This is a genomic window from Streptomyces macrosporus (assembly GCF_039533145.1).
Classification (GTDB): Bacteria; Actinomycetota; Actinomycetes; order Streptomycetales; family Streptomycetaceae; genus Streptomyces; species Streptomyces macrosporus.
Genome location: NZ_BAAASZ010000035.1, coordinates 75033 through 132703, shown reverse-complemented (window position 1 = coordinate 132703; position 57671 = coordinate 75033). Strand labels below are relative to the sequence as shown.

General features: G+C 71.1%; 42 protein-coding genes and 11 pseudogenes (1 of these 53 only partly in view). 28 read left to right on the top strand and 25 right to left on the bottom strand.

What is annotated here, in order from left to right:
* From ABD335_RS25355 to ABD335_RS25345, 3 genes are all read left to right on the top strand, one after another.
* Window positions 1-10553, top strand: the 3' portion of a protein-coding gene (locus tag ABD335_RS25355) for a non-ribosomal peptide synthetase/type I polyketide synthase (protein WP_344327669.1). It extends 286 nt beyond the left edge of the window; 10553 of the gene's 10839 nt are visible here — the last part of the coding sequence; its start codon lies off the left edge, out of view; it ends in the stop codon at window positions 10551-10553.
* Between the two features lie 771 nt (window positions 10554-11324).
* The gene (locus ABD335_RS25350; protein ID WP_344327668.1) at window positions 11325-11882 is read left to right on the top strand and encodes a M23 family metallopeptidase; all 558 of its coding nucleotides are present in this window, start codon (window positions 11325-11327) and stop codon (window positions 11880-11882) included.
* Between the two features lie 476 nt (window positions 11883-12358).
* Complete coding sequence (locus ABD335_RS25345; RefSeq protein ID WP_344327667.1) at window positions 12359-12871, top strand: hypothetical protein; 513 nt, start codon at window positions 12359-12361, stop codon at window positions 12869-12871.
* Here ABD335_RS25345 and ABD335_RS25340 read toward each other — a convergent pair.
* Together ABD335_RS25340 and ABD335_RS25335 are read right to left on the bottom strand one after the other, a co-directional pair.
* On the bottom strand, window positions 12829-13929 hold the full coding sequence (locus ABD335_RS25340; RefSeq protein WP_344327665.1) for a protein kinase family protein: 1101 nt from the start codon (window positions 13927-13929) through the stop codon (window positions 12829-12831). The two genes, ABD335_RS25345 and ABD335_RS25340, sit on opposite strands and share 43 nt — an antisense overlap.
* A 715-nt stretch (window positions 13930-14644) precedes the next feature.
* Window positions 14645-15646, bottom strand: coding sequence for a GlxA family transcriptional regulator (locus tag ABD335_RS25335; protein ID WP_344327663.1), 1002 nt, complete (start codon window positions 15644-15646; stop codon window positions 14645-14647).
* A gap of 98 nt (window positions 15647-15744) precedes the next feature.
* On the opposite strand from ABD335_RS25335, the gene ABD335_RS25330 reads away from it, so the two are divergent.
* The 3 genes from ABD335_RS25330 (at window position 15745) to ABD335_RS25320 (ending at window position 17684) form a co-directional block, all read left to right on the top strand.
* A complete protein-coding gene (locus ABD335_RS25330) occupies window positions 15745-16383 on the top strand; it encodes an HD domain-containing protein (RefSeq protein ID WP_344327662.1) in 639 nt (212 codons plus the stop codon).
* A gap of 239 nt (window positions 16384-16622) precedes the next feature.
* Complete coding sequence (locus ABD335_RS25325; RefSeq protein ID WP_344327661.1) at window positions 16623-17033, top strand: hypothetical protein; 411 nt, start codon at window positions 16623-16625, stop codon at window positions 17031-17033.
* A gap of 183 nt (window positions 17034-17216) precedes the next feature.
* The gene (locus ABD335_RS25320; protein ID WP_425583741.1) at window positions 17217-17684 is read left to right on the top strand and encodes an amidase family protein; all 468 of its coding nucleotides are present in this window, start codon (window positions 17217-17219) and stop codon (window positions 17682-17684) included.
* 294 nt (window positions 17685-17978) lie between these two features.
* On the opposite strand, the gene ABD335_RS25315 is transcribed toward ABD335_RS25320, so the two are convergent.
* Window positions 17979-18500, bottom strand: coding sequence for a VOC family protein (locus tag ABD335_RS25315; RefSeq protein ID WP_344327660.1), 522 nt, complete (start codon window positions 18498-18500; stop codon window positions 17979-17981).
* A 147-nt stretch (window positions 18501-18647) separates the two neighbouring features.
* Window positions 18648-18822 (bottom strand): annotated as a pseudogene (locus ABD335_RS25310) (IS701 family transposase); the annotation flags it as partial.
* 272 nt (window positions 18823-19094) lie between these two features.
* Between ABD335_RS25310 and ABD335_RS25305 the strand changes: the two are divergent.
* The 3 genes from ABD335_RS25305 (at window position 19095) to ABD335_RS25295 (ending at window position 19978) form a co-directional block, all read left to right on the top strand.
* On the top strand, window positions 19095-19385 hold the full coding sequence (locus ABD335_RS25305; RefSeq protein ID WP_344327659.1) for a hypothetical protein: 291 nt from the start codon (window positions 19095-19097) through the stop codon (window positions 19383-19385).
* The gene (locus ABD335_RS25300) at window positions 19378-19674 is read left to right on the top strand and encodes a hypothetical protein (RefSeq protein WP_344327657.1); all 297 of its coding nucleotides are present in this window, start codon (window positions 19378-19380) and stop codon (window positions 19672-19674) included. Before ABD335_RS25305 ends, ABD335_RS25300 begins: the two co-directional genes overlap by 8 nt.
* A gap of 103 nt (window positions 19675-19777) precedes the next feature.
* On the top strand, window positions 19778-19978 hold the full coding sequence (locus ABD335_RS25295) for a hypothetical protein (protein WP_344327656.1): 201 nt from the start codon (window positions 19778-19780) through the stop codon (window positions 19976-19978).
* Between the two features lie 356 nt (window positions 19979-20334).
* Here the strand turns inward: ABD335_RS25295 and ABD335_RS25290 are convergent, their stop codons facing one another.
* Together ABD335_RS25290 and ABD335_RS25285 are read right to left on the bottom strand one after the other, a co-directional pair.
* The gene (locus ABD335_RS25290; RefSeq protein WP_344327655.1) at window positions 20335-21510 is read right to left on the bottom strand and encodes a macrolide family glycosyltransferase; all 1176 of its coding nucleotides are present in this window, start codon (window positions 21508-21510) and stop codon (window positions 20335-20337) included.
* Between the two features lie 260 nt (window positions 21511-21770).
* Window positions 21771-22421, bottom strand: a complete 651-nt coding sequence (locus ABD335_RS25285; protein ID WP_344327654.1) for a CatB-related O-acetyltransferase — start codon at window positions 22419-22421, stop codon at window positions 21771-21773.
* A gap of 160 nt (window positions 22422-22581) precedes the next feature.
* Here ABD335_RS25285 and ABD335_RS25280 point away from each other — a divergent pair, with 160 nt between their 5' ends.
* Window positions 22582-22836 carry a hypothetical protein gene (locus ABD335_RS25280; RefSeq protein WP_344327769.1) on the top strand — a complete coding sequence of 85 codons (255 nt, stop codon included), beginning with the start codon at window positions 22582-22584 and terminating at the stop codon, window positions 22834-22836.
* 41 nt (window positions 22837-22877) lie between these two features.
* Entirely contained in the window at window positions 22878-23198 is a 321-nt protein-coding gene (locus ABD335_RS25275) for a hypothetical protein (protein ID WP_344327653.1), read from the top strand.
* Window positions 23199-23348: 150 nt separating this feature from the next.
* On the opposite strand, the gene ABD335_RS25270 is transcribed toward ABD335_RS25275, so the two are convergent.
* Window positions 23349-23684 carry a hypothetical protein gene (locus ABD335_RS25270; protein ID WP_344327651.1) on the bottom strand — a complete coding sequence of 112 codons (336 nt, stop codon included), beginning with the start codon at window positions 23682-23684 and terminating at the stop codon, window positions 23349-23351.
* A 208-nt stretch (window positions 23685-23892) separates the two neighbouring features.
* Complete coding sequence (locus ABD335_RS25265; protein ID WP_344327650.1) at window positions 23893-24891, bottom strand: DUF6492 family protein; 999 nt, start codon at window positions 24889-24891, stop codon at window positions 23893-23895.
* Between the two features lie 325 nt (window positions 24892-25216).
* Between ABD335_RS25265 and ABD335_RS25260 the strand changes: the two genes are divergently transcribed.
* Both ABD335_RS25260 and ABD335_RS25255 read left to right on the top strand, forming a co-directional pair.
* The gene (locus ABD335_RS25260; RefSeq protein WP_344327648.1) at window positions 25217-25384 is read left to right on the top strand and encodes a hypothetical protein; all 168 of its coding nucleotides are present in this window, start codon (window positions 25217-25219) and stop codon (window positions 25382-25384) included.
* Between the two features lie 207 nt (window positions 25385-25591).
* Window positions 25592-25909: a transposase gene (locus tag ABD335_RS25255; RefSeq protein WP_344327647.1), complete on the top strand. Its 318-nt coding sequence runs from the start codon at window positions 25592-25594 to the stop codon at window positions 25907-25909.
* A gap of 164 nt (window positions 25910-26073) precedes the next feature.
* On the opposite strand, the gene ABD335_RS25250 is transcribed toward ABD335_RS25255, so the two are convergent.
* The 3 genes from ABD335_RS25250 to ABD335_RS25240 are packed head-to-tail and all read right to left on the bottom strand — an operon-like array spanning window position 26074 to window position 28983.
* Window positions 26074-26853 (bottom strand): class I SAM-dependent RNA methyltransferase, encoded by a 780-nt coding sequence (locus tag ABD335_RS25250; protein WP_344327646.1) that lies wholly within the window; start codon window positions 26851-26853, stop codon window positions 26074-26076.
* Window positions 26850-28223 carry a hypothetical protein gene (locus ABD335_RS25245; protein WP_344327644.1) on the bottom strand — a complete coding sequence of 458 codons (1374 nt, stop codon included), beginning with the start codon at window positions 28221-28223 and terminating at the stop codon, window positions 26850-26852. The genes ABD335_RS25250 and ABD335_RS25245 overlap by 4 nt, the downstream gene beginning before the upstream one ends.
* A 1-nt stretch (window position 28224) precedes the next feature.
* Window positions 28225-28983 carry an alpha/beta fold hydrolase gene (locus tag ABD335_RS25240; protein WP_344327643.1) on the bottom strand — a complete coding sequence of 253 codons (759 nt, stop codon included), beginning with the start codon at window positions 28981-28983 and terminating at the stop codon, window positions 28225-28227.
* A 374-nt stretch (window positions 28984-29357) separates the two neighbouring features.
* Between ABD335_RS25240 and ABD335_RS25235 the strand changes: the two genes are divergently transcribed.
* From ABD335_RS25235 to ABD335_RS30945, 6 genes and pseudogenes are all read left to right on the top strand, one after another.
* On the top strand, window positions 29358-29891 hold the full coding sequence (locus ABD335_RS25235) for a hypothetical protein (protein WP_344327642.1): 534 nt from the start codon (window positions 29358-29360) through the stop codon (window positions 29889-29891).
* Between the two features lie 188 nt (window positions 29892-30079).
* Complete coding sequence (locus ABD335_RS25230) at window positions 30080-30406, top strand: acyl carrier protein (RefSeq protein ID WP_344327640.1); 327 nt, start codon at window positions 30080-30082, stop codon at window positions 30404-30406.
* Window positions 30336-30860 (top strand): AMP-binding protein, encoded by a 525-nt coding sequence (locus tag ABD335_RS25225; protein WP_344327639.1) that lies wholly within the window; start codon window positions 30336-30338, stop codon window positions 30858-30860. Before ABD335_RS25230 ends, ABD335_RS25225 begins: the two co-directional genes overlap by 71 nt.
* Window positions 30769-31197: pseudogene (locus ABD335_RS25220) on the top strand (AMP-binding protein); the annotation flags it as partial. The gene ABD335_RS25225 and the pseudogene ABD335_RS25220, both read left to right, overlap by 92 nt.
* A 70-nt stretch (window positions 31198-31267) precedes the next feature.
* Window positions 31268-31516: a hypothetical protein gene (locus ABD335_RS25215; RefSeq protein WP_344327638.1), complete on the top strand. Its 249-nt coding sequence runs from the start codon at window positions 31268-31270 to the stop codon at window positions 31514-31516.
* A gap of 86 nt (window positions 31517-31602) precedes the next feature.
* A pseudogene (locus ABD335_RS30945) lies at window positions 31603-31716 on the top strand (hypothetical protein); the annotation flags it as partial.
* 22 nt (window positions 31717-31738) lie between these two features.
* Here ABD335_RS30945 and ABD335_RS30940 read toward each other — a convergent pair.
* Both ABD335_RS30940 and ABD335_RS25205 read right to left on the bottom strand, forming a co-directional pair.
* Window positions 31739-32392, bottom strand: a complete 654-nt coding sequence (locus ABD335_RS30940) for a hypothetical protein (RefSeq protein WP_425583740.1) — start codon at window positions 32390-32392, stop codon at window positions 31739-31741.
* A gap of 62 nt (window positions 32393-32454) precedes the next feature.
* Window positions 32455-33078 carry a GyrI-like domain-containing protein gene (locus ABD335_RS25205; protein ID WP_344327636.1) on the bottom strand — a complete coding sequence of 208 codons (624 nt, stop codon included), beginning with the start codon at window positions 33076-33078 and terminating at the stop codon, window positions 32455-32457.
* Window positions 33079-34460: 1382 nt separating this feature from the next.
* Here ABD335_RS25205 and ABD335_RS25200 point away from each other — a divergent pair.
* Window positions 34461-35138, top strand: coding sequence for an HAD family hydrolase (locus ABD335_RS25200; protein ID WP_344327635.1), 678 nt, complete (start codon window positions 34461-34463; stop codon window positions 35136-35138).
* 134 nt (window positions 35139-35272) lie between these two features.
* Here ABD335_RS25200 and ABD335_RS25195 read toward each other — a convergent pair whose 3' ends face one another.
* The 6 genes and pseudogenes from ABD335_RS25195 to ABD335_RS25170 form a co-directional block, all read right to left on the bottom strand.
* Window positions 35273-35854 carry a hypothetical protein gene (locus tag ABD335_RS25195; protein ID WP_344327632.1) on the bottom strand — a complete coding sequence of 194 codons (582 nt, stop codon included), beginning with the start codon at window positions 35852-35854 and terminating at the stop codon, window positions 35273-35275.
* Between the two features lie 825 nt (window positions 35855-36679).
* Entirely contained in the window at window positions 36680-37228 is a 549-nt protein-coding gene (locus ABD335_RS25190) for an RICIN domain-containing protein (protein ID WP_344327630.1), read from the bottom strand.
* Between the two features lie 263 nt (window positions 37229-37491).
* Window positions 37492-37769, bottom strand: a pseudogene (locus ABD335_RS25185) (IS5/IS1182 family transposase); the annotation flags it as partial.
* Between the two features lie 1718 nt (window positions 37770-39487).
* Window positions 39488-39667 (bottom strand): hypothetical protein, encoded by a 180-nt coding sequence (locus ABD335_RS25180; protein ID WP_344327627.1) that lies wholly within the window; start codon window positions 39665-39667, stop codon window positions 39488-39490.
* Between the two features lie 1185 nt (window positions 39668-40852).
* On the bottom strand, window positions 40853-42985 hold the full coding sequence (locus ABD335_RS25175; RefSeq protein ID WP_344327626.1) for a choice-of-anchor L domain-containing protein: 2133 nt from the start codon (window positions 42983-42985) through the stop codon (window positions 40853-40855).
* 749 nt (window positions 42986-43734) lie between these two features.
* Window positions 43735-43968 (bottom strand): annotated as a pseudogene (locus ABD335_RS25170) (hypothetical protein); the annotation flags it as partial.
* A gap of 57 nt (window positions 43969-44025) precedes the next feature.
* Here ABD335_RS25170 and ABD335_RS25165 point away from each other — a divergent pair.
* From ABD335_RS25165 to ABD335_RS25155, 3 genes are all read left to right on the top strand, one after another.
* Entirely contained in the window at window positions 44026-44283 is a 258-nt protein-coding gene (locus tag ABD335_RS25165; protein WP_344327624.1) for a hypothetical protein, read from the top strand.
* 684 nt (window positions 44284-44967) lie between these two features.
* Window positions 44968-45657 (top strand): helix-turn-helix transcriptional regulator, encoded by a 690-nt coding sequence (locus tag ABD335_RS25160; protein WP_344327621.1) that lies wholly within the window; start codon window positions 44968-44970, stop codon window positions 45655-45657.
* 32 nt (window positions 45658-45689) lie between these two features.
* Window positions 45690-46244, top strand: coding sequence for a DUF3291 domain-containing protein (locus ABD335_RS25155; RefSeq protein WP_344327620.1), 555 nt, complete (start codon window positions 45690-45692; stop codon window positions 46242-46244).
* A gap of 111 nt (window positions 46245-46355) precedes the next feature.
* Here the strand turns inward: ABD335_RS25155 and ABD335_RS25150 are convergent.
* Together ABD335_RS25150 and ABD335_RS30935 are read right to left on the bottom strand one after the other, a co-directional pair.
* Window positions 46356-46624: pseudogene (locus ABD335_RS25150) on the bottom strand (IS5/IS1182 family transposase); the annotation flags it as partial.
* 194 nt (window positions 46625-46818) lie between these two features.
* Window positions 46819-46968: pseudogene (locus ABD335_RS30935) on the bottom strand (hypothetical protein); the annotation flags it as partial.
* A gap of 211 nt (window positions 46969-47179) precedes the next feature.
* Between ABD335_RS30935 and ABD335_RS25140 the strand changes: the two are divergent.
* A pseudogene (locus ABD335_RS25140) lies at window positions 47180-47360 on the top strand (IS21-like element helper ATPase IstB); the annotation flags it as partial.
* A 71-nt stretch (window positions 47361-47431) separates the two neighbouring features.
* Here the strand turns inward: ABD335_RS25140 and ABD335_RS25135 are convergent.
* Entirely contained in the window at window positions 47432-48076 is a 645-nt protein-coding gene (locus tag ABD335_RS25135; RefSeq protein WP_344327617.1) for a dihydrofolate reductase family protein, read from the bottom strand.
* A 388-nt stretch (window positions 48077-48464) separates the two neighbouring features.
* Between ABD335_RS25135 and ABD335_RS25130 the strand changes: the two are divergent.
* Window positions 48465-48557, top strand: a pseudogene (locus ABD335_RS25130) (IS5/IS1182 family transposase); the annotation flags it as partial.
* A gap of 226 nt (window positions 48558-48783) precedes the next feature.
* On the opposite strand, the gene ABD335_RS25125 reads toward ABD335_RS25130, so the two are convergent.
* Together ABD335_RS25125 and ABD335_RS25120 are read right to left on the bottom strand one after the other, a co-directional pair.
* Window positions 48784-49269, bottom strand: coding sequence for an excalibur calcium-binding domain-containing protein (locus ABD335_RS25125; protein ID WP_344327615.1), 486 nt, complete (start codon window positions 49267-49269; stop codon window positions 48784-48786).
* Between the two features lie 1098 nt (window positions 49270-50367).
* Window positions 50368-50595 (bottom strand): annotated as a pseudogene (locus ABD335_RS25120) (class I SAM-dependent methyltransferase); the annotation flags it as partial.
* Window positions 50596-50950: 355 nt separating this feature from the next.
* On the opposite strand from ABD335_RS25120, the gene ABD335_RS25115 reads away from it, so the two are divergent.
* Window positions 50951-52375, top strand: coding sequence for a hypothetical protein (locus ABD335_RS25115; protein WP_344327611.1), 1425 nt, complete (start codon window positions 50951-50953; stop codon window positions 52373-52375).
* 211 nt (window positions 52376-52586) lie between these two features.
* Here the strand turns inward: ABD335_RS25115 and ABD335_RS25110 are convergent, their stop codons facing one another.
* Window positions 52587-53351 (bottom strand): SDR family oxidoreductase, encoded by a 765-nt coding sequence (locus tag ABD335_RS25110; protein WP_344327609.1) that lies wholly within the window; start codon window positions 53349-53351, stop codon window positions 52587-52589.
* 215 nt (window positions 53352-53566) lie between these two features.
* On the opposite strand from ABD335_RS25110, the gene ABD335_RS25105 reads away from it, so the two are divergent.
* Together ABD335_RS25105 and ABD335_RS25100 are read left to right on the top strand one after the other, a co-directional pair.
* On the top strand, window positions 53567-56890 hold the full coding sequence (locus ABD335_RS25105) for an AfsR/SARP family transcriptional regulator (RefSeq protein ID WP_344327607.1): 3324 nt from the start codon (window positions 53567-53569) through the stop codon (window positions 56888-56890).
* Window positions 56891-57298: 408 nt separating this feature from the next.
* A pseudogene (locus tag ABD335_RS25100) lies at window positions 57299-57671 on the top strand (hypothetical protein); the annotation flags it as partial.

Genomic DNA, 57671 nt, shown 5'->3' with positions numbered 1-57671 from the left:
CCTGTGTGCTCGGCGGTGCCGTACCGGTGGCCATCGCGGAACCGGCCGAGGAGAACTCTCCCGCTCTCGAACGCCTGAGCCGCACCTGTGAACTATTGGGCGAGCCACTGGTGGTGACGGACCGTCCGGGTGCGGCAGCGCCGGCCGGACTCATCCCGTCGCCGCGGACCGCGACCGTCGACGCCTGCCTGGGCCACCTGCCCGCGATGGACCACGTGGAGCCGGACGGCTCCGAGGTGGCCCTGCTGATGCTCTCCTCGGGCAGCACGGGCGTGCCCAAGGCCGCCCGGCTCACGCACCTGGGCCTGGCGGAGTTCGCGGCGAGCGCCCGGCGGATCCTGGACGTGCGCGCCGACGACACGACCGTGAACTGGCTTCCGGTGGACCACAGCGGGGCGTTCCTGCTCTACCACCTTCTCGAGGTGTTCGTCGGCTGCACCAACGTGCACGCGCCCACCGACCGTGTACTGGCCGAACCGACGCGCTGGCTGGACCTGCTGGCGGAGCACGGGGCGAGCCACAGCTGGGCGCCGACCTTCGCCTACGGGCTGCTCGCCGACGCGGTCGGCGAGCAGCCCGAGGCGCACTGGGACCTGAGCCGTACGAAGACCCTGGTGTGCGGTGGAGAGCAGATCTCACTGCCGGTCATGGAGCGTTTCCTGAGCGCCGTCGCACCGTTCGGCGTGCGGGAGGAGCACATCGTGCCCGTCTGGGGAATGGCGGAGACCGTCACGGCCATCACCTACGGCGGGCTCGGTACCGCCGGTGCCGTCCACCACCTGCGCAAGGACAGCCTGGGCGGGCGTCTGGTCCGGGCCGGGCAGGACACCTCGGAACGGGACCGTGCGACCTTCGTCGCCGTCGGGTCCCCGGCGCACCGTGCGGCCGTGCGCGTCGTGGACGGACGCGGCGAACCCCTCCCGGAGGAGCGCATCGGCAGGCTCCAGGTGCGGTCGGCGACGCGTCTGACCCCCGGGTACGTCAACAATCCCGAGGCCGATCTGGCGGCCTTTCCCCAGGGGCCCGACTGGCTCGACACCGGCGACCTGGCCTTTCTCTCCGGAGGCCAGGTGGTGATCACCGGCAGGGCCAAGGATCTGATCATCCTCAACGGGCACAACGTCTACTGCCACGAGGTCGAGGACGCGGTCGCCTCCGTGCCCGGCACGAGGCGGGGAGGGATCGCCGCCTGCGGGGCGCCCGACCCGGGCAGCGGCAGCGAGTCGCTGGTGGTGTTCTTCGTCGGCCACGGGGACGCCGGGACGGACCGGCGCATCGCACAGGAGATCAAGGCGGCCGTGTTCGGCAGGCTCCGGCTCACCGTCGCCCGTGCCGTGCCGGTTCCCGAGGCCGAGTTCCCGCGCACGCCGGCAGGGAAGGTGCGCCGGGGAGAACTGCGTGATCGGTTGCTCGCGGGAGCCTTCGACGCGGAGCCCGGCGCGGGGAGCGGTACGGGGACCGGTGACGGGAGTGACCTGCTGCGGTTGGTGGAGGAGGAGATCACCACCCTGCTCGGGCGGCCGACGGACACCGGAGCGCCCTTCTACGAACGGGGGATGACTTCCCTCACGCTCACCCGACTGCGTGGCCGACTGGAGCGGAGGCTGGGCCGGGCCGTGCCGCAGACGGCTTTCTTCGAACACCCCACGGCCGAGGCGCTCGCGGCGTATCTGACCGCGACACCGCCGGAGGCGTTACCGGACCGGCATCCGGAGGCGGCCTCGGCCGGCGGCGTGGCGTCCGCCTCCTCGACGCCGCCGGAGCACCGCGTCGCGGTCATCGGCATGTCCATGCGCTTCCCCGGAGCGCGGTCGGCCTCCGAGTTCTGGGCCAACCTCCGTGACGGTGTGGAGAGCGTGAGCGTCTTCCCGGGGCGCGGCACCGATCCCGGCCATGTCCCCGTCGGCGGCGTCCTGGACGACATCGAGGGCTTCGACGCGGACTTCTTCGGAGTGAACCCCCGGGAGGCCTCGCTCACCGATCCCGCGCACCGGCTCTTCCTGGAGTGCTGCCACCAGGCACTGGAGGAGGGAGGCTACGCAGCGGCGCCCGGAGCACGCATCGGCGTGTTCGCGGGCTCCGGCATGAACCTGTACGACCACCAGGACCCGCCCGGCACCTCGGCTCCGGACGACGACCCGGCCACCGCAGTGCTGGCGGCCACCGGACGGCAGCCGGACTTCCTCGCCACCCGGGTCGCCTACCGGCTCGGCCTCACCGGCCCAGCCATCGGGGTGCAGACTGCCTGCTCGACCTCGCTGGTCGCCGTCCACCTCGCGGTCCAGGCCCTGATCGGCGGTGACGCGGACCTGGCCCTCGCGGGAGCCGCGGCCGTGCACGTCCCCCAGGACTCCGGCTACCACAGCCATACCGGCTCCATCCTGTCCCCCACCGGGCGCTGCCGGGCGTTCGACGAGGAGGCCGACGGCACCGTGGGCGGCAACGGAGTCGCCGCCGTGCTGCTCAAACGGCTCGACCGGGCGTTGGCCGACGGTGACACCGTGCACGCGGTCATCCTCGGATCGGCGATCAACAACGACGGAGCGGACAAGGTCGGGTTCAGCGCCCCGTCGGTGACGGGCCAGGCGGAGGTCGTGCGGCAAGCGCTGCGCAGGGCCGCGGTACCGCCGGAGACGGTGTCCTATGTCGAGGCGCACGGCACCGGCACCCGGCTGGGCGACCCGGTGGAGTTCGAGGCACTGTCGCGCGCCTTCGCGGAGGGCACGGACCGCACCGGGTTCTGCACCCTGGGGTCGGTGAAGCCGGCCATCGGCCATCTCGACAGCTGCGCGGGCATGGCCGGGTTGATCAAGACGGTGCTGATGCTCGAGCACCGCACCCTCGTGCCGACACTCCACCTGGACCAACCCAATCCGGCCCTGAACCTGGAGGGCGGCCCCTTCGTCCTCGGCACCGCCACCAGGCCGTGGGTCACCCGGGACGGGGCGCCGCTCAGAGCCGGCGTCAGCGCGCTCGGAGTGGGCGGAACCAACGCGCACGTGATCCTGGAGGAGGCACCGCCGCGGCAGGACCCGCCGCCTCCCGCGCACCCGGTGCTCGTGCCCGTCTCCGCCCAAACCCCCGAGGCGCTGTACGAACTCACCGGCCGGCTCCGCGAGCACCTGCGGGAACACCCCGGACTCGCCGTATCCGACGTGGCCGCCACGCTCGCCCTCGGCCGACCGCACCGGAGGCACCGCACGGCGGTGGTGGGGAGGAGCGGTGAGGAACTCGCCCGGGCACTGGAACGTGCGGCTGTCGGTGGTGCGCCGCTCGGGCCGCAGGCGTTCGCCTACCCCGGACAGGGCGGCGCCCGCCCGGGCACGGCGGGTGAGATTTACGCGGCCCACCCCGAGGCCCGCCGCGTCCTGGACCTGTGCGAGTGGGTCTACGCCGAGGAGTTCGGCGGCACGCTGCTGCCCCTGCTCCTCGACGGCGGCGCCGGGCGCCCCGGTGCGGCATGGCCGACGGAGACCGCCCAGCCCGCCCTCTTCGCCCACCAGGCGGCGCTCACCGAGGTGTGGCGCGCGTCCGGGGTCCGCCCCGCCCTGGTACTCGGACACAGCGTCGGTGAGTACGCGGCGCTGTGTGCCGCGGGTGCGCTGTCGATCGAGGACGGCCTGCGCATGACCGCCTGGCGGGGCGCGGCCATGCAACGGGGATGCCCGCCCGGCGGAATGCTGGCCGTGCGCACCGACGAGACGACGGCACTGCGCGTCGCCCAAGCGGTCGGGGCCGAACTCGCCGCGGCCAACGGGCCGTGTGCGCAGGTCGTCTCCGGCCCGGCGGAAGCCCTGGCGGATGCGGAGCGCCTCCTGGACCGGGAAGGCATACAGTGGCGGGCCCTGCCCGTGGACCGGGCCTTCCATTCGGCCGCGCTCGACGCCGTACTGCCCGAACTGCGCTCCCACGCGGCGCGGCTGGGACTCCGTCCGCTGAGGGTTCCGCTGGTCGGTGCGCTCGACGGCGTACTGCGCCCGGTGGGCTGGACCGCGGACGTCGAGTACCTGGTCCGGCAGGCGCGGGAACCCGTCCGCTTCGACCTGGCGGTGGCCACGGCGTTCCGGGAGGGCTGCACGGACTTCCTGGAGATGGGCGCGGACGACGTGCTCGCCGGTCTGGGCAGGCACTGCCTGCCGGACAGCCGCTGGCTGCCCGGCCAGGGCACGGACCGGGAACAGTGGGCCGGCCTGCTGCTCTCGCTCGGGGAGCTGTACCGCAGGGGCGCCGAGATCGACTGGCGGGCGGTGGTCCGCGAGGGCGGACGCGTCCCGCTGCCCGGCCATCCTCTGCGGCGACGCCGCTTCCCGGTTCCCGGCACCGTTCCCGGCACGTGGAAGGCCCCGGGGGAGTCCCCGATGGCACGGCCGCCGGTGACCGCCGTGGCCGAGACGGCGGTATCGGGGACCGAGACGCCGGCGCGGGACGACATCATCGCCCTCGTCCGCGGGTTGACGGCGAAGAAGCTGGGGGTGGACCCGACGGACGTGACGCCCGACACCTCCTTCTTCGCTCTGGGCGCCGACTCGCTGGCCCTGTTGGGAATGGTCACGGAGCTGCGGCGGCTCCACGGGGTACGCATCCCCGTCCGAGAGCTGTTCTCCGAGGCCGACACCCCGCGCAAACTGGCCGAGCTGGTCGTACGGCTGGGCGGCGGCGCGGCGCCGGAGGCGACGGCCTCACCGGGGGGCGTGGGGGAGGGGGCTTCCGGGGCGAATCCGCAACCGGTGCCGGCATCCGCGCCGCAACCGGCGGCAGCGCCGCTTCCGGACGGCGAAGCGGCTCTGGAGGGCGTCCTGGCACAGCAGCTTCGGCTCGCCGGGCAACTCGTCGACCAAGTCACCGCGCTGATGTCCCGCCAGTTGGAGACGCTCTCGGAGAAGGAGCGCCCGTCCGCCGTCCCCGTCGCCCGGCCCGCCGAGCCGGCTCCCGCCGAGCAGCACCTCCCGGACGCGGCTTCCGTACCCGGTCCGCCACCGGACGCGACGCGGTACGCCCCGACGGGCTGCGACTTCAGTCTGTACTTCTTCGGCGACTACCCCGAGACCGGCACGCCCGGCACCTACGAGACGATCATGAAGGCCGCCGAGTTCGCCGACCGCGCCGGCTTCCACGCCCTGTGGTTCCCCGAGCGCCACTTCAACTCGTTCGGCGCGCCCTTCCCCAACCCCTCGGTGCTCGCCGCCGCCCTCGCCGCCCGCACCCGCAACATCCGGTTGCACGCCGGCTCCGTGGTCCTGCCGCTGCACCACCCGGTCCGGGTGGCCGAGGAGTGGTCGGTCGTCGACAACATCTCCGGCGGCCGAGTCGGCCTGTGCTTCGCCGGTGGTTGGCACGCCACGGACTTCGCGCTCGCCCCGGAGAACTTCGGGCGGCACCGCGAGGTGCTCTACGAGCGTCTGCAGACCGTACGCACGCTCTGGTCGGGACAGCCGTTGACCCTGCCCGGTGGCGACGGCGAGCCCGTCGGGATCCGCCTGCACCCCCGTCCCGTACAGGACCGTCCGCCGATGTACGTCGCGGTGGTGGGCAACCCCGACAGCTACCGCCGAGCCGCGGCGGAGGGACTGGGCGTCGTCACCAACCTGATGGCGCAGTCGGTCGAGCGGCTCGCCGAGAACATCGCGCTCTACCGGCGCACCCGTGCCGAGCACGGACTCGACCCCGCCGAGGGCCGGGTCGTGGTGCTGGTGCACACCTATCTCGGCGCGGACGCGGAGACCGCCCGCGCCGAGGCGTACCGGCCCTTCGCGGCGTATCTGCGCTCCTCGCTCGGCCTCTTCGACCAGGTCACCAACAGCCTCGGCGTCGAGATCGACTTGGAGAGCGCCTCGGAGGAGGACGTGGACTTCCTGCTCGGCCGGGCTTACGAGCGCTACTGCGCCTCGCGTGCCCTGATCGGCGACGCGGAGTCGACGGCCGGAACGGTACAGGCTCTGACAGAGGCCGGTGCGGACGAGATCGCCTGCTTCGTGGACTTCGGCGTCGCCGCCGACAAGGTCCTCGCCGCCCTCCCCGAGATCGCCCGCCTCCGGGAACGCACGCGACGGAACGGCACCCACCGGGTGGGCGGGGGGACGGCCGGGGCGCCCCTGTCACCCGCCGAGCGCCGGATCTGGTTCCTGGAACAGCTGCACCCGGGAACTCGCATGTACCACGAGCCCAAGGCGATCCGGCTGGAGGGCCCGCTGGACGTGGCCGCGCTCCGGGAGGCCCTGCGCCGAACCGTGGCCCGCCAGCCCGCCCTGCGCACCGTCTTCGGCACCTCCGGCGGAGTCCCCTACCGGGAGACGAGGCCGCACGTCGTCATCGACTGCCCGGTGGAGGACCACACCGGCGCCACCGAGGAGGAAGCCCTGGGATCCGCCCTGGAAAGCGGGGACCGCGGTGGGTTCGACCTGGGCGCCGGGCCCCTGATCTCGGCGCGCCTGCTGCGCCTGTCGGAGGAACGGCACCTGCTGTTCCTGCTGGCGCACCACATCGTCTTCGACTCCTCGTCCACCGAGGTCCTCGTCCGGGAACTCGCCCTCCACTACCGTTCCCGGACGGCCGGCGCTCCGGCTCCGCCGCCTCTCGCCGTGCGACCGGAGGTCCCCGCCGACCCGGCCCGGACCGCCGAGGCGCTCGCCTTCTGGCGGCGCGAGTTGGAGGGCGCGCACGACGTGACCCTCCCCCCGGACCGGCCGCGCCCACCGGTCCGTTCCGGAGCGGGGGCGAGCCTCACGCACGCTCTGGACGCCCGGCTGGTCTCCCGGCTGCGCGGGTTCGCCGCCGAGCGGCGCGCCACCCTCTTCATGACGCTGACCGCGGCGATCGGCGCCGTCCTCGGCCGGTTCAGCGGACAGCGGGACATCGTGGTCGGCACGGCCGTGACGGCCCGGCCGGAGGGCGCGGAGAACGAGATCGGATTGTTCCTCGACACCGTGGCACTCCGCCTGGACCTGTCGGGCGACCCGGATTTCACCGAGCTGCTCCGTCGGATGAAGGAGCGCAGCACCGCGGCGTACGAGCACCGCGACGTTCCGTTCGACGAACTCGTCCACGCCCTCAACCCGCACCGCGACCCCGGCCGCAACCCGCTCTTCCAGGTGATGGTGGAGTACGAGAACGAGGGAACGGCGGACTTCGATCCGCCGAGGCTGACCGCCACACTCCTCGACGTTCCCTCCGCACGCGCGCCCTTCGACCTCGGCGTCTACCTGACGCACCACCGCGAAGGACTGCGGTTCATGGTCGAGTACGACACGGCCCTCTTCGACGAAAGCCGCGTACGGCGATTCGTGGAGTACGTCGAACACGTCCTGAGGCGAGCCCCCGCCGAGCCGGAGGTCCCGCTGTCGGTGCTCACCGCCCCCACGGACGCCGATCGCCCGGTTCTGGCCCGCCTCGGCCGGCACCACGAGCCGCTGCCCGAGGTCACACAGACCCTGCACGGTCTCTTCGAGGCACAGGCGCGCCGGACCCCCGACGCCACCGCCCTGCTCACCGACACCGAACGGATCGCCTACGCGGAACTCGACCGGCGCGCCGACCGCCTCGCACGATGGCTGCGGGGCTGGGGAGCGGGACGCGGTGAACGCGTGGCGGTGTTGCTGCCGCGCGGCCCCGAACTGATCACCGCTCTGCTGGGGGTCCTCAAGACCGGGGCGGCCTACCTGCCGCTCGACGCCTCTCTGCCCACCGCCCGCCTCGAACAGCTTCTGGACGACGGCCGCCCGGTACTGGTCGTGACAGCCGGGGAAGTGCTCGCGCGGCATCCCGCCCTGCGGCGGTGGCCGGTGTGGACGGTGGAGCAGGAGACCGGGGAGGGGACGGCGGACCGGGCCCCGGGAGGAGACCGTCCGGAGGCACGCCCGGAGGACCCCGCGTACTGCGTCTACACCTCGGGATCCACCGGTCGTCCCAAGGCCGTCGTCGTGCCCCACCGCGGCCCGGTCAATCTGGTGCTCCGGCACTTGGAGGGGCATCCGGCGCTGCGCACCCTGCAGTGGACTTCGCCCGCCTTCGACGTCAGCGTCCAGGAGATCTTCACGACCCTGGCGTCCGGAGCGGCACTCGTGCTCCTCGACGACGCGCTGCGGCACGACCCCGCGGCGCTTGCCGAGGTGGTGCGCCGCCACCGGGTGCAGCGGCTGTTCATGCCGTGCACTCCGCTGAGGTACCTGATGGAGAGCGATCCTCGAATGCCCTCGCTGCGCGAACTGTTCTCCGCGGGCGAGGCACTGGAGATCACCCCGGCATTCCGCCGTTTCCTCGCAGCGCACCCGCGGTGCGAGCTGTACAACCAGTACGGGCCGACCGAGGCGTCCGTCATCGTCACCTCCCACCGGGTCGACCCCGGTCGGGGGACGCGCCCGCCGATCGGCACGCCCCTGCCGGGGGCGCGGATCCGGCTGCTCGACGGCGGCGGCGAGGTCCCGGTGGGAGCCGTCGGCGAGATCCACGTGGGGGGTACGCCTGTGTCCCACGGCTATCTGGACCGTCCCGAGGAGACCGCCGCGGCCTTCCGGGACCTCGGTGCGGGCGAGGTGTACTACCGCACCGGGGACCTGGCTCGCTGGCGCAGCGACGGGACTCTCGACTACCTCGGCCGCGTCGACGACCAGGTCAAGATCAGGGGGCATCGGGTCGAGCCCGCCGAGGTCCGGCAGGCGCTGACGCGGCAGCCGGGCGTCCGCGAGGCAGCGGTCCTACCCCGTCGGGACGGTCACGGGGAGATCGAACTCGCCGCGTACGTGGTGCTCGACGGCCCGGACCGCCCGGACGCCGTCACGGAGCTTCGGGCCGCCCTGGCCGCGGAACTTCCCGACCACCTGGTGCCCCGGCGTTGGGCACGGTTGGAGAGACTGCCGGTGAACACGGCCGGAAAACTGGATCGCAGCCGGCTGCCCGCCCCCGAGGACCCGGCGGGCGGATCGGGGAACGGGCGAGAGGAACCGGCCACCCCCCTGGAGATGAAGCTCCACGAGGTGTGGAGCAGCGAACTCGGCCTGTCCGCCGTGTCGGTGACCCGCTCGTTCTTCGCGCAGGGTGGCCACTCCTTGAGCGCGGTGCGGCTGCTGAACAGAATGGCCGGGGAACACGGCATCGAACTGTCCATGGCGGACTTCTTCCGGAGCCCGACCATCCGGTCCATCGCCCGCAGCATCGAGGGGGAACCGCCGCGGCCGGCGGGGGCCGTCGTCGCGGAGACCATTCCCATGCCCGCCACGCTGCGCAGGCTGTGGCGTCGCCACCACGAGCGCACCGATCCCGGCGTGTACAACGTCGCTCATCAAATCGACCTGCACGGTGAGCTGGATCCGCACGCGCTGGCCCAGGTGCTCGACGGACTCGTGCGGCGGCACTCGGCGCTGCGCGGTAGAGCCGTGTGGCGCGACGGCGAGCCGGTCGTCGAGATCCTGGAGGAGGTACCGGTCGACCTGCCCGTCAGCGACCTCACCCGACACAGCTCTTCGGAGATCGACCGTTGGTGCGGACAGCAGGCGGAGCGCCCGTTCGCCATGGATCGGGCACCGCTGTTCCGCTTCCGGCTCGGCCGGGTGGGCGCGGAGCGGTGGATCCTGATGGTCGTCCTGCACCACGCTGTCTGCGACGGCTGGTCCATGGGCGTCCTGTGGCACGAGTTCCAGGCCCTCTGGAACGACCCCGAGCGGCCGCTGCCTCCGCCCGCCGCCCAATTCACCGACTACGCCCGCTGGGAGCAGCGGCAACTGAACGGTGAGCGCAGACGGCGGTTGGAGGACTTCTGGAGAACCGAGCTCGACGGCGTACCCCTGCGCCTGGAACTGCCGTGCGATCGGCCCAGGCCGAAGACCCTCTCCGGAACGGGAGCCCTGCACCGGCAGGTCGTCGAAGGCGCTGTGCCGGGCCGGGTCGCGGAGGTGGCCGTCGAACTGGGCGCCACCCCTTACACCGTTCTCGCCGCCACGTTCGCCACATGGGCCGCCCGGCTGTGCGGACGCTCCTCCGACGTGGTGTTCGCCGCCTCCAGCGCCAACCGCGCCGGCCGCCGGGAGAACGAGGGCGTGGTCGGTCTGCTGGGGGATTGCGTCCTGCTACGCGCCCGCCTCTCCGAAGCCGTCACCTTCGCCGACCTCGTCCTCCGCCTCGGGACCACGGTGTTCGACGCCCTGGACCATCAGGCGCTGCCCTTGAACGAGGTCGTTCGAATGCTGGCACCCGACGAGGCGGACGGCCTCTACCCAACCGTCCTGTTCACCGTGGTCACCACCCCGCCTCCGGCTCTCGACCTGAAGGGCGTCTCCGCCACCGTCAGGAGCCGGCCCATCGGTGGAGCCGCTCGCAATGAGCTATACGTCGTGCTCGTCCCGGAGAACGACCGGATCACCGTGATCTTCGAGTATTCCACCGACCTCTTCGACGCGGCCACGATCGAACGTTGGGGACAGGAGTTCACGCGGCTGCTGGACGATCTCACCGGACGGCCGGAGACCCGACTGTCCGGTGTACTGCTCCGGGACGCGGGCGACGGACACGAGAGGGCCGCGAACGGTTCGGCGCACCTCCCGATCGCGGGGAGGCACGGATGACCGGTGAGAACATGCCCGGTTCCGAAACCGCCGGGTCGCTGAGCCCCTCTCCGGCCCCGCACCCAGCCCCACGGGGGCACAGGGCTGCCCACTCCTCTGCTCCCGGCCGCCGGGCCGGGAGCAGAGGAGTGGGCCCTGGCCAGGGACGCCCCGGTGCCCTGCCCCGGCGGTTTCGGCAGTTCTACGGGTGCGGTGGCGGACTTACGGGACCTCCCACCCGGTGAGCGTGTCGTCGGCTCGATCGCCTGGTCCGGCACGCTCATCACCTCGCCCCTGCTCGTGCTCGCAGAAAGAGGGCCCTTGCGACCGACCAGCAGTTTCCTGCCGCCCCTGCACCAACATCCCCGGATAACACCATCAGGCCGTTTCGTCGGCCTGGTCGCCGCACTGCGCCGCCGCAAGGTCCGCCTCACCACAGAGGACACGCTCTTGGGCCCGTCTCGTGGACCCATCCTGGTCACCGGGAGCGTGTGGGATGGCGACCAGGACGGGGGCAGCGGGACGGCGACCGCCGCGCCGGGTTCGCCGCCGCTCGCGCCGCGGCCTCCGCGTCGCCACCGGGGTGTTCGGGCGCGCCTTCCTTCCCCTTCCGGTGGCCGTGCCGGCGCCGTTCGGTTCCGGGCTCCGGAAAGCGTGGGTCTCGCCCTGCCCTCTTGTGGGGCGCTCCGTCAACCGGGATTGTTGTCCAGGACCTGACATTTAGGCAGGTTCCTTCGGGACCGCCGAGGGTCTCGGAGTCCGGTCCCCGACAGACATCCAGAACGGAGACACATGGTGGACGGAACAAGAGCGGTCCTGCGCAGGATCGCCGTGGTGGCGAGCGCGGTGCTGGCGGTCGCGGGCATCTCGCTGGCCGGAGCGCCCCCGGCCTCGGCCGCGGACTACTACTACGAACTCCCGTACCCGGCCGGCGAGGCCTACCAGGTCACCCAGGGACCGGAGGGCACGTACTCGCACTACGGCCCGTACAACGAGTACGCCTGGGACTTCGGGCTCCCGGCGAACTACGAGGTCTCCGCCGCGCAGGCCGGCACGGTCCTCGTCTCGGACTGGTCGCCGTACTGGCAGAACGGCATCGAGGTGATCATCCGGCACTCGAACGGCCGATGCACCCACTACGCGCACCTGAACCGGGCGATCTACAACACCGGTGACTGGGTCCCGCAGGGCCGGATCATCGGCTGGTCCGGCAGCACGGGGGCGTCCACCGCACCCCACCTGCACTTCCAGGTGATCGACTGCAACACCCGCGTGGGCATCCCCGCCACGCTCCAGGGCTGGACGCCCTACACCGGCTCCTGGCCGGTGAGTGTGAACACGCGCGCCTGATCCACCACCCGGCCTCAGCGCGTTCCTGCCGCGTCGACGCGGCAGCCGACGGGGTGCCGCCGCGCCCCGTCCCCGACGCGCGAGACCCGGCAGGACCGGGTGTCCGGAGGGGCCGCGGGCCACAGGGGTCTCTCACCGGGCAGGTCGTACTCGTCGTACTCGGCCCAGACGGTCTTGCCCGATCCGTCCCGGCGGGGTTCCCGGCCCCCAGCGGGCGGCCGGCCGTTCCACCAGCAGCAGTGCCCGCCCCGACTCGGTGTCCCCCGCCGCTTCCCGCGTGGGGGCGGGGCCCGCTCGCCGCAGACGTCGACGACCTCCACTCAGCGCACGTACGACGTCGCCTGGCGGACGGTGCGGAGGGCGATGGACTCGGCTTGGCCGGAACCGTGGAAGAAGCCACCGCCGCGGCGGTATGACGCCGACCGGAAGCCGCGGATCGCGGTGGAGGCGGGCAGGAAACCTTCTTCGAAGGGCACGTGCACGCGCTGCGTACGCTGGGCGGTGTACCGCGGGGTCGGGGCCGTTACGACAGCCTCAAGACTGCGATCACGCAGGTGCTGGGGCTGAACCGGGCGAGGGTGGAGGCCGACCGGTGGATCGCCTTCAAGTCGCACTTCGGCATCGAGAGCTTCTCTTGCCGGCCAGGGGCCGAGGGCGCTCACGAGAAGGGCGGGGTGGAGGAGCGGACCGGTTACTTCCGCCGCGACCACTTCGCCCCGATGCCCGTTCGTCTGATCGGCAAACGGGTCCGTGTGGTCCTGCACGCCTTCCACCGGGCGGTTTACGACCAGGACGTGGAAATTACCCGACACGAGTGGCTGATTGCCAAGGCCGGCTGTCACCTGGAACCGGACCACTGCCTGGAGGCGTTGGTCCGCGAGTCGGGCGCCTTCCCGGGGCCACCGCCCTTGAGCAGGCCCACCCCGGCTCGCGACGACTGGTGGGCTCAGGCACGGTCCACGGCGAGCGGGACGACACCCGGGCTCTGACCGGGGTCCTGCTGTCCGAGTCGGCGGATCGCCTCCAGCGGGTAGGGGGTCGCCCGGCTCTCCTGCCGGAATCGGCGATAGAAGTCTCCCATCACCACGGCGACCGGCGCGTAACGGACAAGGAGCGCCGCGATCGCCGCTGGAATCCCCTCCGGGGACACCCCTTGGGCGCAGGCGCGCACAAACGCCTTGCGTTCTTCCGGTCCGTACCCGTACAGAGCGGCGGCCAGCCAGTTCACCAGATGCGTGACGGTGTAGCACCGGTCGTAGGTGCGGTGCTCGTCGAAGAAGTCGGCCTCGTCCTGTGCGAGTTCGAAGCGGGAGGAGATCGCGAGTCCGTAGTCGGCGAAGAAGAGCCGCCGGCCGTCGGTCAGGATGTTCTCGAAATGGGCGTCGAAGTGCAGCAGCCCGCGGGCGTTCATGAACGAGATGCCGGCTTTCAGCTCGTTGTCCACCATGGCGCAGGCCCGCTCGGCCGCCTCGTCACCGGCGCCGATCCGGACGCCCAACCAGTCGTGCAGGTTATGCGGGATGTACTCCAGGAACAGCACGAGGCTCGCCGAGGACTGCTGGAGAGCCTCGATCCGGCGGCGTACTTCCGATCCGCCTCCCCAGTAGGCGACAGCTCGCTCCACATCGGCCAGTTCCTCGGGAAGTGGCCGGCCGGAGTCCGGTAGCACCCGCCAGTGGTACATCAGGGGGAAACCCTCGTGGTCTCCCGCGATCACCCAGTTCGTCGTCATGGTGTGTACGGCCAGCTCCCGCCAGGCTCCGAACCCCGGGCCGCCGATACTGCCGATACCGTACTGGCAGAAGACCGGCAGTCCGAACAGATTCGCCGTGGAGTGAACGTTCTCCGGCCGTCGCTCCAGATCGGTCAGACGTACCTGCTTGACGAAGACCGAGGTTCCGTCGACCTCCAGCAGTACCGTCTTCCCGCCGATGCCGGAGCCGATCGGTGTGGCGGCGTCCACGAGCTCGTGCAGTCTGCGATCACTGCACAGCGCCAGCGATGTGGAAACGGCACCGTGGGCGGCCAGACGAGCACCGCGGGACATGTCAGGGCTCTTCACCTGTGCCTCCAACCGGGCACCCGCCTCTCGTGCCGTCACTTCGGCGAACACCCGGGCGGGAGCTGCCGCCACCCTCTCACGTCGAGGGCGGTGATCCGTTCCTCGTGCCCTGACGGCTGCCGCAGCGATCCAGTGACACCGGTTCACCTCGACATCGATCGTGAAAGGACCCCGCGAGCGATTCCCGAACTCACCCCGAAACGACATCCCTGAAAAGCGGTACGGCCAAGGCCGTTCTCGACCGACCCTTCGCCCTGCCGCAGCGCGCAGGCTCCGTACGCCACTGGTTACGGGTCGGGGAGTCCGACCGTCCCCGCCTTCGGTCACCCGGCGCCCCCTCCGCCGGTCACCCGGTGAAGCCGGCCGAGGGGATGGCCCGGCGACCACCAAGGCCGGCCGTGAGCGCGCCCAGAAGACCCGGGGCCGCGCCCGCGGACGATCGAGGCGTCGCGATGGCCGGCGTCCGGAAAGACGACCCTCGGGGAGTACCGGAATGGAAACCAGCGGTAGTGGCCGACCGCTGTGAGGACCGTCAGTACAGCCGTTGGCGCCGAGGTTGGTCCTGGGCGAGGGCTTGGCGCCGGTTTTCGTTCCGACGTTCCTCGACCGGCGCGGGGACGTGTCCACCCACCCGGGTGGTGCACGTGTACGCGCGACCGTCGCTCCCCTCGACGAGGACGGGCGGAGAACCGGCCGGTATTCAGCCCCTGCGGTATTCCATGGTGTCCTTGGCCTCGGGGATCGCGGTCCGGGCCGTGCCGGTGGTGGCGAAGCGCCGGCGATAGGCGGTGGGGGTGATGCCGAGGTGGCGGAGGAAGACGCGGCGCAGGGTTTCGTCGCTGCCGAGTCCGCTGTGCCGGGCCGCCGAGGTGACGCTGTGCCCGTCGAGGAGGAGCCGTTGGGCGTGGTCGAGACGGACCCGCTCGACCCAGCGGGCGGGGGTGGTGCCCAGTTCGGCGTGGAACAGCCGGGTCAGGTGCCGGGGACTGACGGCCGCGGCGCGGGCCATGGACGGCAGATCGTGGTCAGCGGCCGGGTCGGCCAACACGGAATTGATCAGGGCGCGCAGGAGGTCGTTGCGCGCGGGCGGAGTGGTGGCCGTGGTGAATTGCGACTGTCCGCCCGGACGCCGCAGGAAGACGACCAGTTCGCGTGCGATGCGGCGGGCCACATCGGCTCCGTGGTCGTCCTCGACGAGGGCCAGGGTCAGGTCGATGCCCGCGCTGATGCCTGCGGAGGTGATGAGCCGCCCGTCCCGGACGTGGATCGCGTCCGGCTCGACGCGTACCCGGGGGTGACGGCGGGCGAGCGTGCCGGCGTGCCGCCAGTGAGTGGTCGCCCGGCGCCCGTCGAGCAGGCCGAGTTCGGCCAGGACGAAAGCGCCGGTGCACACCGAGGCGACCCGCGTCGCCCGCGCGACCGCGGTGCGGGCCGTCGCCAGCAGCTCCGCGTCCACCGGCTGCTCGGCCAGGCGGTCGCCTCCGGCCACGAGCACCGTGTCGATCCGGCCGGCTTCGGTCGCCGTCACGGTGCCGCTCAGCGGCATCCCGGTCGAGGTCCTGACCTCTCCACCACGCGGGGAGATCAGGACCAGGTCGTAGGGGTGGCCGAGCCGGCTCGCTTGGTGCAGGACCTCCGCGGGGCCGCTGACGTCCAGCATGGTCACACCGTCGAACACCACGAAGCCCACGCGATGCGTCATGTCCGAATCTGTGGTTTGTCTGTCGAGAAGGACATGGCGCCATGGTACGTGCCCGGCGACCCTGGAAGTCGAGCCGTCGAGACGAGGAAGTGGAGAGCATGAGCGAGTCGATCGCGGGCGTGCGGATCCCGGACAGCGCCCTGGCGAGGGAGGCGACCGAACTGGTCCGTGAGGCGGCCTCGCCGCTGCTGTTCGACCACTCCCGGCGCGTGTTCCTCTGGGGATCGCTGCGCGGGCGCGAGCAGGGACTCCGGTTCGATCCGGAGTTGCTGTACGTCGGGGCGATGTTCCACGACCTGGGGCTGACCGAGCGGTTCCGCCGCACCGACCAGCGTTTCGAGATCGACGGTGCCGACGAGGCGCGGCGGTTCCTGCACGCCCACGGCATCACCGGCGAGGCGGCCGACCGAGTCTGGACGGCGATCGCCCTGCACACCACGCCGGAGATCCCGCTGCACATGGCCCCCGAGATCGCCCTGGTCACTCGGGGAGTGGAACTGGACGTGCTGGGCATCGGTTACCACGCGGTCTCCGACGAACAGCGCGCAGCCGTGGTGGATGCCCACCCCCGCCCGGACTTCAAGAACCGGATCCTGGCCGCGTTCACCGAGGGCGTCAAGGACCGCCCCGAGACGACGTTCGGCAACGTCAAGGCCGACGTACTCGCCCACTACGTGCCCGGATTCGTCCGCGGCGACTTCGTCGAGGTCATCAAGAATTCCGCCTGGCCCGAATAACCCCGGCCCCTCGATCGACGAGGACCGACCAGCGCCCCTCACGACGACGTCTCGGCTCCAGAGGAGGCCGACCCATCGGTCTGGCGTGCTGTCGGCGACCCGCTGGTCGCGCTGGTCGCGAGTCCCGACGGCAGGTGTGCACGACTTCGGGAGGCACCTCGTGGACCCTCCCGCCGGTCGGGTGGGATAGGCGTCGACTGGGCCACGAGCCGACGTCACGCGCCCCGTAGAGTGGTCCGATGTTCGATCGTTTGGAGATCAGGGTGTTGCCGCCGGGCCCCCGGTTCGCTGCCCAGTTGCGGTTCTGGGTCAACGGCGAGGACGTGCTCGAGGAGACGGTCGGCGAAGGCGGCCGCGGACCGTACGCGGCTGATGCACTGCCGACCGGCCGCCCCAGCCCTCTCCGGGCGACCGGCGAGGCGCGCCGTCTGGAGCTGGGGGAACCGGACTGCACCGGTGGTTGCTGCGGCTTCCTGACCGTGGTCGTGCAGCGGTTCGGCGAGATCGTGCAGTGGTCGGACTGGGAGGTTCCGTGGACAGCGCACACCGCCGCGCCCCACCCCCCGCCGGAACTCCACTTCGACGCGAGTCGGTACGACGCCGAAGTGGCTCGCGCCGAGGCGGATCGCTGGTGGCAGGTGCACCCGTAGCCCGACACGGCGCGGCCCCGCCTGGCTCCGGGCTTCTACCGGCTCCGCCTCCTTGGCCGACGAGGAACGCCCTCGCGGGCCCGGCTGCTGTCGAAACCCGTGAACAGTCCGGCCAGGCTGCGACCGCCACCCGCCTCCCGAACCGACGTCGAAGCGCCGCCCGTTCTCGTGAACGAAGCCACCATGGCTTGCCCGGGCTCAACACGCATACGAGATGCCGCCGAATCCCATGTCGCCCAGGCGGGTCCCCGGAGGGCATCGAGCGGCTCGGCAAGCGCCGTTGCCCTGGGGCCGACCGACATCGGCCTGGGCACCGACACGGCGGGCTCGGTGCGGGTGCCGGCCTCCTGCTGCGGGCCGTACAGCTTGCGACCGACACACGGTCCGGTCTCGAACACCGGCCGGATCGGTCCCGCGCCCTCGGTCGACACCGTGGGCCGAATCCCCCGAACACCGCAGCTGCTCGATCCGGTGTCCGAGGTGTTCCTTCCGCGACCACCCGCGCAGCCGACCAAACGGCTGCCTCTGGCCACGGACTCGTTCGACCTCGTGGACCCGTCGCCGCGTCTGCCGCTGCACGACGCAGCACACCGCGTGGGCGCACCGGCCGGCCGTCCCGCCCCACGCCGCAAACGCCGTCGCTGTGGGTGAGAGCATGCCGGTCGCACGTCTCGTGTGGTCCCGAGACACCACGAGCCGGGCGCGGATCGCGCTCGCCGAGCCGATCCCGCCCGGGACCGCGCTCGTGCGGCCGGCACGTGTCACCCTGCACCGGGACGGTGACGATCCGCGCGTCGGATACACGCACACCCGCACCGGTGGGGCCCTGGTGCCGAGCCTTGTCCCAACGTGGCCGAGCGCCGGTGGGATCGACGAGGGGCCGGAGGTGCGGTTCGTCCGCACGGGCGGGCGGTTCCGGGAACGCACGCGCGGTCCTGGTCTCCGTCACCGACCACCGACCCGGGCTCCTGTGCCTCGGCACCGCTCCGGATCGGGGTCCTCGTAGCCGTCGAACCAGTGGGCGTCGAGGGCCTCGGCGATGGAGTGGGGGTGTTCCGGGTCGGTGAGCATGCGGAACTCGTCCGCCGTCGGCGGACGCCGCTTGGACACGAGCACCACCGGGCGTGTGCCGCCGTGGTCGTCGCGGACCGTGCCGTAGCCGACCCACCGCCCGCCGTACATCCGGGCGCGCATCTCCACGACCCGCTCGCCGAAGGGGGCGAGGAGCGGCAGCCCGGTCCGCTCGGTCACCGCCGGGTCGACGGCGCCGTCCACGGCAAGGGCGCGCGGACTCCCGTGCCGGCGGGTGAGCTCCTCGACCGACCGGAGCACGCTCTCCTCGTCGGGAACCTCCAGACAGACGTGCCCCGCCCCGTGCCCGTCCAGATGGCGCTCCGGCGTTCGCCTGCCCACCACGCCCGGGTAGAACAGTTCGCCGATGGCGTCGAGTAGTCCGTTCTCGCCCATGGCAGGGCAGTCAAGCACCCGTCACCGACATCGCGTCTTTCCAGCCCGGCCTGAGGCGTCGAGGTGGAGGGCGAGGACCGCTTGGACGAGGTCGGTGGTGCGGGCCGTGCCGCGGCGGAGCTTGCGCGGGAGCCGCCAGGCCGCCAGGGCGGCCTCGGCCAGGGTCCAGCCGCTTTTACTTACGTTCCGTCACGCCGAGCGGTCCCCGCAGGTAGGACACCGTCCGTCGCCGGGGCTCCACCCGGCCGAACCGGCTCGCGAACCGTGCCGCGAAGCTGTCGAACACGCCTGACCAGGCGTCAGCCGTCTTTCTCGCACGCAGCGATCAGCGAGGCGGACCTCATGGCGTCACGGAGTGTCGTTGCAGTACCAGGGGCGGCCGTCGTCCGCGTCGCCCGGCGTCGGAACACCCCGCCGGCGCGGGGAGGACAGCATTCCGCCAGGTGTTGCCGTCTTCGCCCAGCAGTACAGGGGCGCCGCCCGCCGAACACGCCGGGCTCGTCGGCAGCGGCGTTCCGCGGCAGGTGGGCCGGACCGCGTGACCGCAGCACCGGCCAGGCGGCAGAATCGGAGCAGACGGAAAGGGGCACGCCCATGAGCGCACAGCCGGTCCACTCCCACCAGCCGGACCGCGTGCCGCGCAACGCCGAAGGCATCGCGGCCGCGCTGGACGGCGTGAAGAGGCTGGAGTTCTACCGCGAGTTGCTGGCCGCCGCCCCGGAGCAGGCCGAGGGCGTGCTGCGCCGGTGGTGGTGCGAGGCGATGCTCGACACCGACCCGAGCGGCGACCGGCTCACCGAGGCCGCCCTTGCCGGGACGCTGCCGACGACGTCCGTGGCCGATGTCGTCGCGCACCGCCGGCAGGCGGGGCTGCCCGTTGAGTGAGCCGTACCGCCAGGAGCCCGAGGGGTGGCCGTGCGTCCTGGCCGAAGAGGTCACCGAGCTGCTGAAGGACCCGGCGTTGCCGGGGGAGGTGTTCGGCGCGATCGTGGCCGCCACGGTGGCCGCCAGCGAGACCCGCGGCCTGGTGCCGGGCAGCACCGCCTCCGCGAAGTGGCCCCGGCAGCGGCGCATCCCGCTCGGCGCGGACGGCGCGCTGGGCATCGCGGAGTACGTCATCGTCGCGGACGCGGACCCGCCGCGCATCGTGTTGACCCGTGTGCAGTTGTACTGACCGGCACCCGTCCCGAAGCAGGACCCGGCGCGGGACCGCCCTCGACCCGGAGCCGCGTACACCCGCGACGTTTACCGAAGACCGCATCGGAGGAGCCGACCGCATGAGCACCGAGGTCATCACCACCAGCGGCAGCGACCGCTACCACGCCCGCGAAGACTGCGACTGGTATCAGGCGGGCCGCCGAGGCAGCGAAGCCCAGGGCTACCGCCTGCACGAACCCACGTGGACGAGCGTGGCCGAGGCCGAGGCAGCGGGCCGCACCGCCTGCGGCAACTGCGTCACCGGGAGCGCCCACGCGTGACCCACCGAGCCCGGCCGCGCGCACGCCTCCTCACCGGCGGACCCGCCCGGAACGAACGGCAGAGCAAGAACCAGCCGTCCCAGCGGAAGAAGCTTCCGAAGAAGCAGCGGAAAGCGCTGGAGCTGCTTCTGCGGCCCGGCCGGCCCCTGGCAGCGCGGCTCGAACGAGAACACAGGCGGGCTGCCGCGGCGGTACTTCCCCAAGGGCACCGACCCGTCGTTCCACCCCCGCGGGCCCCCGACGCCGATCTTCCGATGCTCCTGGCACAAGCCACAGATGGTGGGGCACGCGAGGACGGGAGGGGGTGGTGAGCAGCGAAGTGCCGCTTCACCACCCCCGGCTGTGGCGGGCAGGGTTCAGACCAGCATGTTCTCGATGAGGTCGGCGGCGCGCGGGGTGCCACCCTCGGCCCGTGCGTCGGCGCGCAGCCGTGCCGAGCGGCGGGCGACCTCCGCGTCGGTGACCAGGTCGTGCAGGGCCGCCCGCAGGGTCTCGGCGGTGGCGTCCGGGGTGTCGATGCGGCGGGCCACGCCCAGTTCCACGAGCCGGTCGGCGTTCACGAACTGTTCGGCGGCCTGCGGCACGGCGATCATCGGGACGCCGGCCAGCAGTCCTTCGCCGCAGCCGCCCATACCGGCGTGGGTGACGAAGGCGTCCGCCTGCGCCAGGATCGCCCGCTGCGGGACCCAGGAGTGCACCTCGACGTTGGGCGGGATGGCGCCGAGTTCCCGCGGGTCGGTGTACTTGCCGATCTGGAGGACGACGTGCCAGCCGGGCAGGTTGCCGTAGGCCGCCAGGCACTGGCGGTAGAACTCCGGTTGACGGGTGAACGCCGAGCCCAGGGAGATCAGCAGCACCTTCTCCGCATCCGCCGGGCGGGTCCAGTCGTCCGCGCCCGCCCGTGTGGCGAAGCAGGGCCCGACGAAGGTCACCGTGTCGGTGTCGACCCGGTCGGCGTGCGGCTGCATCGCCCGGGGGATGAGCGCCAGGGCCCGTGCGGGAGGGCCGGAGAAGGCGTCCACGTCGGTGGTGGACGCCCCACAGTCGGCGAGCCACTGTGCGAACTTCGCCCGGTACGCGTCGGCGCCCGGCAGGTGCCGCAGGTGCGCCGCGACGTCCTGGTCGTAGCCGTCCCAGGCCACGAACGTCGGGGACAGCTGCATGACGGGCCGGCCCTGCGATTCGGCGAGGGCACGCGCGGCGTAGGCGCCGATGTCGTACAGGTACAGGTCCGCCGGATCGTGGTCGTAGACGGCACGCAACCGGGGAAGTGCCTGGATGGCATCGTCGAGGAAGAGACCCATCGCGGCGATGGGGTCGTCGGGCCAGTCGTTGTCGGCGACCGGCAGAGTGGAGGCGCAGGGGACGAGTTCGGCGCCGGTGGCCGCGATCAGGTCGGCCACCGCCGGGTCGTTGGCGTAGGTCACGCGGTGACCGCGGGCCACCAGCTCGCGGATGATCTCAAGGCTGGGCAGGACGTGGCTGACGGCAGGAATGCCGACCATCGCGATGTGGGCACGGCGACGGGACATGGAAGATCACTCACTTCAGGTCTACGGCGAAAAGGGACACGGCAAGCCGGCGCGCCGAGCTCTCCGAGAGGCTCGGTTGTGGACGCGCACAGGGGCATGCGGGAGGGAAGCCGGGGACGCTGCGCCCCGACCGTGTCAGCCGTAGATCTGATGGAGGAAGAACATGCCCGCGACTCTAGCCCGCCCTCGGGCTTCAGGGCACCTCGATTACCGTCGACCGCCGTCCGGAGCCGTCCCACGCGGGCCGATGCGCCCGTGCGTCACACGTGCGGGGCGTCCGGGGCGGCGGCTTCCAGATCGGCGATGCTGCCCGACATGATCGTCCGCACGTGCTCGGTGATGTGCTCCGCGGGCCAGTCCCACCAAGCCACCGCCAGCAGGCGGGCGATCTCCTCCTCGCTGTACCGGGTGCGGACGAGGCGGGCCGGGTTGCCGCCGACGATGCCGTAGTCGGACACGTCGCCGGTGACCACGGCACCGGTGCCGATGATCGCGCCGTGCCCGATCCGCACGCCGGGCAGCACGGTCGTACCGTGGCCGAACCAGACGTCGTTGCCGACGACGGTGTCCCCTCGGTTGGGCAGGCCCTTGAGCAGGTCGAAGTGTTCCGACCACGAGCCGCCCATGGTGGGGAAGGGGAAGGTCGAGGGGCCGTCCATACGGTGGTTGGCACCGTTCATGATGAACCGCACTCCCGTCCCCAGCGCGCAGAACTTGCCGATGATCAGCTTTTCCGGCCCGTAGTGGTAGAGCACGTTGCGCGTCTCGAACGCGGTCGGGTCGTCCGGGTCGTCGTAATAGGAGTACTCCCCGACCTCGATCAGCGGGGACTTCACCAGTGGCTTGAGCAGCACCACCCGCGGCTGTTCGGGCATCGGATGGAGGATCGTCGGGTCGGCGGGTACAGGCATGGGGAGCGATTCCTCATCGGTTGCGGGTCCGTGTCCGGTCCATGATCGCGGTACCGCGCCGTCCCAGGACACCGATTTGTCACCTGCACGAACGCGGCCGGCTGCCCGTCGGCGCCGTCCGGATCCCGCAGCGGGCGTGGCCCGCGGGAAGATCCGGGAGGTGGAACGAGTAACACCCGAGCATGTCGACGTGACGCCGCACGAACGGGAAGAGGTGGGCGACGTCCTGGTCCCGGGCATCGAAACCCTCCCGCACCGCTCCGAAGCCATGATCCACCCCGCAATGATCGACCTCATGAGCCGCCGCCTCACCGGCGAAGCCACCCCGAACTGGCGCGGCACCCGAACCACAAAGCAAACGGACAACGGAGAACCAAACGCTCACTTGGAATTCCCAACGGAATGCCGCACCTGACCTGCGGCGTCGTTGCCGGGTGCTGTCGGGAGCATCAGTCCGTGAACTCGAACCAGTCGCTGCCTCGTGAGCTCAAGGCCATGGCCACGGCCTCGCTGTTGGAACTGGGGGAGCGAGCCCTCGATCTCGGCCTCAGTCAACGTCTGGACCCCTCGTGGGTGGCGGTGAACGCCGCTCCCACAGGAGTCCACCCCCTGTGGCCGGTCCTGTGGCACGACCTGTCGCACCGCCCGGACGTCCCCGCTCACCTGCGGTGCGAGTTGCTGATTGCCCTGCGTACCGGGGAACGCGTCAAGGGCCTGTTGGACGCGCTCCCCGGCGACTTCGCCTCACTGCCGAGGGTGACCTCTGACCTCGCGTGACGAGGGAATGGAGGTCGGGCGGCTCCTGGACAGCGTGCTCAGCGTCAGGGAGTGGTTGCTGCGTGAGGGCGAGACCCTCTCCTGACCCATGCCGCCAGGCGTCGCCGGCAGCATCATCTGCCGACCGCGGTTGAAGAAGCTCCCGCCACGTCAGCCGTCGCTGTCCAAGGCGGTCCTGAAACCACGATCTTGAATCACCGGGAAGGCCTGCTGCGCGGTGGCAACCCATGCGTCGATCTCGGCATGGGACGACCTGATGGCGCTGATCAGCTCCTCGATCACGTCCAGCTTCGGCTTGCCGACGTTCAAGCTGAGTTCCTCCATCGACACCTCTTGGTACGGCACGCTCAACTGCCACCAGAACCGCATGAGAGAGCGACACTCCTGCGGATCACGGTCGTCCGCCAGGCGATCGTGAATGGCCGCCTGGACGCGCCGCCGCTGCTCATCGTCACGAAAGCCGTTGCTGAGGTCGGACAGGAACACACGGACACCAGCAACCGCGTTCACCGCCTCTGACGTGACCGTCAAGACGCCGGGCAGGGCATTTCGTTAGGAGTTTCTCAGGCGATGGTGCGCCCGGTGTAGAGGACTGCGATGACACCGATGGTCGGAATGCCGTCGACGATGGCGAAGCCGAGCGGAAAAAGCTCCGTCCCGGCCGACACATGCCGACTCGTGGTCCTGGGGGCCGTCACGGTTCCAGAACGAGGGGGCGGGTTGCGGGTGAGATCGTCAGGAGGCCGTGGTCCAAGTGCAGCCGCAGTGGCACGGGCCGTCCGGGGAAGGTCCGGCGGAGGTGCTCGGGAATGTAGTCCATGGTCGCCAACCGCTCGGCGTAGTGCAGGAAGCGGTGGCAGCCGACGGCGTCCAGGGTGGAGCGGTGAGCGGCGCGTACGACCTCGGACAGGTGGAACCCACCGGGTCCGTTCGCCTGGATGACGTCCACGGCCTGCAGATGTCGTTGGCGGATCCGTTCGGGGAAGAAACGCGCGGCGAAGTGCCGGTAGAGGACGTACTCGGAAGCACCGGTCCACTTGCCGGGGTCGGCGGTGGTCAGGAACGCCCGCCACAAGGGCGTGCCGTGCGTGCGTCGTGTCCGTCTGGCCAGATCGCCGAGGATGGTGCGGTCGAACACCATGTGGTGCTGCATTCCGCTGTAGGCGTCGACCGGACGCCAACCGGGGACCAGTCGTGAGGCGGCATCCAGAGCCGAGTGGTGGCGGGGGAGCCGGTGGTCGCGGATGCCCAGGCGCCAGGTGAGCGGGTATCCGTACGGAACCAGGGAGCGTCCCTGTGCGTCGACGAACACCGCGTCCCGTAGAAGGACGAAGTCGGCGTCGACGACCAGGACGTGTTCGGGGACGCCGGTGGGGAGGATGTCGAAGCACAGCAGTTTGACGAGCTGCTGGAAGTACCACGAGGCGTTGGACGGATCTCTGCCGGACGCGTGCAGGAAGCCGTGGATGTCCTGGACGCTGGGTACACAACGGCGTTCGTCCACCCAGACGACCCGCGCGTCCGGGACGGTGTAGGGCGGGCTCGGCTTGTGCCGGGTGATGATTCGCAGGGTGGCGATGGGGTTTCGGCAGTGGGCAAGGATGCCCTCCACGCAAATACCAAGCCCCGGCAGATCCTTCTCGGCCGCCAGTATCAGGATGCTGATCGGGGGAAGACGGCCGTCCGCTTGCATGGTGAGAGTCCTCTCGGGAGCGCGGGACCAGGCGACGCGTGCGTCCGGACGCGAGCTTTCCGTGGGCTCTGCGGGAGAGCCCGGTCGGCGCGGGCCCGGCCGGCCGCAGGGGTCAGCTCCATCGGAATGCCCGTCGGCGATCCGGACGGGTGGGCTCGGCCTCGGCCGAAGCCGTCGGTCGAGTGTTGCACGGACCGTGTGTGGCTGTCAGCGGTGCGTTCGCTTTCCTCGGAGACGACTGGTTCCCGGAGCGGCCGACCTCAAGGCTGCACGGGCCGCACCGCTCGGAGCCCGATGGGCCGGGTGGCAACGATCCGGTGCTCCGGTGATCGGCACCGACATCCACGCGCTGGCACCGGACACCGCGCGGAGAATCGGGCGAATCGCCCGGCACGGTTCGGCCAGTGGTGGTCCGCCGGCCTGGACGCCGGAGCGCCCCGGTGACGCCTGTGTCGTGCTGTTCCATGACAACGCCGACTGCTCGGCGACGTGATGCCGTCCGGCCCCGGCCGCGCGCGGAGTGGAGTTCCTCGCGCTCGTGCGCGGTCACGGCGCCGGCCCTGGGACCACCGGACGGTCCCTGTGATGTCCACGCTCGCGGACGACGTCGCCGCCTTCATCGCCGCCCAGGGTCTGCTTGAGATGCTGATCAAGGTCGTGGAACGATCCTTGTGGCTCGTGGTGATCTGACGAACGACCAGTGGGAGTGCTGGAACCGCTGCTGCCGCCGGCACGGAGGATGGGCCGCAGGTCCCGGGACCGCCGACAGGTCTTCAACACGATCTGGTGGCGGGCGCGAACCGGCTCGCCGTGGCGGGACATCCCGGAGGGGTACGGACCGTGGGAGACGGCGTATTCCCTGTTCCGGCGCCGGCGGATCGACGGCACCCGGCTTCGCGCGCTGAAGGAACTGCAGATCACGATGGACGCGGAGGACTTCATCGTGTGGGAGGTGTCCGTCGATTCCACCGTCTGCCGAGCCCACCGGCACGCCGCCGGGCGCGGAAAAGGAGGTTGACCGTCAGGGTCGGCCGGACGCGGACGGTCTGGCGGCCGAGCCGGACGGCCATGGACTCGGTCGCTCGCGCAGCGGCCTGACCGCATATCCCGGCGGCGACCGGTGGCGCTGGGAGAGCCGGATCGTCGACCCGGCTCGGTGCGCGATCGAATCCGTTCGACCCGTCACTCGCCGAGGCGATAGAGGTGGAAATGTGAGCCGGTGCGATGGGGTGGAAACGGCTCGGGGACGAGGGTGCGCAGGTGGATCGCGTTTCCGAACGAGAACTCGAGGGAGCCGTGGACGACGCGGTCGCTGGTCTCGATCACCACCAGGCATGGCACGCAGTCGCGGGACCGCCGGATGTTCTCGATGATCTCGGGGACGGGGGGTGAGGTACGGGTCAGATCGAGACCGTCCGGGGTGAAGGCCGGGCCCCAGGAGGGCTCCACGATGTAGACGTCGCGCTCGCTGCGGGCGGGAAGCGCGTCGAGCAGGTCACGGTAGTCCGCCAGACGGAGATCGACAGCGGAACCGACACGGTCGAGATTGCGTCGGCCGGCCTCGTGGACGATCGGGTCGAGTTCGGAAGCGTATACGGGGCGGCGCAAGCGTCGGCCGAGGTGGTGGCCGAAGTTCCCGGAACCGCAGAACAGGTCGACGACCATCGCTTCGCCATCGGCCTCGGGGGTGGTGGCCTCGATTTCGGCGATGGCGCCGGCAACGGTCGCGGGGTGGGGGTCCTTGGTGCACTCGACGGCGGTACGGCCCAGGATGCGGAGTCCTCGGGCCTCCATCTCGGGGGCGGGGATGCCGTAGAGGGACAGACCCTCGGGGCGGCCGCACATGAGACGGCCCGCCTCGCACAGCTGATCCGTTGTCAGGAACCGGTTGCGCAGGGGGCCGAGCAACCGGTTCCTGAGAGCGAAGAGGGCCGCGCGGTCGGGTTCTTGGGAGGCGTTCAATCCGTCTCCGGATGTCGGGAAGTTTCCGTTGCCTGTCGTGCGACAGGTGCGGTGTGGGCCGCGGCGGTCGGCCGGTCCGGCCGTTTCCGCGGGGTTGGGTCCCGTCGGCTGTCATCCGCTGCGCCGTGGGGGAGGATCCTGGCCAGCACCGTGTGGACCGGCTCACCGCCGAGCAGTTTCCGCAGTTCCTCGACGCCGTGCCGCCGCCGCGCCGGAGTGAGCGAGACGTGGCGTTCGATCCGCTCGTTGAACGTCCTGCGGAACACCGCGTAGAGCTCGTCGTCCTCCCGTACGCGATCGGCGATCTCCACGAGGGCCGCGGTCCCGGTGACGTCGTCCTCGGGTACCCGGTGGTGTGGCAGGACGTCCGCGAACCGGCCGGCGTTCCGGCCGAAGAGCGTGCCGTCGAGCCGACGCAAGGTGAAGATGTGCGCGTAGTGCTGCTCGTGGATCCCCAGCGGCAGCCGTCCGAGAGCCATCGACTCGTGGAGTGCCGTGAGTCCCGGGGCGAGCAGGTAGTCGGGCGCGCTCGCCACCGCTCGCAGCAGGTCGCGCTGGCGCAGGAGACGGCAGTCGGCCCGTCGACCGGCGACCGAGACGGTCCGCTCGCGGTGCCCGCCGAAGGGGCCACCGCAGACCAGGACACGCGGAAACCGGGGCCAGTCGCGCAGCAGGTCGGGAATCCAGCGGTGGAGCAGGCGCAGGTAGTCGTTGTTGACGTCGAAGTCCAACAGGAAGTTCTTGAATCCGCCGATGTTGACCAGCAGGTCGTGCTCCGGTTCGGCGTCGCGCGGAGTGTTCCTCAGCCCTTCGAGGTCGACGATCGGGCCGGTCAGGTGGATCGCGGGCCCGGCGTCGAGAGCGGCGAACTCGGCCGCGCGCTCGGGGACACCCGGGAAGTTCTGCACCACGCTGTGCGTGGCGAGCAGGTGTGCCGCGACGATGCGCTCATGCGGTGAGAGATCGGCCAGGTGTCGGTCTGCCGCGGCGTAGGAGGAGCGCGGCATGCTCGCGCACAGGTCGCGGATCCGGGCCAACGGCCGTCCGAGCCGCCAGAAGCCGAACAGGCTGTCCACCATGACCACCGGCCGCCGCGCCACGACGGACCGCAGGGCGAGGTCGGCGTCCATGACCGAGACCACATGGCCGCTGGTCTCCAGCAGATCGTCGATCACCGCGGCCCCGGTCCTCCCGCGCACCCCGCCGGTCTCGCGGATGACGTCGAAGGCATCCGGATTGCGCCGCGCGAACGTCGCCGCCACGCCGCTGCCGACGAACACCCGCTCGTAGCCGGAGAGCAGCCGGGACACCGCGACGAGTTCGGAAGCCGGGCCGAAGCCACAGTTCTGGGCCCCCATCACGATGCGCATGTCAGCGCCCCGCACCGGTACGGTCCGGAGTCACCGCGCCGGACGAGGCCGCGAACACCTCGACGAGTCGCCTGGCGGACTCGACCGGGTACCTCGCGTAGCCGACGTGGCCGCCGGGGAACAGCACCCGTTCACGGCCGAGCCACTCCGCGAGGGCGACCGCGGGCCGGTGGACGGTGTGGGTGCGCGAGTCGCGACCGCCTGCCACGACGATCCGATCCGCCACTGTCGCGAGCGTGGTGAGATCGGGCACGAAACGCGTGACCGGCCTGACGGTGTGGGCCGGGAAGAACGCGGTGTTGTCGTGCGCCTCGGGCAGCGTTGGCGCGGGCCCGTCTTCGAACACGAGCCGGAGCTTGCGCAGGGCCGCCGCCACGCCCTCGCGGCGGAATGTCTCGTGGACGTCGTCGAAGAACGCCAGGTGATCCTCGGCATTCGGCAGCAGCCCCATCGCGGGCGGTTCGTGGGCGATCGTCAAGCGGACCCGGTCCTGGTCGCGGACCGCGAGTTCGAGTGCGACGAGCCCACCCGAGCAACGTCCGAAGACGTGCGCGGGCTCGTCGGGCCCGGTGAGGTGATCGAGCAGGCGGTACGCGTCGTCGGCGTGCTCCTCGATCCGCTGGTCCCTCGGCGGGCCGTCGAGAAGGCCGCGCGAATTGCCCCGCGGGTCGTACGTGACGACGCGGTGATCCGCGGCCAGGACGGCGGCCAGGCGTTTGAAGACGGCCGCGTCGGAGTTGCCGCCCGCGATGAGCAGCACCGGTGGTCCTTCCCCGCGCACTTCGAAGTGAAGCCTCGCGCCCGGTACCGCACGTGTGCCGCTCTCTTGTGGATCCATCGCACTCCAGGACTCGAAGCCGACGCGGCGCCTCAAGGGGCCCGGGGAGATCGCCGCGTGGAGAAACGCGTGGAGCCCACGTCCCGCTTGCCACGCACACGGTCCACTGACTCACACCCGTGTTCCGGGCGGCAAGGGGTGGGCCGGGGGGAACGGGGGTGTGGCCCGGCGCGGTCTTCACAGGGGCAGCGCACGGGGCTTCCGCGCCTCCAGCACCGCTCCCGCGCGCTTGTCTTACGAACGGGTGTGTCGGGCATCACCCCTGTCACGCCGCTCACCGCGAAGGAGGCCGTTTCATGTCCGTCATGAGATCGCGGGCACGCTCGGCAGCCCTGGCAACCGCCGTCACCGTACTCTGCACCGGCGCACTGGCCGCCGGGCCCGCCCACGCGGAACCACTCGCACTGCTGCAGTGCCAAGGAACCGAGTCCGTCGCCTACAGTCCGGGGATCACCTTCCAACCGCAGGACGTCGACATCACCACCGACGGGCGTCTTGGTTCGTGCGTCGACGGCGCGGGTGAAGTGACGAGCGGGGCGTACGGGGAGCGGTTCACCCTCCACGCGGGCTGCAACGACCTCCTCGGCGGATTCCAGGGTTCTCGGACTTTCACGTGGAGCACCGGCGACACCAGCGTCATCGAAGTCGGCGGCAGCAGCACCGCGGTCGCCGGGCAGGTCGTCACCACGCTCACCGGGACCGTCGTCCAGGGCCGTTTCCAAGGCCGCACGGCGACCCAGGTCATCACCCTTCCGCAGCCGGGACTGCTGCTGTGTCTGACCACCGGTGTCACGGGCGCGACCGGGGTGACGACGCTCACCATCGTCTGAAGCCCCGCGCGGCCGGTCGCCGGACGCGGTGGGCCCGGGCCGGTGCGGCTCCCCTTCGGGCTCGGAGACCGGCCCCGGCCCCTGAGCCCGCCGCACGTCCGGGACGCAAGCGGCTTGTTGCCGGTGGAACCCTCTGCCCGGGCTGTCCCACTACCAGAGCGTTCCCTTGCTCCAACGAGGAGAGCCGGTTGTCGGACATCGACGAAGTGCGAAGGATTCTCTCCGACCTGGGAATCGCACAGGATCTCCTGCGCGAGGACGCGCTCTTGCGCGCCCACCTCGGACTCGACTCCGTCGACATCACACAGTTGGAGATCGAGTTCTCCGAACGACTCGGCACCCGTGTCGACCTCTGGGGTGAGCACGACTGCACCCTGCGGCAGCTCGCCGACGCCCTGAGCGGGAACAGGCCGGACCCACAGGTGTCGACGGACTACCGGAGCCGTGGCTGGTGGCGCCCGGACCTGCTGGACGAGCCGCTCCTGGACGGCCCGCGGACATCGGGGCCGCCGTGAGGCACTCGTCGGCGGCGGCCGGGTTCTCACCAGGGCCGAACTGGACGCCGCGGTGTCAGGCTGCGCCGCCCGGTTGGCGCGCTGCGGAACGCACCCCGGCGAGAACGTGCTCGTACAGCTTCCCAACCAGCCCCAGCTCGTCATCCTCGTACTCGCCCTGATCCGACTCGGCACACGCCCGGTTCTCGCTCCGCCAACGTTGCGCGAACACGAACTCGCCCCCGTGCTGTCCTCGGTACGGCCGGGAGCGATGGCCGTACCGGTCCGGCGGGGTCGACCCGGCCCGCGGCCACCTGGACCTCGACGAGTCGGCCGCAGCCGAAGAGGCGGCCCCCGCGGCGAGCGACCACCGGCATCCCTCGGACATCGCCCTGTTCCTGCTGTCGAGCGGCACCGCCGGCGCGCCCAAGCCCATCCCCCGGACGCACGAGGCGTTCGGCCATGTCATCCGTAGCTCGGCGGCGGTGTCGGCGCTGACGCCGGACGCGGTCTACCTCGCAGCCATGCCCGCGACGCACAGTTTCACCTTCGGGCATCCTGGAATCCTCGGTGCGCTCGCCCACGGAGGGAAGGTCGTGCTCGGCGAGTCCGGCGATCCCGCCGGTGCGATGGCGCTGATCGAGCGGGAACGCGTCACGCACTGCGCGCTCACCCCTGCGGTCGCCCGTCAGTGGCTCGCCGCACGTGCCGCCTGGCAAGGGCCCGACCTGTCGAGCCTGGAGGTACTGCAGGTCGGTGGAGCCCGCCCGGACGAGGAAACAGCCAGGCAGTTCAGCGACACCTTCGGCTGCCGGGTCCAGCAGGTGTACGGAACGAGCGAGGGACTGCTGAACTTCTCCCGGTTCGACGACCCCCCTCGAAGTGGTGCTCACCACCCAGGGGCGGTCCATCTCGCCGGGCGACGAGACCCTCGTGGTGGACGACCAGGGTCGCCCCGTCGCCGACGGGGAAACGGGCGAGCTCCTGGCCCGGGGGCCCGGCGTCATCACGGCCTACCACGGCGACCCGGACACCACCTCGTTCACCCCGACGGCTTCTACCGGACCGGCGACCTGGTCCGCCGCCACCCCTCGGGCAACTTCGTGGTCGTCGGACGCGTCAAGGACGTGATCAACCGCGGTGGCGAGAAGATCCCGGCGGGCGAACTGGAAGCACTGGTCCAGAAGCATCCCGGCGTGCGCGCCGCCGCCGTCCCGATGCCTCACCGCGTCCTGGGCGAAACGGTCTGCCTGTACGTCGTCGACGACGGGGAGGGCTCTCCGACGCTGTGGGAGATCCGCCGTTTCCTCGGAGACGGCGGACTGGCCCCGTTCAAACTGCCCGAGCACGTCGTCAGGGTGCCCGCACTGCCCCTGACCGGAGTCGGCAAGATCGACAAGATGCGGTTGTGCGAGGACATCGTGGTCCGGATGGAAGCCGAGTACGGCGGCCGTTGCCCCGCTGAGGGCCCGGTACCGTTGTCGGACGACCATGGTGCGGGAACGGACGCGTCCGGCACGGCGCGGAGAGATGGCGGAGCGGCGCGTCCGCCGGGGTCCCGCGACGGGCGGTGCCCGCGAGCGGCCGTGAACTCGGTGGGGCCGCCACTGGTTCTGCGGGGCACCCGGGCGGTACGACCGCCGGTTGCCGGCCTGTGGTCCCCAGCAGGTCCGTTCCGGAGCGGCGCTCCCGGCCGCGTCGCCGGATGCCCGCACCCGGTACCGGATCGGCTCCGTACGGGTTGCCCTCGCCGACGGTGCTGTGCTCGGAACGCAGGACTGCCGTGGCACCGGACGGGATACGAGCCCTGGTCGTGATCGTCACCGCCCGTCCGTGGGGGAGGGGAGCGGGCGTATGCCCTGCCGGCACACCGGTCATGGAGGCAGGACGATCCCCGCGGTCGCTGCCCGTCGCGATGCCACCGTGATGCCAGGGGCCGGGCTCGGATACCGCCCAGCCGTCCATGGCGGAGGTGTCGAAGCCAGCCGGATCGGTCAGCGCCGGCACCGGCGGGGCCGACAGGGGTGACGTGCCGGACACGTCGCACCGGTACCGGGGTACGGGGGAGGTCAGGCGTGAGCCGGGCTGACCGGTTGGCGGAGGATGGTACGCAGTCGGCTTGGTTCCGTCCGGCGGGCATCGGAGAGGTAGATCTCGTGATGATGCCCGCGAGGGACCAGTTTCTCGGCGGGCATGAACTCCTCGTGCATCCGTGCGATCGTGGGACCCTCCTCGTCATACGGTCCGACGTGAAGGATCTGTACGCACTGCCCCTCGGTGTGGGCGTCGAACCTCACGCGGTGCCCGGCGCTGAGATCCTTCGTCCTCTCGACGTGCTTCATCGCCTCGTCGACCATGGCGGAGGTGACCCAGCTCGGTTGAACGATCATGAGCGTCCAGATCCACTCGTCATGGTCACGGGTCTTGAAGACGCTGAGGTCGTCCGCGTACCACAGCCCTTCCAGCGGGCCTACGGTGTGTGTTCGGCCCAACTCCCTCTTGGCGATCGCGCGCACGGCATAGGCAGTCGTGTACAGAGCCTCGACCGCCGCGCGATAGTCGGCCGACGTGTTGGGGTTGCCGCGGCCGTCCACCATCAGGAAGCTCATGCGCGGTACATCGACGATCTCGAACCGGTCACGCCTGGCCGAGTAGAGGTCTCGCCGCTCCTTCTTGATGTCGTAGTTCTGCATGGGGATGTTCTCTCCATCGTGCTCGGCAACGTCGTGAATCCCATGCGCATCGGCTCCGAGCGTCACCGGCCGCGGCCGACGATCGCCCGGGACCAGGCCCGGAGGCCGCCGTCGCTCGTGAGCTGTGCGTGGACGTCGATGTGCCCGGCAACCGCGCGGTGGCGCCGGTGCGAGGAAGACGCGACGTCGTGCGGGGGAGCGGCGCGCCATCGGCCATTCCGACACGGACGGGGCGGGAGCCGGGGAGGGGGACGGCTTGGATCAGCGCGCGGAGCCACGCGCATACGCGGCTCCCCCGGGCCGCGGCGGAACCGAAGGCGGCGGGCCGTCCACGAACGCCTCGGCCCCCGGTCACCGTCTCCGGTTCGCGTCCATGGCGCGGCCGCTCGGCCGACAACCGCAGGAGGGCGGGAGGGGGCGGGGGAAGCGACTCCACGGTCGCATCCTAGGAGGCGTCGCAGGACTCGGGTGCAGGAATCGAGGAGCGCACCAAGCCGCCGCCACGCTCGAGCACCGCGTCCTGAACGCGGGGGCCGGCCCGGTCCGCGACCTCCCACCCCACGGACGGGAGCCGGACGGGCGGCCCGCCGTGCCGTGGACCTGGACTGGCCCGCCGGCGGTACCGAACGACACCTGACCCGACGACAGAGAGCGGGTCCGCCGAGGGAACCACGGGGCGGAACGTGGTGGCCGACGCGGTGGGTGCTCCACGGGTCCGGACAGTTGGGCCGACCGCGCGCTCAATCAGCGTGGCCGGTCGTGCTGCTCACGCCGGCCTCGCTGTCGTGGACCGCGGGTTTCCGCGGCTGTTCGCGTGAGCGGCAGTGGGTGGGGGTGGCGAGGACGGTCGCGGCGGCCGGTTCGGGCAACCACAGGGCGGTGGCGGTGCCGGGGAGCAGGTGATCGTGTCGATGCCGGTCGCCGCCACGCCGCCGCCACATCGCGCATATCTCGCGGAAAGCCCGCGCGCTGAGAGGATTTCCGCGAACGGGGACCCGGGAACGTGATCGCCTCAAGGATTCCTGCGGAACTCTCGCCGAGGACCACCGTGCGCGACAACCGTCACTCTCGGCTACTCCGTTCCGGTGTCCCTCACCCGTACGTCCATGCGCGGCCGGTCTGCCGGTGCTCCTCGACCGGGATCGGTTTCAGGCCGGGCTGGAGAGGGATCTCCCTGCGGGCGTGGCGGGCGGTCGACCGGGGGCAACGGGCTGACCCACGGCCAAGTCGGGCTCAAGCTGATCCGCCGGTCCGCGTGGGCGACTCGCGAGGGGCGCCCGGGCCCGGAGTCGGGGACAATGACAGCTGTGGGCGGTTCCGGTGGCTTCAGGTCATGCGGTGGGTGCCGATGTGGCTCCGCCTGAGAATCCGGGGATGGATCGATGAGCGAGAAGCGTTGGGTCACCTTCGACTGTTTCGGCACGCTCGTGGACTGGCGCCACGGCATCGCCACCGGCATCGAACTGGTCGCGCCCGGCAAGGGCTGGGAGCTGCTGGACGTCTACAACCGTCACGAGCCGCAGGTGCAGAGCGAGCACCCCGACATGCGCTACAGCGACGTCCTGGCGGAGGCGTTGAAGCGGACGGTCGCCGAGGCGAAGCTCGATCTGGTGGAGGACGACTTGCGCGTGCTGACGGCCGGCATCCCGTTCTGGCCGGTCTTCCCCGAGACGCGGCAGGCCCTGCGCGAGCTGCGGGAGTCCGGCTGGAACCTCGCCCTGCTCACCAACTGCGACCGCGTCATCATCGGCGAGACCCAGCGCCGCCTGCGGGTTCAGTGCGACGCGGTCGTCACGGCCGAGGACTGCGGTGCCTACAAGCCGGCCCACAACCACTTCGAGTACTTCGAGCAGTCCCTCGGTGTCACCCGTGACCGCTGGGTACATGTGGCGCAGAGCTACTTCCACGACATGGTGCCGGCCGGCCGGCTGAACATCACCCGCGTGTGGATCAACCGTCTGAACGAGAGCGACGACCCCTCGATCGCGCATGCCGTCCGCCCTGACCTGAGCGACCTGGCGGCCACCGTGAACGAGGTTCACCGGAAGGCCAACGGCTGACGCAAAAGGGTGATCGGCCGGCTTCATTCCGAGATCGGGTTCTGGCTCGACTTCCGTGGTCGGTCACGGTACGTGTCGGCCGTGGTCGCCCGGCAGTGGTGCGCTGATGGCCAGGTCCTCGCCGAGTTTGGCAGTCAGGTCCATGGCGAGAGTCGGAACGTGGCAGGCAGCCCACTGTCCGGTGAGAGAGAGAGGAAGCCGTGCAGTCCGTCCCGTACGGTACGCAGGATTCCTGGCAGGTCGCCCACCGGGATCTCGATGGGACGCTCGGAAGGAGCGTCTGCCGCGTCTCCACCGTGGGGCCACAACCGGACGACCGGGTCGGCGTGCTCGACCCTTGGCGAGGGGTCGTGGCCGAGCCACGGGGTATCTCCATTCGTGATGTCGAGCCACTCGCGCCAGTCCTCCAAGCCGCAACAGCAGCCCGGGCTCACCGTGACGTCGATGTCCGTGTGGTGGATGCGGAGGCCGCCGGGTGCGATGACTTTGTCCGTCTCCAGCAGACGGCGAATCCGCTCGTGGGCATCTGTCACCGGACGATGGTCGTCGGGCGTCCGGGAGTTGTAGTCGGCGAGGGTCGCCAGTGCAGTGCCGACTTCGAGCGGGGTCATGTGGGGAGACAGAGCCAGGAGCCGATGGGGAGGCAGGCCGGCCACCGGCCACAGGGAGAAGTCGGCGGTGTCCACGGTTTCCAGTACGGCATCCACGATCAACACTGCTTCAGTCTGGCCTCGCGCGGCCCGGCGTGCCCGGCTGTTTCCGCGGAACTCGTGTCGCCAGGAGAACGCGCCTGTGGAGGAGGACGAGGCCGGCGCGGCCGAGCAGGTGCCGTTTGAGCATCTTGGTTCGGTTGGCGTGCCCTTCGACGATGCCGGAGTTCCCGGGCCGGGGGAGGCCGGAGGCCGCCCGCCGGCGCCGGGGTCCACGCGGTGGGCGACCCGGTTGCGACGAGGGGCGGCACACGGAGCGCAACACCGTCGAGCGGGCGGTCAACCGGCTCCGGCGGTCCCGGGCCGTGACCGTCCGCTACGACGAGCGCGGCCATGTCCTTCCGGGCACCGTCACCGTGGCGGCCCCGGTCGTCCGGCTCCGCGCACGATCGCCCGGACGAGCCCCTGGGGCCGCCCCCTCCGGGACAGTTGCTGTGCTCGACGTTGGACGGCAACGCGAGCAGGTAGGCGCGGGCGGTCGCCCGGGGTTCCACTCGCCCGAACCGACCCGCTGTCCGGGGCGTGGCCTGGTCGAACATGGTCCGCCGGCGGGCTGCGTCCATGCTGCGGCCCGCGGCCACCGTACGATCTTCAGGAGCCCACACAACCCTTGATGATCACACGGTGGCCGTTTCGGTGCTCGTGCGGGTCCGACGCAGGATCCCGACGTCACACTGGAGTATTCACGGCTGGAAAGCCGAATCGAAGTCGCTCACCACGCACAGAGGTACCGGACTATTGGCGCGGCAATCGAACCTTTGCGGCCGGTACAGAACGTCGCCCGCTGCCCGGGCGGTCGGCGCCGGGCAGCGGACGAGGGTGACGGCTGTGTCAGACAACCGTGGCGGTCCAGCGCTGCTGCACCTGCCCGTGGCAGTCCCACTGGGTGAGCTGGGTGAGTGCGGCGATGTCGAGGGTCTGGTCCATGCACTTGCCGCTGTACTTGTTGACCAGCGTGAACTGGTTGCTGTTCGCCACGCCCACGCGCGCCCACAACTGATCCTCATAGCCCTTGTTGCAGCCGTAACCGGCCAGCTTGTGGCCGTTTTCCACGCTGTGATAGCCGTTGACCAGACACGTTCCCGACGCCTTGTTCCGCAACTGGAACCAGTCGCCCTGGACGGGGATCACCTCCCACTGCTGGTTCGTCCCGCCGTGGACGGGATAAAGGGTGACCGGGTTGCCCGGCTCCGGCGAGCCGTAGGCCATGTCGGCCACGAGATTGGGGTCCTTGGCCGTGCGAATGACCAGGGTCTGCGCCGCCACCTGGGTGGTTGACGCGTCGGATGCCGCGGCGGTGGCCGGGTTCCCGGTCAGGCTGGTGAGCGTCAGGAGCGACAGGGCCGTGCCGCTGATAGCCGCCCGTCGAACGATGGACATGACCGTCTCCTTTGCGGGTGGGGGGTGTGCGCCGTAGAGGCGTGGTGATGCGGTCATCAGAATCGGGGGGAGAACCACTGCCGGAATATGGTGTGGCGCTCAAACCCCCTGAACGACGGATCCGGCGGCATGAACCAGAGAAGGGAGTGCTTACACACTCCGGTTGCGCATGGTGGCGGATATGATGATCTGACTTTCGTTGCAGGAGGCGGAGTTCGCGATACCTGTGTCGTCTTGGTGAACCTCTTTCGTCCTGGGTGGGATCAGGTCACGAGGGTGTGGGCGGCTTGGACGGTGTGGCCGATGCGCCGGGTTGAGCAGCGGGCTCCGCGCAGTGCTCGCCAGAACTCCGACCCGGCAAAGGCGCGTTCGCCCGTGGCGCGCAGGCGGACGTGGTCGCGGCCGAACCGCTGGTAGTGCTCGGGCTGATCACGGTGGCGGCAGGGAGTGCGGACGGCGGCTCCGGTGCCCCGGTGGGCACGTCGGCCGGGACGAGGACCTGTCTCGTGAGGCAGACCTGCACGGTGTCGTGGGCGCGGGCCGGAGGCGCTGCCCGGCCGGAGGCCGGGGGAGAACGTCGCCGCCGTTTCCTCCGACCGGGGCAGGCCATCCCGACCCTTTGCCTCGCCGCATCGACGTGCAGGCGAAGACGGGCGGTCGGTGCCGGACCTGTTCCGGCGAAACCTCACCGTGACAGGCCCTGACGGGCCTCGGATCGGTGATATCGCCTACCTGCCCATGGTCGGCGGGTAGATCACCCGCTACAGCACCCGCCGACGGCACTCGGCGAACGGACAGCAGGCGCCGATCGCCTACGAACAGCAGTCAGCTACCCTGACACCTGCCCCGTAAAGACACGAACAGGTGTCCACCCTTCGGGGACAAGGCCCGGGCGACCTGCTCGGTGAGCCGGCTCGTGGTCTTCCGCCGACCCGGTCTCCACGACCACCGGCGCAGACACCCCGCGATCGGCCATTTCGCACCCGTCACCTTCGAACGGGGATCGATTACTCCGGCCGCCGCTGCATGACGGTCGGTGTCCACGATCAGAATGGAAGTCCACCATGACGATGGCGCCGAAAGCATGAACACGAAACGGCCGAGCCGGATTCATCCTGCTTCGCTCCGCCATCTCATTCCCCTGGCCTGGTGTTCCGTCACCACCGAAAGGGCGACGGAGCCGAAAGCGCGACGGCGTCGTTGAATTGGAGACCGTGGTGAGTTCCCGTAGTCGCCGAGGTGCTTCGGGGTGCCGCCCCGCCGCGATCTCGGACAGTGTGCTTGAAGGATCCGGGATGGACCATCACGGGCCGATCCCGGGTCTTCGGACAGGTGAAGCTGGAGAACTCCCAGGAAGTATCGGACGGACATGTCGATGCGGGAGTCCACAACCTCCCGGGCCCCGTCGGGATTGTTCTTCGTTGGTAGTCGCGGGCGGAGCTCTCGACCGAGGTGCGGAAGGTCTGGTCACTGTCATAGAGGTGTTGGAGCCGCTGCCGGTGTGTGGCGTAGTCGGGCCAGGTCCGGGCCTCGCCGCAGGTCGGAGGGTGAAGTCGGTGGCGTGCCGGAAGGCGTCGAACCAGTGGCGCCGGCTTTCGACGAATCGCCTGCCCAGTTCGAGGGCGTCGTACAGGGCGCGCTCGGGCGGTAGCTGCAGGGTGAGCCGGTGGATGATGTCGCCGACCAGGACGGTGCGGCGTGGAAAGCGGCGCGAAATCCACCGCAGAATCGCCTCGAGTTCGATGCCTTGGGGTTCTCCATGCTGACCCCGAGGAATCAGCGGTCGTGTCCCTCGAAGCTGTGCCGGTGGGCGGTCGGTGAGACTGCGGCGATCTCGGCCTTGTAGCGCCGTCTCGTCGAAGGGCCACCAGATAGGTCCGGAGCGCGACGACGACACGACCACCGTCTCCGTCCATTGTTCTCCGCCCCCGACCCTTTCGCCCACACCGGCCTCCCTCTATTGCCGACCTATTGCCGACTGTGGTCGGCGCTCACGCTGAAGGCGACCGGCCGGCTCACGGCAGGGCGCACGAGAGGACGGCGGCGCACGGCGTGCAGCGGGAGGTCCGGGACGGCGCGTGCTCCCGGGGCCGCTGCCACAGGAGAATGCCCGCCCACGTGCGGGTGGGAATTCGGCCTCGGTACCGGTTGTCAGCCGAGGGCACGGCGATGGCCACTGTTCGGCAACCCGGTGATCGACTTCTTCACCGGTGCCGTTGTCACTCCGCCCCCTGACCGGGACCGTGCTTCCATCGGCTCCTACCTGGGGTGGAAGGCCCCGGCGGTGTCCGCGACATCGAAGACAGCGTGAGGCAGCCCCTCGACCAGGTCGAACCGGCTGGTGTCGATCGTCGCCGAGCGCATGGCCGCGACGAACTCGCCCTTGTTCGACTTGTCTCCGCCCTCGGCGCGCCGGGGAACCTCCTCCCAGGACATCATGTGCGCGACACGCAGCGCCCGGCCTTTCCTGCTGTTCCGGTCGACCGGAAAACACCGGTGTCACGGCATGAACGTGCAGGTGCTGACCGTCCCGTTCGAGAGGTTGCCGTGGCCCTCCCGCTTCCGTGGAGCGGCGGCCGGCGTGCCAACGGTCCGCCTGCCGTGTCACCCGCCGAACTGAGTGGGGTCCGCACGCGGAGACGTTGCTGCGCGGTCCTGTGGCACATCCGGGGCCGGAAGGTGATCTCGCGGCAGCGGACCGGGTACGTAAGGAGAAACCCGTTGCGGCGGCCGCGGAGTACGGTCGTATCGCCGAGCGGCTTGAGCAGCCCCCAACCTCCCGCACGCACGGTCGCTGCGTGCCCGGCAGGCCGCTGCGCTGCACGCGGCCGGCGATCACGACGCCGCCGTTCGCGTGGGCCCGTTCCGCATGGCGCGCGATCCGGCAGACGGCCGTGCCCTCAACGTACGCCAGGCCCCTCGTACGACTGGTCGAGCAGCGAATTGAGGCGGACGACGCATCGATCCGCACCGTGAACGTCCTCGGGCGTCCGGCAGAGTCCGGGATTGGGCCAGGCCGGCTGGTGCTGCTGTGCGTGCCGTCTCGGAGGCGATCGGGCTGCGCAGCCCGAGTCTCGGGAGCGGCGGCGTCGCGGAACGCGGCGAGCAGGCCGGACATCGCCGGCTGTGCCGCGGTGACCTGCCGTATCACGGCGCCCACGGTCCGGACCGGTCCGTTCTCTGATCCTGCGTACGACGATGTACGGATGCCGGTTGACCAGCCCCGGCCGCGGCATCACGCCGATGCCCGGGTCCGTGACGGCGAATCCCTGCGCCGTCGTGTGGTCCTCGCTCCTCCCCCGAAGTCCAGCCCGACCCGCCGGAGAGCCGGGGAACCGAGCCCGTCGGGGGGCGTCATCTCACCGGCGCTCATGGGCCACCGCAACCGGCCCCGTACCCGGGGGCACGGAGGGAGGTTCGGATGACGGCGGGCACCCGAGGCGACACGTTGCGGATGTCAACGGTTCCTCTCCCGGCGTGCGGCGACCGGGCGTGCGGCCTGTGCCGCTCCCGTCCGGAGGTGTTCGGTTCCGCCGTCCGGCCGCAGCAGGGTCGGCTCGTACGACGCGACCGGGGCGTGCCGTCGCAGACGACGGCACGCCCCGGCCCCTTACGCACGGGCGGTCAGCTGTGGATCACGATGGATCCTTGGCTGATCGCGGTCGTCGCCGCGGCGTCGTCCGTGGCGCCCGGTTGGTTGTCGAACACGACGATGTCGCTGTCGGTGTCCCAGATCTTGATCCGGTAGGTGTCGCTACCGCCGTTCTTGTCGGCGTCCACCACCGAGACCAGGAACCTGTAGCCTCCTTCACCGTTGATCGTTCCGGTCCCCTTGTAGATCGCCTTGCTCCCGCTGACGACCAGCCAGTCGTACGACGTGGAGTGGAAGTTCATGCTTCCGGCCTTGAACTGGAACTGGGTCTGCCCGTTCGGGGTGGTGGCGCCCTTCTGGTACTTCGACACGAATCCGAACCGTCCGGGGCCGCTCACCGATGGGTCGGCGGGGTAGGAGCCCTCGGGGACGTCGATCCAGCCGCCGCCGGTGACGAAGCCGGCCGTCGGGTCGTAGACGACCACGTAGTTCGGTGAGCACTTCTTGTCGGAGGCGCCGTCGTCGTCGGTGACCGTGAGACAGATCGTGTAGATGCCGGCCGCGGTGTAGGTGTGGGAGCCGTCGACTTCTCCGCCGGTGGCCGTGGGATCGCTCGTGGAGCCGTCTCCCCAGTCCACGGAGGCGGTGTGGGTGTCGTTGGCACCCGGGTCGGTGTAATCGGCCTCCAGGGACACCGGGGTGCCGACCGCCACCGGATCCACCGGCGTGGAGACGCCGCCGATCGACGGTGCCGCGTTCGTCACCGTCAGGTCGGCGGTGTTGAACACCGGCGAGTTGACGCCGTCGTCGGTGGTGAGCTTCAGCCGGTACTCGCCGTCGTCGGTGCAGGTGACGGTGGTCTTCAGGGCCGAGTCGTCCCCGAAGGCGCAGGCCGCTCCCGCGTCCACTCCGCTGACCGGCTCGTAGGTCCACTTGTGGGTGAGAGGATCGCCGTTGACGTCACTCGCGGTCGCGTCGAGGGCGATCGCGGACCCCTCGGCCCCGGAGTAGGGGCCGCCGGGGTCGTTCTCCGGCGGCGTGTTCTTCCAGGTGGCCTTGGCCGACGCGAAGGGTTCGTTGGCGCCGCACGCCCCGTTCCCGTCGATGTCGTAGCAGGCACTGATCGAGTCGACTCCGACCGTCGTGCCGGTGTAGGTGAAGGTCGCCTTCCCCGCGGCGTCGGTGGTGTCCGAACCCGAAACGGCGTGTGCGCCCGAGGTCTGGAAGAGGATCGGCGCGTCGGGGACCGCCGGCGACTCCGCACCGATCTCGCCGAGCGTCGCGGTGACGGTGTGGTCCGTGCCGGTGTCCATGGTCGCCTCGGCCGGGGACAGATCGAGTTGGTAGGTCTTGGGTTGTGCGCCGGACCTGCACTGGGTCTCCGGATCGGGTACGAATCCCGTGCGCAGGTTGTCGACGAACGTCGCCGAGTCGAGGATGCGGTCCCCCTGGTCGAAGATGGACAGGTAGAGCGTGTGGGCGCCCGGGGTGACCTGCTTCGCGGCGGACAGCAGTGGGGTGGCTCCGTCGTAGGTGGTGCCTGCCGCGTTCTCCGCGCTGAAACCGCCGAGGCCCACCGCGTTGACGCTCACGACGTCGTTGTCGGCGTCGAAGGCGAAGTTGTTCGGAGCGCTGATCTCGCTGCCCGCCGTGGTCCAGTTGCTGTTGTCCAACTCCGCGATGAAGGCGTCGTTGAAGGGGCTTCCGACCCACTCCGGATATTCTTCGCTGTAGAACTGGAAGTCGAAACTCAGACAGTTTGCCGTCTCGGGTACCTGCAGGTCGACCTTGAAGACCGACACGTCGAAATCCGTGTTGCCCCGGACGTTGCCACCGGACAGGTCGGTCGTCTTGTCCCCTTCCGAGTTCGGGTCGTCGGCCGAGGCGGCATTGCCGCTGGTCAGAATGGTGAACGTGGATCCGTTGGTCGGAAAGTTCGACAGCGCCGAATCTCCGAAGCCGTTGGCCGCGGCACCGGGCAGACTTTCGAATCCCGCACCGACGACGTCTGTTCCCGGTCCGGCCAGGGCCGAGGCCATGGCACTCGCGTTCGAGTTGTTGTCGATGGCCGCGACGGCCGGCGAGGCCATCAGCAGCGTCGACGTTCCGGTGAGGGCCAGGACTCCGGTACCACCCACCAGGCCACGCAGCCATATCCTTCTCATGGCATGCGAAAACGTTCTCGACATGATCCCCCCAACTGCGTCGAGGGGCCGGAAAACAGTGCGCGAAAGCGCCCCACCCCTGTGAGCGAGAAACCGGCCCCCTGCGACTCGCTTGGCACCGTGGGAAGCTAGCACGTGTCCGACAATGGGGGATAGACGAGAAACACCGACCGGTGTCGCAGCGGGATCGGGGAACACATCTCTCTGCACTCGTACGCCGATTGACATTTCCCTCGCGCTCCCCCCTCACCGCTGTGAGAGAAGAAAACGCATGAATTACAGTGGCCTCTGTGAAACGAGACGCCTTCTGCGTCGGCTGGTCTCCCGCGCGTCTCGGGACGGGGGAGAGCCCGTCTCGCCCGGGAAGTGCGGCCCTGCGGGATTCAGCCCCCGAAGAGCGTGGAGGTGCAGGAACACGGTGATGGCGGAGACGGTGACCGGCGGGTGGTCCGGGTGCCGGAAACCGGACGCGATCGACCGTCTTCGGACGGCACGGCCGAATGCGCGCCCTTTCTCGACTCTTCGCCCACCGTCACTCTCAGGGGAGACGACGGGCGCGCAAGCCCCGAGAGGGAGCCGTCATGTCCACATCGCTGTACGCCTCCGTCCTGCCGGTGCACGATCATGCGGCGTGTGCCCACCGGAACCAGAGCGCGTTGCAGAAGGCTGCGAGCAGACAGGCCGAGCTGTGGCTCGGCCTTGTGTCGATCATGCGGCGAGGGCGAGGCCGTGCAGGCGGGCGACGGCCGGGCCCGCGCATCGGCGGTGGTGCCTGGTACCGGTCGGGCCGCAGCGATGACCGTGGGGGCACCCCCGGACGGAGTCTGGGGGAGTGTGTCGGCATCGGCGATGCCCTGCACGTTCGCCGAGAACCGGCAGGTGCGGCTGGAAGCGCCCACCCTGCGGTCGCGCACCGGAACCAAAGTGCCGTCCACGATCCACAGCCGATCGGTGGCGTCGGCCGGGCGAGAGACGGGCACAATTGGCCCATGATCGCTCGCTCGTGGAAAGTGTGGACGACGGCGGAGCTGGCGGAGTAAGTGGCTCCCTACCTCGAACGTACCGGCGTGGGCCGGGCGAGAGGGACATCGGGCAATCGAGGGGCGCTGCTGATGCGTCGACCAGCGGACGATGGCACCGTCGAGTTCTGGTTACTGACGTTCTGGGAATCCGAGGAAGCCATCCGGGCCTTCGCGGGTGACGACATCGGACAGGCCGTGCTGTATCCGCAGGATGCGGCCTACTTCACACGGGCAGACCAGGAGGTTCACCACTTCGACGTGATCACCGAGGGTTGAGGGCAGGACACCGCTCCACTTCGCCTGGAACGTCGGACCGTTCAGGTGGCCGGCTTCGAGCCGCGTCGTCGACGCGGGCACGGGGAGGGTCCGCCCGGGCAGTGCGGACCGTGGAGGGCGGGGTGCGAACGCCACCGGCTGTGGTCGGCCGACGGCACCTGGGAACGGCCGCCGCAGCAGGTCCAGGCCGCTGTCGCCCGTCGTCCCTGGTCGTCACCGGCGGGTGACGGGCGGACTGCATCCGGTTCGAGGCCGTGCCGGAGAGGATCCGCGTCCCGCGGCTCGGCCGGGGCAGACCGCGCACGGAACCCGACACCCTCGCCGCGGACCAAGTCCACGACGGCCCGTGCGGTGAGTGCCTGCGGCGTCGCAGTACCCGGCACACCGTCCCGGAGCAGGCCGACAGCCGGGCCGCCCGCCGGCGCCGGGATCCGCACGGTGGGCGATCCCGGTTGCGACGAGGAGCGGCGCACGGAGCGCAACACCGTCGAGCGGGCGGTCAACCGGCTCCGGCGGTCCCGGGCCGTGACCGTCCGCTACGACGAGCGCGGCCATGTCCTTCCGGGCACCGTCACCGTGGCGGCCCCGGTCGTCCGGCCCCGCGCACGATCGCCCGGACAAGTCCTGGCCGGGGCCGGATCCCGCCTTTCTATCTCCAACCTGCGTTGTTCCTAGAATGGCCAGGTGGAGGACATCGACGCGATCGCGGTGTTGCAGGATCCGGTGCGGCGCCGCCTGTACGAGTACGTGGCGGCGCAGGGCCGTGAGGTCGGCCGCAACGAGGCCGCCGAGGCGACCGGCGTGACGCGCACGCTCGCCGCGCACCATCTGGACAGGTTGGCGGAAGCGGGGCTGCTGGAGAGCGGTAGCCGCCGCCTGACGGGCCGCTCGGGGCCGGGGGCGGGCCGCCCCGCCAAGGTGTACACGCGGGCGCGGACCGAGCGGGCGGTGTCGCTGCCCGCTCGCGACTACCGCACCGCCGCCGAGCTGCTCGCCGAGGCTGCCGAGCAGGCCGGGCTGGACGCCGAGCTCTGTGCGGCCGCGCGCCGCCGGGGTGAGGCTCTGCGTGGCTCGGCGGCGCCCTGCGGCGGCCTCGAAGAGGCCATGGAGATGCTGGCCGCCCGTGGCTACGAACCGCACCTGGAGGACGCCGAGGGCACCGAGGAGACGGCTGGGGCGGCGGCACGCGTCGTCCGTATGCGCAACTGCCCCTTTCACGCCGTCGCGGAGCGCTTCCCGCCGCTCGTCTGCGGCATGAACCTCGCGCTGCTGGAGGGGCTGCTCGGTGCGGACGGTCCCGTCCGCGCTCGCATGGACGCCCGACCGGGGGAGTGCTGCGTGGTGCTCGAAGCTTCTAAAAACAATGGTGATTGACATAGAAAAGCGAGCCGTGCTGGGATGAGGCCATGACCGCATCCACGTATGCCGCCCACCTCGCCCAACTCAACGTCGCCACGCTTCGCCACCCCCTCGACGACCCGCGCATGGCGCCGTTCGTCGAGATGCTCGACCCGATCAACGCCGCCGCCGACGGCGCGCCCGGCTTCGTGTGGCGGCTGGTGGGGGAGGGGGCGGCCGACGCCACCGGCCTGCGCCCGGCCGGCGAGGACGTCATCGTCAACCTGACGGTGTGGGGGACCCAGGAGGCCCTGTGGGACTTCACCTACCGCAGTGGGCACCTGGAGGTGATGCGGCGGCGTCGCGAATGGTTCGAGCGGCACGTCGAGGCGCATCTGGTGCTCTGGTGGGTCCCCGCCGGTCACCTCCCGACTGTCGACGAGGCCCTGGAGCGGCTGGCGGACCTGCGGGCGCACGGGCCGTCCCCGCGTGCGTTCACCTTCGCCTCCTCCTACACCGCGGACGAGGCTGCCCGGCACCTTCAGGCCGTGCCGCCGGCGCGGCCCGAGCAGGCCGACCGGAGCGCGCGGCCGACGCCGGCCGGGGACGCGGCGGCGGTGTAGGGCAGGGACGCTCGGTCCGGCAGGGCGGCGGCACTGGCCTCCCCGATCGTCATGATCAACGCGACCGACCGACTCGGCGTCATCCTCCACACCTGGGCGGTTTCGTTTGGATCAGCGGACGGACCAGAGGAGGACGCCCGCGACGTGGAGTCCGGCCAGGCAGACGGTCGCGATCCTCTCGTAGCGGGTGGCGAGGCCGCGTCACTGTTCGAGGCGGTTGAGGCACCGCTCGGCGGTGGTGCGCCGCTTGTGGGTCTCGCGGTCGAAGGCCGGCGGCCTGCCGCCCCGGCTGCCGCGTCTGCGCAGGTGCTCACGGAGTGCGCGGGAGGAGTACGCCTTGTGTCCGCCCGGACCACCGCCGGCCGGATCCGGGGCCGGCCACGTCGGGGGCACCCGCGGGCGGACCGTCATCTCTATGAAGGCGGGCGCGTCGCCGGCCCGGTCGGCGGTGAGCAATGGAGGCCGGCGGCCGACAGCGGCCGATGACAGCGCCGGTCCTCGTCGGGCGGCCTCTTGCCCACGCCGGTTCGGTCAGGACCTGCTGCACCAGCAGGGTGTTGACCTGGACGAGCGCGGACTGGAACAAGTACAGCGCGGGCATCGAAGCCTCCGCACGTTCCTTGCCCGGATCGGTCGGGGTATCGCCTTTGCCGCAGTGGAGCACGGTGTTCGCGCTGTTCCCGTTCTCGACGCCCCGGAGCCCGCCGTGGATCTCGCGGCGCAGTCCGGGGCTGGAGAGGTGGTCGCAGGCGAAGAGCGTGCGGCCGGCGCGGCCGAGCTCGTAGCGGATGCGTAGGCGCTTGAACCGGTGGAGCCAGGCGAAGGTCCGCCCGACGAGCCGGCGGGTGCTGTCATGAGTGGCACCGGTTGACGTCCGGTCAGGAACCCCGGATGCCGTTTACGTGATCATCCGGGCTGTGACGAAGGCGCAGTCCCGTTCTGAAACGAACAGCAAGCTGGTCAACGAGTCGTTCGGCGGGTGGACCGAGACGTTCACCGATCCCCGACTCCGCACGGCCGTCGCCAGCCGCCCGACCTTCAACGGCACGATCATCGAGACCGGCCACCGACTCCCGCCGTCTCGCCTCCACCCGGACACGAGCCGAGGTACCTGCCAAGGCCGGCCGACCGCCTCAGAGCGGCCCCGGGAGGCGAGACAGCCGGTCGGGGTCGGCCCTGAGGACCGGTCACTTTCGCCAGAACAGGTGGTGCGTCACACCACTCGGGCTGGGCACGACCTCCAGGTGGAACCGGTCGAGCAGCTCATCGGGTGACTCCCAGAGCCGTAGTCCGGACCCGAGCTTCACCGGCGAGACCGCCACGTGCATGGTGTCGACGAGGTCGGCGTCGAGGAACTGCCGGATGGTGGTAACCCCGCCGCCGAGCCGGACGTCCTTGCCCCGCGCCGCCTCCCGCGCCTGTTCGAGGACCGCGGCCGGGTCGCCGTCGACGAAGTGGAACGTGGTGTCGGAGAGCGTGAACGAGGGACGCTTGTGGTGGGTCATGACGAACACCGGGGTGTGGAACGGGGGCTCGTCCCCCCACCAGCCGCGCCACTCATGGTCCTGCCAGGGCCCGCGCTGGGGCCCGAACTTGTTGCGGCCCATGATCTCGGCACCGATGTTGCGGGCGTAGTCCCGTGTGAAGTAGTCGTCGAGGCCCCGGCTCCCTCCGGGGTCCGTGCGCCTGGGCCAGCTTGCCGTGGCGCCGGCCCAGGCGAACAGCCTCTCGGGATCGGCATGGCCGAACGGACTCTCGAAGCTCTGGTTCTCACCGGCACCGATGCCGTCACTTGAGACGTTGAAGTTCTGGACTCTCAACAGCTGAGCCACGTGTTCCTCCAGTGTGGTCGGACAACGGTGGTGAGACTCTCCGGGCCGGAGAAACTCATCGCTGCGTCCGTGGCCGGTCGGGAAGCGGGCCACCCAGTGCCCTGACCTGCGAGGTTCGCAAGGTTCGGGCGGTCTCCTGCGGAGGAGGGGACGTCCGTCGAAGAGGCTGTCACAGACGGCGAGCGGCCCCGTGCAGTGACGCCATCTCTCGGGTTCCGGCTCGTCTTCCGTGCAGCGGCCCCAGTGAGTGACGGCCAACGAGGTGTTGCGTTCGGCGTGGCCGGTGACCTGCGGGCGTGACGGTGGTGGAACACCCGCTCCCGGACGAGGTGTGGGAGCTGTCCCAGCGGATGGCGTCGCCGGCGCCGACCCGGCGCAGGGCGGCGGTCGGCGTCGGCATGGCGACCGGGGATACGACCACCGCCGTCTGCGGCGATGGCTCCGTGAGCGCGGCATCGTGCCGCGCATCGCGCGCAGGGGCGTCGACTCCTTCAAGCGGTCGGGGTGCCACCGTTTGTGCGGGGGATCGAGGGCGCCTTTCCCCGCCGCCGGACGAGGGCCGGTGCAACGCTGCCCGCGCGGGGGCCACGGCAGTCCGGCAGCCACCGCCCCCTGCGCCTTTTCGGCGACCTCGCTGCACCGGGGACGGTGTGGGGACAGGGCCCGACCCTTGGATGTATCGGGGGGCGGGCCCTGTCCCGGGCGGATCAGCCCCAGTCGCAGCCGATGCCGTCCCCGTCGCGGTCCAAGTGCCGGCCGTACCCCGGGTCGCCCCGCCGTACCGGTGTCTTCCCGGCCGCGCGGGCCTCGGCACAGTTGGAGAAGTACACGTCCCCGCCGCCGCCCGAGGTCGACGAGCTCCCGCCGCCGCCGCTGCCGCCGTCGACGTACGTCTCGGTGGTCTCGGTCACGGTGACCGTGGGCGCGGGCTTGGGTTTGGCCGTCACCGTCCTGGTCACCGTGGGCGCGGGCTTGGCCGTCGGCTTGGCCGTGGCGGTCACGGTCGCCGTGGCCGTCACTGTCGGCCGAGGGCGCGCCTCGGTGCTCGTGTCGCCGCCGACCGCCGCGCCGCAGCCGGAGCCGAGCAGCAGCAGGCCGATCCCTCCGAACCACACCCGCTTGTACTCCCACAGGCGGCGCGGGCGCGGCGGCATGGGCGGGCCGGGCGGCATGGGCGGTTGGTTGTAGGTCATCAGACCCCCCTTTGACATGCGTGAATGTGATGGCTGTGTGCCTCGGCCGTGCGGTCGGGCAGGGTGCCCGTCTCCGGTGAGCCCCAAGGCCCTCGGAAACAAGGCGTGGACGGGCCGTGAGCGGCTGTCAGAGCGGCGCGATCCGCCTGGTGGTGGCCCCCGGGCCGGTCTCGGCCGACCGGCCGCCGTCGTGGTCGGACACACAAACCCCCGGATTGACGAACGTGTCAGGTGAGGCGCGGGATCGTGGAGGCCGATGGTGAGCCTCCCGCGCCGTTGCCTCTGCCGCCTGCGCGCGGTCGACGCTTGGCCGAGCGGAACGCGATGGCAGCAGGCTGCACCGTGTCCGGCTTCAGGTCGCCCGCGTGGGGCTTTCCTGGTGTCGCAGGACGGATGAGTCCAGTGGCCGGCCAGAGGCTTGCCGGGTGGGTCTGCTTCCGGTCGGGCTCCGCCCGACCACTCCCTGTCGTGCGGTGGCACACTACACGAGCTGGTGAGGCGTGAACTCAGTTCAATGCATAGGTAAGCATCCCCCCTCCGTCCCCACTTGTCAAACATTCAACTTGCGCCGGAGTCTGTCGAAAGAGGGCATCGCAACCGCCCGAACAAGGCGATGTGCCCGATCGGCGCCAAGGGGTGCGTCCAGGTGAACCGGGCATGCCCGAGTCTCGTTGAAGATCGACGTGTGCCGGATGTGGCCTGTGACGAGAAGGTGTTCTCCGTCTCGGCCTGAGGGGCAGTCAATGCCGAAGAAAGACCGTCACGTTGCCCGACGGGGAAGCGGCCAGGCGAGCAAAGTGGCCCTGGGGCCGGCCTCCCCGGCGCCGAGGCCGGTGTTTCCGTGATCGGGAGGCGACCGGACCGTGTGCGGGGGTCGACGGCGCGGCCACCGTCGACCCCGGTCCCGTTACCGCGCCTTGCCGGAGTCGAGGAAGCTCGGAACGACAACCGGCGCAAAGCCCCTGCGCGGTGCGGCGAGTCAGACGCGGGCGATCAGCGCGTAGCGCTCGTCCATCACCGGGCCGCCCCACAGGGCGGCGTCGCTGCTGAGGGTTCGATACGCATCTCGTTGACGAGCGGGCGCACGGTGGCGGCCAGGTCGACACCGGTGACCCGGTGCCCGGCCCCGGCGATCAGCTCCGAGAGCGATCCGGTGCCGCAGCCCACGTCCAGCACGTCGGCCGGGGCGGAGGGGAGCCAGGCGGCCAGGCGCCCGGCCCACGCGGCGCGGGCGTCGGCGGCCCGCAGGCCGTGGTCCGGCTCGTCGTCGAAGCCGGGCGCGGCGGCGTCCCGGTAGGCGGTGATGGCGGCGGTGGGGTGCGTCATCCGCCGATCCTCTCGGCCGCCACCGACAGCGTCGGCCGCTCGCCGCGGCCGCCCAGGCCCCGCTTCCAGCGGGGCCTGGGCGGCGGTCGTGCGATGCCCCTCCCGGCGGCGACCGGGCCGGTCGGGCCGCTCCGGCGAGCTTGAACAGGTCCTTCAGCGGTTCGACGACGAGTGACCGTCTCGGCCGCATTCCGAAACGATCGGTTGACAGCGGAATCGGGGCAGGGACGCTGCCGTCCGGATCGATATCGGTGTCGTGTGGGGGCACCGCCTGTGAGTGAATGCTCCTTGTCGTCCTGCCTCTGCCACCCGGGCGGATGCCACTGGGGGCGAGGGTGGGCGTAAGGAGGGGATCGTGCGCGAGGAACACGGGCGAAGAACGGCTCGGCGGGTGGCGGCGCTGCTGGTGGTCGGGGTGGTCGGCCTGGTCGGTCTGCCGGGTACCGCGACCGCGTGGCCGCTGACCGCGCCCGCGGATATCGACGGCGACGGGTACCGGGACGTGGTGCTGCCCGCACCGGGTGCGACCGTGGCGGGCGAACAGAGCGCCGGGGTGGTGGTGGTGCTGTACGGCTCGTCCACCGGGGTGTCCGCGGAACGCCGGGTGGTGGTGACGCAGAACTCCGCCGGTGTGCCCGGGGGTGCGGAGGCGGGCGACCGGTTCGGTTTCTCAACGGCACTGGCGGACCTGGACCGGGACGGCTACGCGGATCTGGTCGTCGGAACACCCGGCGAGGACCTCGGCACCGCCCGCGATGCCGGCATGGTATCGGTGCTGTGGGGCGGCACGTCGGGGTTGTCCGGTGGCGCGAACCTGCCGACCTCCACGGAGACGGGGTGGGGCGCCGGCCAGGACGTGGCCGCTGCCTCCGACCCCACCGGGGCGCAGGTGCTGATCGCGAACTACAACTTCGCCACCCATCTGACCGGCCCGTTCACCCGGTCCGGCGGGGTGGGCGGGTCCGTTCTGCACGACGAGGTCGGGTGGATGGGCACCGTTGCGTTGGGGGACCTGAACAACGACAAGACCGCCGACCGTGTGATCGTCACCGGCCGGGCGGGCGGCCACAGCGGCGGCCTCGTCCACGTCGACTCCGACCCCGGCGACCTCGGCCGGACGCGGTCGGCCGTCGACGGACTCAGCGCCGCCGTCGGTGACGTCAACGGCGACGGCTACGGCGATCTCGTCGTCGGCGACCCGGACGAGCCGACCGCGGAAGGCCCGGTCGGCCACCTCGGCGGCGCGGTCCACGTGTGGTTCGGCTCCATCGGCGGTGTGGACCACGATGCGTCGCCGACGACCATCCACCAGGACACCACCGAAGTACCCGGCGTGGGCGAGCGCTACGACTACTTCGGCGCCGCGGTGGCCGTCGCCGACCTGGACCAGGACGGCGTGGGCGACATCGTGGTGGGGGTACCGGGCGAGGCCCTCGGCAGCATCGGAGGCGCCGGCAGCGTGGTCGTCGTCCCCGGCCGGCGCGCCGGTCGGTTGGGGCAGGGCGCCTACGGCTTCTCCCAGGACACCGCCGGTGTGCCTGGTGGATCCGAGGCGGGCGACTTTTTCGGCAACACGGTCGGGGCAGGAGACCTCGACCGCGATGGCCGTCCCGAGCTGCTGGTCGGTGCCGCCGGCGAGAACGACCTGCAGGGCGCGGCCTGGGTCATTCCAGGCGGCACGACCCGCCCGCTGTACTCCTCCGGCCTCATGTTCACCACCAGCGCGCTCGGCCTGCCTGCGCAGTCCGGCACCCGGCTGGGCGGCGACACGCTCTGGTAGGAGACCGCCTCGTCACCCACTGCCTGATGTCGAGGCAGGCGACGGACCCGTCCGGCGTGCGCCGCGCCACGCCGGGAACAACGCGGTGGTCTTCTCGATCTTCTGCTCGCCGGCTCCGTTGCCGGCTTGAGGGATTGTCGTCTTGAGGGCATCGCCGCCCCGCATCAGCGGGGCGGCGATGTGTCTTCGTGGAGGGCGCTTCAAACAGCGATCAGTGCTCGGCGCCCGAGAGGCCCTGGGCGAAGCCGCCGTCGACGGGGAACTCGACGTTGGTGGTGAACGTGGCGTCGGCGGCCAGGAACAGCGCGGCGGCGGCGACCTCCTCCACCGTGCCCATGCGCTTGAGCGGCGTGGTCTGGGCTCCCTGCTTCTCGAACCCCGCGCGCTCCTCGGCGGTCATGCTCGGGACGCCCATGGTCGGAGTCCTGATGTAGCCGGGGGCCACGGCGTTCACACGGATCCTGCGAGGCAGGAACTCGGCGGCGAGGACGTGGGCGAAGGCGCGCACCGCGTCCTTGGAGCCGGCGTAGGCGCTCAGGCCGGGGAAGACCAGGTCGTTGGCGACGGTGGTGAAGACGATCGCGCCGCCGTCGTTGAGGAGCGGCGAGAGGCTCTGCACGGTGAAGAAGGCGCCCTTGGTGTTGATGGCGAAGGCCCGGTCCCAGGCCTCCTCGGTCACTTCCTCGAGCAACTGCACCTCGGCGAAGCCGTGGTTGACGAACAGGTGGTCGACCCGGCCGAGCTTCTCCTGCGTGAAGTCGGCGAGGGCGCGGATGTCGGCCATGCTCGCCGCGTCGGAGCGCACGACGTGTGCCCGGTCCGACGTCACCTCGGTGCGCGCCTCTTCGATCTTCTTCTCGTTGCGGCCGGTGAAGACGACCTTGGCCCCTTCGTTCACGAGCCGCTTGACGATGGCCAGACCCATTCCGTGCGTCCCACCGGTGACGACCGCCGTCTTGCCCTCGAACCTGCTCATCTTCGACTCCCTGGTCTGGTGTGGTGCGTGGGTAGGTGTGCGCGCCGGTGACCACCGGCGCCCGTCAACCCTGGGAGCCGGGCCTTGCGGCGTTCTTTCGGTCCGCTTTCACGCCCGCCCGAGCCGGCTGGCATCCGCTGTCACGGTGGGCTGCGCCGCAGGTCGGGGCGGCGCAGCCCACCAGGCGATGACCGGCGGCGTAATACGGTGTTCCCATGCGTTTCGGGGTACTGGGGCCGCTCGCCGTCTGGTCCGACGACGGGGCACCCGTGGCGGTGCCGGAATCGAAGGTCCGCGCTCTGCTGGCGGATCTGCTGACGGCGCCCGGGCAGGTGATCTCCGCCGACCGACTGATCGACGACCTGTGGGACGCCACCCTGCCGGCCAACCCCTCGGGCGCCTTGCAGACCCTGGTCTCCCGCCTGCGTCGCGTGCTCGCACGGGCCGGAGCCGCCGAGACGGTGCTCCATCGCGCCCCCGGCTATCTGCTCGCGGTGGCGAGCGAAGAGGTGGACACCGGCCGGTTCGCGGCGCTCACCGCACGGGCCCGTACCGCCGCGGGCCACCGGGAACGGGCCGACATCCTGGCGGACGCCCTGGCGTTATGGCGGGGCCCCGCGTTCGCGGACTTCGCGGACGAGCCGTTCGCGCGCGCGGCGATCGCCCGGTGGGAGGAGCAGCGGCTGCTGGCCCTGGAGGAACAGGCGGAGGCCCGTCTGGAGCTGGGCGACCACGGCCTGCTCGCGGGCGAACTGGCCGACCTGGCGAGCCGCCACCCTCTGCGGGAGCGACTGCGGGCTGCCCACATGCGAGCCCTGTACGGTGCGGGCCGGGCGAGCGAGGCCCTGGACAGCTATCTCGACCTGCGCCGGCGCCTGAACGAGGAGCTGGGCCTGGACCCGAGCCCCGAACTGACCGCACTGCACCAGGGGATCCTGCGCCAGTCCCCCACTCTGCGCCGCCCGCCGGGCCCCGCCGGCGCAGGCCCGCGGGGACCGCGTACGGGGCACTCCCTCGCGCAGGAGGGGCCGGCCCGCGCGGGGGAACCGCGTACGGGTGCCCCCGCGGTCCACCGCCCCCGCACCAACCTGCCGACGGTCGTCACCGATCTGATCGGCCGCTCCGACTCCGTCGACGCGTTACGCGCCCGCGTACGCGTGAGCCGCCTGGTCACGCTGACCGGTCCCGGCGGCGTGGGCAAGACCCGCCTGGCCGTGGAGGTCGCGGCCCGGCTCGCCCCGGAGTACCGGGACGGGGTGTGGCTGATAGAGCTGGCGACCCAGGCACTGACGGACCCGTCCGGCGACGAGCCGGCCGAGCTGGTGGCGGCGACACTCGGCGTACGCGACGACACCGGCTCCGGCTCCCCGCCCGGCGGCCGGCCGCACACCCTGCTGGACCGGCTCACCGACGCGCTGCGCGGCCGCCGTCTGTTGCTCGTCCTGGACAACTGCGAGCACGTGATCGAGGCGGCGGCGGGCCTCGCCCGGGCGCTGCTGCGGCACGCCCCGGGCGTCCACATCCTCGCCACGAGCCAGGAGCCGCTGGACGTCGCCGGTGAACAGGTGTGGCCCGTCCTGCCGTTGGACCTGCCCGATCCGGCCGCGCCGGCCGCGGACCTGGCCCGCTCCAGCGCGGTGCGGCTGTTTCTCGCCCGCACCCGGGCGACTCTTCCGGATTTCGAGCTGACCGACGACAACGCCTGGGCGGTGGCCGCGGTCTGCCGCCGCCTCGATGGCATCCCGCTCGCCCTGGAGTTGGCCTCGACGCGCGTCCGGGTCCTGGGCGTGCACCAACTGGCCGAGCGCCTCGACGACCGGTTCCGGCTGCTCACCACCGGCCGGCGGGGCGCGCCCGCCCGCCAGCAGACCCTGCGCGCGATGATCGACTGGAGCTGGGATCTGCTGACGGCGGCCGAGCAGACGGTGCTGCGGCGGCTTGCCGTCCACGCGGACGGCTGCTCACTGGAAGCTGCCGAGGCCGTCTGCGCCGGGGACGGCGTCAAGCCGTCGGAGGTGCTGGACCTGCTCGCGCGTCTCGTCGACCGTTCCCTGGTGTTCGTCACGCACGAGGCGTACGGGCCGCGCTACCGGCTCCTCGAATCGGTGGCCGCGTACTGCCTGGAGCGGCTGCGGGCCGGCGAGTACGACCGGGTGCGGCGCACCCATGCCCACTATTACGCGTCCCTGGCCGAGCGCGCCGACTCCTTCCTGCGCGGTGAGCGTCAGCAGCAGTGGCTGCGCCGCCTGGACGCGGAGACGGCGAACGTGCGCGCCGCGCTCGACGGCGCCGCCGCTGACGGCGACGGCCGCCTGATGCTGCGCCTCACCCGGGCGATGGTCTGGTACTGGTTCCTGCGCGGTCGGCTCAGCGAGGCTCGGCGCTCGCTGACCCGGGCCCTGGACGTGGCAGGTGCCCTCGCCTCCCATCAGGCCGCCCACACCGACGTCGACTGCGCCCAGGCGGTGGCATGGCGCACCGGGATGAGCCTGCTGTCCGGCGACCCGGAGGGGCTCGTGGGCCACAGCCGTCACGCGCTCGCCCTGTACGAGGACATCCGTGACCCGCGGGAACGCACCAGAGCCGGCTGGTTCCTGGGCTTCGCCGTCACCCGGTTCGGCGACCAGGCCGTCGGCGAGGAGCTGCTGGACCGCGTACTCGCCGAGTCCCGCGCGCTGGGGGACCGGTGGGGCATCGCCGCGGGGCTCGGCACGCGCGGCATGCAGACGTACGTATGCGGGGACCTCGGCTCGTCACGCCGGGTCGGTGAGGAGAGTCTCGCGCTGTTCCGCGAGGTCGGCGACCGGTGGGGGCAGCTCCAGGCGATGGCGGTGCTGGGGCGGGTCGCCGAGATCGAGGGCGACTACGCGGAGGCGGGCCGGCTGCACCGCGAAGGGCTGCGCGTCGCCGAGGAGCTGGGTCTGTGGACGGACGTCTCCATGTGCCTGTCCGAGCTGGGCCGGATGGCGCTGCTGACCGGGGACCACTCCCGGGCCGACGAACTGCACGAGCGCGGCCGGCGTCTGGCCGTCGAGCAGGGCGACAAGCCCGCCGAGGAGTACGCCGAGATCGGCCTCGCCCTGAGCGCGCGCCGGCAGGACAGGCTCGACGACGCGGAAGGCCGGCTGCGCCGCTGGCTGGAATGGAACCGGCAGTTCGACGCGGCGAACGGCGCGGCCCTTATCCTGGCCGAACTCGGCTTCATCGCCGAGCTGCGCGGCGACGCGGAGGCGGCGCTCGCCCGGCATCGGGAGGGGCTGGCGGCCGCCCGCGCCACCGGCGATCCGCGCGCGGTCGCCCTGGCTTGGGAAGGACTCGCCGGCGCCCGGGCCCTTGCCGGACGGCACGAGCACGCCGCCGTCCTGCTGGGTGCGGCGGCAGCGGCGCGCGCGTCGGTCGGCGCGCCGCTGCCCCAGGGCGAGCGGAGCGACGTGGACCGCATCGAGTCCGCAGTGCGCACCGCCCTGGACGACGCCGCGTTCTCGGCGGCGTACGAACACGGCGGCACGCTCAACGCAACCGCCCCGGACCTTTCCTAGCGGACGCCCGGACTTCGCCTGGGCGCGTGGCGCCTCCCCGCGCCCTCGGAGCCAGGCCGGAAAAGACTCAGGGTCACCCACATGGCCCATCGGAGAGATCCCATCGGCGGACCCGTGATCCGGACTTTTCGCACACCTGGGTAATCGCTGCCTCGAGAGGTGCATTGAGGTGGCGGTAGGTACCACCATCGCAAGGGGCATCGCATCGAGCGTTCCCCGATCCGTGATCCGGACCTTGTTCGATCACATGTCGTCGGCCATGACCGCCGTCTACGCCAAGCTCCACGGCAAGACGCTCCGGCGGCACCGGGAGAACGCCTCGAGGTCTACCACAACGGGCAGGAGGCCGAGATCGCCGCCGACCACCCGCTCGCCGGGGCGGCCTGGGCGAAGACGAGCCCGGTCCGCGTGAAGGTGGCGCTGCCCAACGGCTACCGCGGAGCCCTGGCGCAGACCGGCTGCGAGTACGCCGCCCCCTGCCTGGACTGCCGGTTCTCCACCACCACCGGCGACTTCGCCCGGCAGCACCGCCGACAGCGGCGGGGGACCGGCGAACTCGTCGCCCTGGCCGAGGAAGCCGGGCTCGTCCGGGTCGCGGAGAAGAGCCGCCGCACTCTCGGCAAGCTCGACACGATCCTTGGTGCTCTCGACGGGACCGCTGAGAACCGGAGCGTCGGCGGCCAGGTGGAGGACGTCGATGCTGGCGTCGCGGCGAACGCGCCCGCCGCGACGCCGAGAAGACCACCTCGGCAGCCCAACGCACCGGCAGCCGCCCCGCCTT

Bases quoted from the DNA above. Each gene is read 5' to 3' on its own strand.
- ABD335_RS25325 (WP_344327661.1), top strand. From the start codon at position 16,623: ATGTTCGATCGTTTGGAGATCAGGGTGTTGCCGCCGGGCCCCCGGTTC.
- ABD335_RS25105 (WP_344327607.1), top strand. From the start codon at position 53,567: ATGCGTTTCGGGGTACTGGGGCCGCTCGCCGTCTGGTCCGACGACGGG.
- ABD335_RS25200 (WP_344327635.1), top strand. From the start codon at position 34,461: ATGAGCGAGAAGCGTTGGGTCACCTTCGACTGTTTCGGCACGCTCGTG.
- ABD335_RS25180 (WP_344327627.1), bottom strand. From the start codon at position 39,667: ATGATGTCCTGGGAGGAGGTTCCCCGGCGCGCCGAGGGCGGAGACAAG.
- ABD335_RS25190 (WP_344327630.1), bottom strand. From the start codon at position 37,228: ATGTCCATCGTTCGACGGGCGGCTATCAGCGGCACGGCCCTGTCGCTC.
- ABD335_RS25330 (WP_344327662.1), top strand. From the start codon at position 15,745: ATGAGCGAGTCGATCGCGGGCGTGCGGATCCCGGACAGCGCCCTGGCG.
- ABD335_RS25290 (WP_344327655.1), bottom strand. From the start codon at position 21,510: ATGTCCCGTCGCCGTGCCCACATCGCGATGGTCGGCATTCCTGCCGTC.
- ABD335_RS25350 (WP_344327668.1), top strand. From the start codon at position 11,325: ATGGTGGACGGAACAAGAGCGGTCCTGCGCAGGATCGCCGTGGTGGCG.
- ABD335_RS25285 (WP_344327654.1), bottom strand. From the start codon at position 22,421: ATGCCTGTACCCGCCGACCCGACGATCCTCCATCCGATGCCCGAACAG.
- ABD335_RS25245 (WP_344327644.1), bottom strand. From the start codon at position 28,223: ATGCGCATCGTGATGGGGGCCCAGAACTGTGGCTTCGGCCCGGCTTCC.
- ABD335_RS25320 (WP_425583741.1), top strand. From the start codon at position 17,217: ATGGCTTGCCCGGGCTCAACACGCATACGAGATGCCGCCGAATCCCAT.
- ABD335_RS25205 (WP_344327636.1), bottom strand. From the start codon at position 33,078: ATGCAGAACTACGACATCAAGAAGGAGCGGCGAGACCTCTACTCGGCC.
- ABD335_RS25175 (WP_344327626.1), bottom strand. From the start codon at position 42,985: ATGAGAAGGATATGGCTGCGTGGCCTGGTGGGTGGTACCGGAGTCCTG.
- ABD335_RS25340 (WP_344327665.1), bottom strand. From the start codon at position 13,929: ATGTCCCGCGGTGCTCGTCTGGCCGCCCACGGTGCCGTTTCCACATCG.
- ABD335_RS25235 (WP_344327642.1), top strand. From the start codon at position 29,358: ATGTCCGTCATGAGATCGCGGGCACGCTCGGCAGCCCTGGCAACCGCC.
- ABD335_RS25335 (WP_344327663.1), bottom strand. From the start codon at position 15,646: ATGACGCATCGCGTGGGCTTCGTGGTGTTCGACGGTGTGACCATGCTG.
- ABD335_RS25315 (WP_344327660.1), bottom strand. From the start codon at position 18,500: ATGGGCGAGAACGGACTACTCGACGCCATCGGCGAACTGTTCTACCCG.
- ABD335_RS25295 (WP_344327656.1), top strand. From the start codon at position 19,778: ATGAGCACCGAGGTCATCACCACCAGCGGCAGCGACCGCTACCACGCC.
- ABD335_RS25155 (WP_344327620.1), top strand. From the start codon at position 45,690: ATGACCGCATCCACGTATGCCGCCCACCTCGCCCAACTCAACGTCGCC.
- ABD335_RS25110 (WP_344327609.1), bottom strand. From the start codon at position 53,351: ATGAGCAGGTTCGAGGGCAAGACGGCGGTCGTCACCGGTGGGACGCAC.
- ABD335_RS25305 (WP_344327659.1), top strand. From the start codon at position 19,095: ATGAGCGCACAGCCGGTCCACTCCCACCAGCCGGACCGCGTGCCGCGC.
- ABD335_RS25265 (WP_344327650.1), bottom strand. From the start codon at position 24,891: ATGCAAGCGGACGGCCGTCTTCCCCCGATCAGCATCCTGATACTGGCG.
- ABD335_RS25125 (WP_344327615.1), bottom strand. From the start codon at position 49,269: ATGACCTACAACCAACCGCCCATGCCGCCCGGCCCGCCCATGCCGCCG.